Origin of the sequence: Streptomyces sp. NPDC017943, assembly GCF_044328425.1 — a bacterium.
Taxonomy (GTDB): Bacteria; Actinomycetota; Actinomycetes; order Streptomycetales; family Streptomycetaceae; genus Streptomyces; species Streptomyces djakartensis_A.
In genome coordinates this window covers 57,672-104,455 of sequence record NZ_JBIRHH010000011.1, presented here as the reverse complement: position 1 = coordinate 104,455, position 46,784 = coordinate 57,672, and the positions used below count along the sequence as shown (strand labels likewise).

Annotated in this window: 27 protein-coding genes (1 of these 27 only partly in view); 21 read left to right on the top strand and 6 right to left on the bottom strand. The window is 71.9% G+C overall.

Features of this window, described 5'->3' with window-relative positions:
- Positions 1 to 469, top strand: a 469-nt coding sequence (locus tag ACH4C6_RS30055; protein ID WP_398111779.1) for an FG-GAP repeat domain-containing protein, incomplete at its 5' end; no start/stop codon positions are given.
- A 168-nt stretch (positions 470 to 637) separates the two neighbouring features.
- Positions 638 to 1,807 carry a S1 family peptidase gene (locus ACH4C6_RS30050; protein WP_398111778.1) on the top strand — a complete coding sequence of 390 codons (1,170 nt, stop codon included), beginning with the start codon at positions 638 to 640 and terminating at the stop codon, positions 1,805 to 1,807.
- 182 nt (positions 1,808 to 1,989) lie between these two features.
- Here ACH4C6_RS30050 and ACH4C6_RS30045 read toward each other — a convergent pair whose 3' ends face one another.
- A complete protein-coding gene (locus tag ACH4C6_RS30045; RefSeq protein ID WP_398111777.1) occupies positions 1,990 to 3,003 on the bottom strand; it encodes a hypothetical protein in 1,014 nt (337 codons plus the stop codon).
- 440 nt (positions 3,004 to 3,443) lie between these two features.
- Between ACH4C6_RS30045 and ACH4C6_RS30040 the strand changes: the two genes are divergently transcribed.
- On the top strand, positions 3,444 to 3,914 hold the full coding sequence (locus ACH4C6_RS30040; RefSeq protein ID WP_398111776.1) for a DIP1984 family protein: 471 nt from the start codon (positions 3,444 to 3,446) through the stop codon (positions 3,912 to 3,914).
- Between the two features lie 237 nt (positions 3,915 to 4,151).
- Here ACH4C6_RS30040 and ACH4C6_RS30035 read toward each other — a convergent pair whose 3' ends face one another.
- Both ACH4C6_RS30035 and ACH4C6_RS30030 read right to left on the bottom strand, forming a co-directional pair.
- On the bottom strand, positions 4,152 to 5,285 hold the full coding sequence (locus tag ACH4C6_RS30035) for a LuxR C-terminal-related transcriptional regulator (protein WP_398111775.1): 1,134 nt from the start codon (positions 5,283 to 5,285) through the stop codon (positions 4,152 to 4,154).
- Between the two features lie 122 nt (positions 5,286 to 5,407).
- On the bottom strand, positions 5,408 to 5,935 hold the full coding sequence (locus tag ACH4C6_RS30030) for a hypothetical protein (RefSeq protein WP_398111774.1): 528 nt from the start codon (positions 5,933 to 5,935) through the stop codon (positions 5,408 to 5,410).
- A gap of 307 nt (positions 5,936 to 6,242) precedes the next feature.
- Between ACH4C6_RS30030 and ACH4C6_RS30025 the strand changes: the two genes are divergently transcribed.
- Both ACH4C6_RS30025 and ACH4C6_RS30020 read left to right on the top strand, forming a co-directional pair.
- Positions 6,243 to 6,701: a DUF6193 family natural product biosynthesis protein gene (locus tag ACH4C6_RS30025; RefSeq protein ID WP_398111773.1), complete on the top strand. Its 459-nt coding sequence runs from the start codon at positions 6,243 to 6,245 to the stop codon at positions 6,699 to 6,701.
- Positions 6,702 to 7,083: 382 nt separating this feature from the next.
- Positions 7,084 to 8,109, top strand: a complete 1,026-nt coding sequence (locus ACH4C6_RS30020) for a hypothetical protein (RefSeq protein ID WP_398111772.1) — start codon at positions 7,084 to 7,086, stop codon at positions 8,107 to 8,109.
- A gap of 181 nt (positions 8,110 to 8,290) precedes the next feature.
- On the opposite strand, the gene ACH4C6_RS30015 is transcribed toward ACH4C6_RS30020, so the two are convergent.
- Positions 8,291 to 8,932 (bottom strand): SMI1/KNR4 family protein, encoded by a 642-nt coding sequence (locus ACH4C6_RS30015; RefSeq protein WP_398111771.1) that lies wholly within the window; start codon positions 8,930 to 8,932, stop codon positions 8,291 to 8,293.
- 281 nt (positions 8,933 to 9,213) lie between these two features.
- Positions 9,214 to 9,660 (bottom strand): SRPBCC family protein, encoded by a 447-nt coding sequence (locus tag ACH4C6_RS30010; protein WP_398111770.1) that lies wholly within the window; start codon positions 9,658 to 9,660, stop codon positions 9,214 to 9,216.
- Between the two features lie 55 nt (positions 9,661 to 9,715).
- On the opposite strand from ACH4C6_RS30010, the gene ACH4C6_RS30005 reads away from it, so the two are divergent.
- A complete protein-coding gene (locus ACH4C6_RS30005) occupies positions 9,716 to 10,336 on the top strand; it encodes a TetR/AcrR family transcriptional regulator (RefSeq protein WP_398111888.1) in 621 nt (206 codons plus the stop codon).
- Between the two features lie 44 nt (positions 10,337 to 10,380).
- On the opposite strand, the gene ACH4C6_RS30000 is transcribed toward ACH4C6_RS30005, so the two are convergent.
- Positions 10,381 to 10,905 (bottom strand): hypothetical protein, encoded by a 525-nt coding sequence (locus ACH4C6_RS30000; protein ID WP_398111769.1) that lies wholly within the window; start codon positions 10,903 to 10,905, stop codon positions 10,381 to 10,383.
- A 147-nt stretch (positions 10,906 to 11,052) separates the two neighbouring features.
- On the opposite strand from ACH4C6_RS30000, the gene ACH4C6_RS29995 reads away from it, so the two are divergent.
- From ACH4C6_RS29995 to ACH4C6_RS29925, 15 genes are all read left to right on the top strand, one after another.
- Positions 11,053 to 11,340 carry a hypothetical protein gene (locus tag ACH4C6_RS29995; RefSeq protein WP_398111768.1) on the top strand — a complete coding sequence of 96 codons (288 nt, stop codon included), beginning with the start codon at positions 11,053 to 11,055 and terminating at the stop codon, positions 11,338 to 11,340.
- An 882-nt stretch (positions 11,341 to 12,222) separates the two neighbouring features.
- Entirely contained in the window at positions 12,223 to 14,568 is a 2,346-nt protein-coding gene (locus ACH4C6_RS29990) for an FkbM family methyltransferase (protein ID WP_398111767.1), read from the top strand.
- 26 nt (positions 14,569 to 14,594) lie between these two features.
- Entirely contained in the window at positions 14,595 to 15,446 is an 852-nt protein-coding gene (locus ACH4C6_RS29985) for a 3-hydroxyacyl-CoA dehydrogenase family protein (protein ID WP_398111766.1), read from the top strand.
- 187 nt (positions 15,447 to 15,633) lie between these two features.
- Positions 15,634 to 15,927: an acyl carrier protein gene (locus ACH4C6_RS29980; RefSeq protein ID WP_398111765.1), complete on the top strand. Its 294-nt coding sequence runs from the start codon at positions 15,634 to 15,636 to the stop codon at positions 15,925 to 15,927.
- Positions 15,928 to 15,951: 24 nt separating this feature from the next.
- Positions 15,952 to 17,103, top strand: coding sequence for an acyl-CoA dehydrogenase family protein (locus ACH4C6_RS29975; protein WP_398111764.1), 1,152 nt, complete (start codon positions 15,952 to 15,954; stop codon positions 17,101 to 17,103).
- On the top strand, positions 17,100 to 18,146 hold the full coding sequence (locus ACH4C6_RS29970) for an HAD-IIIC family phosphatase (protein ID WP_398111763.1): 1,047 nt from the start codon (positions 17,100 to 17,102) through the stop codon (positions 18,144 to 18,146). Before ACH4C6_RS29975 ends, ACH4C6_RS29970 begins: the two co-directional genes overlap by 4 nt.
- 62 nt (positions 18,147 to 18,208) lie before the next feature.
- Positions 18,209 to 28,495, top strand: a complete 10,287-nt coding sequence (locus ACH4C6_RS29965) for an amino acid adenylation domain-containing protein (RefSeq protein WP_398111762.1) — start codon at positions 18,209 to 18,211, stop codon at positions 28,493 to 28,495.
- The gene (locus tag ACH4C6_RS29960) at positions 28,488 to 29,378 is read left to right on the top strand and encodes an alpha/beta fold hydrolase (protein ID WP_398111761.1); all 891 of its coding nucleotides are present in this window, start codon (positions 28,488 to 28,490) and stop codon (positions 29,376 to 29,378) included. Before ACH4C6_RS29965 ends, ACH4C6_RS29960 begins: the two co-directional genes overlap by 8 nt.
- Before the next feature lie 6 nt (positions 29,379 to 29,384).
- Positions 29,385 to 30,680 (top strand): cytochrome P450, encoded by a 1,296-nt coding sequence (locus ACH4C6_RS29955; RefSeq protein WP_398111760.1) that lies wholly within the window; start codon positions 29,385 to 29,387, stop codon positions 30,678 to 30,680.
- A gap of 1 nt (position 30,681) precedes the next feature.
- Positions 30,682 to 31,194, top strand: coding sequence for a hypothetical protein (locus ACH4C6_RS29950; protein ID WP_398111759.1), 513 nt, complete (start codon positions 30,682 to 30,684; stop codon positions 31,192 to 31,194).
- Positions 31,191 to 31,727 (top strand): DinB family protein, encoded by a 537-nt coding sequence (locus ACH4C6_RS29945; protein WP_398111758.1) that lies wholly within the window; start codon positions 31,191 to 31,193, stop codon positions 31,725 to 31,727. Before ACH4C6_RS29950 ends, ACH4C6_RS29945 begins: the two co-directional genes overlap by 4 nt.
- A gap of 48 nt (positions 31,728 to 31,775) precedes the next feature.
- Entirely contained in the window at positions 31,776 to 33,017 is a 1,242-nt protein-coding gene (locus ACH4C6_RS29940) for a macrolide family glycosyltransferase (protein WP_398111757.1), read from the top strand.
- Between the two features lie 209 nt (positions 33,018 to 33,226).
- Complete coding sequence (locus tag ACH4C6_RS29935; RefSeq protein ID WP_398111756.1) at positions 33,227 to 34,903, top strand: family 1 glycosylhydrolase; 1,677 nt, start codon at positions 33,227 to 33,229, stop codon at positions 34,901 to 34,903.
- Positions 34,904 to 35,176: 273 nt separating this feature from the next.
- Entirely contained in the window at positions 35,177 to 46,699 is an 11,523-nt protein-coding gene (locus ACH4C6_RS29930; RefSeq protein WP_398111755.1) for an SDR family NAD(P)-dependent oxidoreductase, read from the top strand.
- A gap of 72 nt (positions 46,700 to 46,771) precedes the next feature.
- A protein-coding gene (locus ACH4C6_RS29925) for a cytochrome P450 (protein WP_398111754.1) crosses the window boundary here: on the top strand, positions 46,772 to 46,784 show its 5' portion. Its footprint extends 1,202 nt past the window's final position; 13 of the gene's 1,215 nt are visible here — the first part of the coding sequence; its start codon is at positions 46,772 to 46,774; its stop codon lies beyond the right edge, outside the window.

Genomic DNA, 46,784 nt, shown 5'->3' with positions numbered 1-46,784 from the left:
GACCTTCACCTCCACCGGTACGGGCATCGGTGCGCCGGTCAGGAAGTGGGACTCGGGCGACGGTTCGTGGACGTGGGACAGTTCCGCGCCGGTGTCGGGTGACTTCAACGGTGACGGCAAGTCCGACGTGGGCGTGTTGTACAAGTACCCCAACACCTCTGACGGGCGTGGGCACACGGCGCTGTGGACCTTCACCTCCACCGGTACGGGCATCGGTGCGCCGGTCAGGAAGTGGGACTCGGGCGACGGTTCGTGGACGTGGGACAGTTCCGCGCCGGTGTCCGGTGACTTCAACGGTGACGGCAAGTCCGACGTCGGCGTGCTGTACAAGTACCCCAACACCTCCGACGGACGTGGACACACCGCGCTGTGGACCTTCACCTCCACCGGTGCCGGCATCAGCGCCCCTGCCAAGGCCTGGGACTCCGGCACCGGCTCCTGGACCTGGGACCGGACCAAGGTCGCCTGAAACGGACCCTGGCCTGCCGCGCCGCGGGGTGTGCGGCCGCTCCCGAGCGCCGCACACCCCGTACGCCCCGCCCGGCTGCCGGATCCGGCTCGTCAGCGCCTCGACTCCACTCCCGCAGGCACCCGCCGAGCGCATCTCACGTCTCCCCAAGGAAGTGAAACAAAGGTCATGCGACACCTCAGAGGCCCTCGCCTCTCCTCCTTCGCCGGCGCATTCACCACACGTCTCGCCGCCGCACTCGTCGCCACGCTGCTGGCGCTGAGCGCCACCCCCGCGAACGCCGTCTCCGGCACCGCAGCGGCCGACGGTACGCTCGCGTTCACCACCCGCCTCCAGATCGGCGACGGCCAGAAGGCCTGCTCCGCTGCCCTGGTACACCCGTACTGGCTGCTCACCGCCACCAGCTGTTTCGCCGACGACCCGGCCACGGGCCTCACGATTCCCACCGGCGCCCCCAAACTGAAGACCACCGCGACCATCGGCCGCACCGACCTGACGACCTCCACCGGCGAGACCCGCACCGTCGTGGAGCTCGTGGCGCACCCCTCACGGGACGCCGTACTGGCGCGGCTCAGCCGCCCCGTCACCTCCGTCGCGCCCGTGGGCCTGGCCGCCACCCCGGCCGCGCCCGGTGATCAGCTGACGGTGGCCGGCTACGGCCGCACCGCGACCGAGTGGGCCCCGCTGCGCCTGCACAGCGGTACCTTCGCGGTCGACTCGGTCGACGCGGAAACCGTCGCCCTCACCGGCGAGAACGGCGCGAGCGTCTGCAAGGGAGACGCCGGCGGCCCGGCCGTGCGCCTGGCCGGCGGCAAGCCCGAGCTGGTCGCCGTCAGCAGCAGGTCCTGGCAGGGAGGCTGCTTCGGCACCGATCCGTCCGTGACCAGGACCGGCGCTGTCAGCACCCGTACGGACGACCTGCGCTCCTGGGTCAGCTCCACGGTCGCCGTACCTGCTCCGGCCGCGGCTGGTGCCTGGCGGGCCTATGGCAACACGAACCCGGTCACGTCCAGCTCCAGCACGTGGCGCTGCGCCGCCAGCAAGACGATCAGCACCGGTGTGATCGCACAGGTCTGTGCGATCAGGTCGTCGAACGGAAGCGGGGTCCAGGGGGCGGTGATCGTGCGGAACAACCAGTCCGGCCTCTACGGCGCGGAAGCGCGTATGGACCTCTACACCGCCTCCGGCACGCACTTGGGCGATTGGAAGTGCCCGTCGTCGGGGGTCGGGGCGAACTCCTGGTCCGTCTGCTTCGGCACCACCCTCAGCCAGAGCAGCCAGGTGAACTCGTTCGGGGCACTCAACGGTACGTATCTCGGCCTGTCGTCGAACGCCTGAGCCGGAACCGACCCGGCAGAGGGACTGAGGACTCGGCCCACGAGGAGGCAGGGGCCAGGTGACGAGGCCCCCGGTCGTCCGGTGGTGTCGGTTCCCATCGACACCGCCGACACCCCGGGGCCCTGCCGGTCCCACGCCTGCGTCGTTGCCGGAGCGGCGGTCCACCGGCCCCGGCCGAGTCGTCAGCGGGTGAGCACGTAGCAGGTCGCGTGGGCCGCACCGTGCTCGCCCCAGTCCCACTTGTCGGTGGGCCAGGTGAACCAGTGCGCGTCGCGCTTCGCGGACTCCGCTCGCCAGGCGGCGGGGGAGGTGGGAACGGCGCGGTCACAGGCGGCCTCGGCCTGCTGCTGGGCAGCCGCTGCCCCTGGGTAGGTGCTGTCGAGCTCCGGCTGAGCCAGGACGCGGGCGCCGTGACCGGTCTTGCAGGGACGGATCACGACCAGAAGGTCCGAACTGGTGCCGGTGTGCGGGTCGAAGCAGACTCCGGGTTCCAGTTCGTCGATGTCCCGGACGGTGTCACGCGCCGTGACCCGGAGGTCGGGGGACGGCAGCTTCGGGACGGGCGAACCGTACCGGCTGATGGTCATCTCGACCCGGATCCCCTTGAGGCCCCGCAGCGAACCGCGCTCCCGGCCCTTCAGGACGCCCAGGTCGGCCGCGGCGCGAACGATGCGTCCGCGTCCGTCGGTGCGCAGCGCGAGGTCGACGGGCAGGGGCTCGGCGGCGTCGTCGGTCCCACGCTGCAGCATGTCCCGCAGGTCCTTGGGGAACAGGGCGAGTGCCGCGGGAGCGGGCGTGCGTACCGTGTACGTCCGGCCCTTTCCGGCCGACGCGGACTTCGTCACCCGGCTCCCGGCCGCGACCAGTTCCAGCAGGGTGCCGCCGAACGGCACCTCGGTGCCGGCCAGGGCTTCGACGTTGCGGTTGCCGTCGAGGGTGAAGTCGCTCGGAGTGTGGCGGATCCAGTACGAGGCGGCACCGGGTCGCACCAGCACGTCCGCTCCGTCGACGGCCACGCCGAGCTTCGACGGCTGCGGGGTCGGGGCCGGTGACAGGCCCAGCAGCGCCTCCCGCTCCGGGGTGGGGAGGGGCCCGGTGAAGCTCCACGTCCGGGTGCCGACGGCACGCCCTGCCTTGCGGGCCATCCGGCCCTCGCTCGACAAGGTCGCCTGTCCCGTGCCGAGTTCGAAGGTCATGGTCTGACGGAAGGTGAACCCGCCCCGCGCCACCGTCGCTTCGAGGGCTTTGGCGGGCTGCTGGTCTCTGGGAGCCGAGAAGACGGGATGCGGCGGCACGTCCGGTTCTCCGACGGAGCACCCGGTGACGAGCAGGGTGACCGCCGCTGCGGCGATGCAGAGGCGTGCACGGGTGAGGTGGGGGTGGCGGAATATCACGCCGGTTCGACAACGACTGTCGCCCCACGGTTGCACGCCGGACGATAACGGAACCGCAACACCTTCGGCGCCCGGTGCGGGTGCGCAGCAACTGCCGCACTCCTGCCCGGCGGGGTCCCTCGGACGCTCGCGTCCGATGCGCCGCCCGCTCCAGCGCTGCAACGCACACACGAAGTCGGATGCGAGCGAGCCGATTCCACTTCGTATACTCGTGCGAGCTCGAAAAGGGGGAGGTGAAGACGGTGAAGCTTGCCGAGGCACTGGCGCAGCGCGCCGAGGCCACACGCCGTGTGGAACAACTGCGGGCACGCGTCGTCGACAGCGCGCGCTACCAGGAAGGGGACACACCGGCCGAGGACGCGGCTCAGCTGTTGGCCGAGACCGGCGAGGTCCTGGACGTCCTCGAGGATCTGATCCGGCGGATCAACCGGACCAACGCCACCGTGGAGATGGGCGCCGACGGCACGCTGACCGATGCCCTCGCACGCCGGGACGTCCTGAGGTTGCGTCACTCGGTCGTCACGGCGGCGGCGGACGCGGCAGCGGGCAAGGGTGAGCGCGGCTACGGAAGGCAGCTTCGCTCGGAACTCCTGATGCTCTCCGCGCTTCCGGTCGCGGAACTGCGCGCCCGGGCGGATGTACTCGCCCGGGAGCTCCGCGAGATCGACGTGCGGATCCAGCGTACGAACTGGGAAGTCGATCTGTTGGACTGAGGAGTTCGGCGCATCGCGACGATGTGGAGCAGGTAGCTGCTTCGGAGGCGTGCACAGACCGAGGGCCGGCGGTTTCCCGGCCCACTCCTGGCGCGTGAAGAGCAACGCGGGGGTTCGACTCCCCACGGACAGTGCAGCTCAGCACCGCGTACAGGTGAAGGTGCACCTCGCACAGTTCATCACCACGTGCAGATCCGAGGCGGCGAGGGCGGGTTCGGGGCTCTCCACATCGCGTGATCAGGCCTCGACCTCGGTGCACAGCGGCGTCGATGCGGCCGAGGTCAGGTCCGGCAGGTAGTGACGGGCGAACAGTGTGGCGACGAGATCCCGGCGGCTTCGGACGCCGGTCTTGTCGAACACCGCCTTCAGGTGGTCCTGAACCGTGTGCGGTGACAGGCCTGTGCCACGGCTGATCTCTGTGGTGGACTTCCCGCGCAGCACCAGGACCGTGACGTCCCTCTCGCGAGGGGTCAGTCCGTAGGCGGCGACGATCAGAGCCATGTGCTCGGCGGGGCCGGGCCGTTCGACGACGACGGCGGTGCGGGCCGAGGTTGCCGACGGTGCGTCCAGGCGCCAGGCGTGCAACCGTATGCGTCCGTGCCGGGAGCTGTGCATCCAGGAGGTGTGGGAAGTCGCCGACCCGGGGGACTGCACCGCCGCCGCCACCGCGTACACGGCGGGAGGCAGCCCTCGGTCGTCGGGTGACACACCCCCGGTCCGCGCCAGGTCGTCGAACCACAGGGCCACCGTGGGTGTCGCATGAACCACCTGGTGAGCGCGGTTCAGCAGCACCAGTCCGGGCGCCGGCGCGGTGGCGCCCTCCTCGGCGAGCCGCGTCAGGTGCAACCGCCGCAGAGCACTGCCCAGCGGCCGGACCAACGACGCCGCCATGGCCAGGTCCGGCGAACCGAACGGGGGCGCGTCGTCCGCGCGCCCCATGATCAGTGCGCCCCACGCTCCCTGCCGGTCCCGTAACAGCACACGTAACTCGTCGCGGAACCCCAGGGGACGCATGATGTCGCGGTACCGGGGGCTGAGATCCAGCTGCCCGCCGGTTTCCTGGCTGAGCAGCCCCACGGGCGTCGGTCTGTCCGCCAGATCCGACAGGTCGTTGGCATCGCCTTCGCCGTACTCGATGTCGAGCATGCGCGGCAGCATGGCGGACGGCAGGCCGTCCCGGTAGTCACCGCCGGTGTTCATCAACGTCTGCGGATCGACGGTCACACAGGCACACACGTCGAACCGCAGCGCGGGACGTACGACCCGTTTCACCGCCCCGAAGAACTCCTCGACACTCCGCGCGGCCTGCGCAGCCCGCGCCGCAGCGTCCCCGATCTCACCGACTCGCCTCGTCACCCCGTAGCGCCTCATGGTCCGAGGCTAAGCGCGCGCAGTGGTTCCCGCGTACGGCTTGCACAGGCGGCTGTGCCTCCGCTTGCCGTGCCCGCTTCCCGGGTGCGACCCGGGAAGCGGGACCGATGGCCTCCCGGCGGTCAGCGGTTGTTGTGCAGGACGAGGTTGAGCTTCGCCCAGTCCTTTCCGCCGTTCTCGCCGTTGCGGAGTGTGATCTCACCGACCGCCGACGTCTGTCCCGCCGGCACGTAGCGGTTGAAGTGGTACTCGGCATCGAGATCGGTGTTGGTGTCGTTCGTGCCCTCGTAGAACCGCAGCGTCACGTAGATCATGACTCCGCCGGCGGCGTCGGTCTCCGCGGACACGTGCTTCTCCACACGGATCTCGCCTCCGCATGTGGTCTCCCACCACAGCGACGGCGAGCGGACCTCGTTCACCCAGCCCTCGGAGGCGACGTTGCCGTTGCAGTAGGTGCCGGCCGAGAAGATCCCCTCGTCGTCGCGGATCGTGTAGGTGCCGGTCAGGGCGATGTTCCGCCATACGGAGGCCGTGGCCGAGTGGCTCGCGGTGGACGGGGCCGCGACACCGGCCGGAGCCCCCGCCACCGTCAGGCCGGCGGCGGCTGTGACCGCCGCGAGTATCCCGATGGTCCTTCTTCGAACGGACATGAGTTCCCCCTCGTTGTCGTCACGGACGCGCCGGAGACGACTCGCGCCGCCGTCGGCGAGGTACACAGTGCCGCGGCCGACCGGCGTATCCCATCCCAGGAAGGTGGGGGGGAGGGGGGGAGCTCGGTGCCGGGCCCGGAAGCGTCATGTGATTCAGCCGGGGCGACGCGCAGCGCTGACGTCGGCCGTGAGACATGAGCGGTGAGAGCGACGTGTGCCCCGAGACACCGTGGCGGCGCCGAAGTTGATGTCGCCGTCGACGTTGTCGGGGTGCGACTCCGGTAGCTCGCGGGGGCAGAATCAGCACATGGGACCGATGGAGAAATCAAGTGTGTCCAACGGTGAGCTTGGTCAGGGTGATGTCGTGGAGGCTTCCTGGCAGCAGCTGCTCCATCGCGCAGACATGGATGCCGGGCTGGTGCGAGCCGCCTATGCTGAGCCCCTTCTTCGGCAGCTCCATCCGTCGAGCAGCCACCAAGATCTGCACTTCAGCAGGTGCACGGGGGAGTGGTCGTGGGACGTCCCGTTTATCATGCATCTTTCCGGCGGACGCTACCTCGCCGCCGGACCGTCCCGTGGCCAGATCGTCGGGGAGGCGGATACCGCCGAGGAAGCCGTCGCTCTGGTCGTCGATGCTCTGCCGCCGGGCTGCGGCCCTGCGGTCATCGGACGCCGGAAGGAACTCGTCGAACTCGTCACGGTCCAGCCGGACCGCATCGTCGGGGACGACGAACTGCGGTTCGGCAGCATGGAGTCGGCAGGCTGAGACTTGGACGTCCACCCACCTCAGTCGATCAGGCCGCCGCCGTAGTGGGGCTCCAAGTTGTTGTTGCCCCTGATGCCGGACACGGTTGACGACGGTCTTTGTGTAGTGCGGCTGACCACACCATGCCAGAGTTCCTGAGGCGCGGCAGGTGCCGCACGTTATCGGGCGGTGCGTCAGCGGCCGCTTGACGAGGTCCTGGCCCTCAAGCCGGGTCCTGTGTCCCTCGACTGGCTCATGCGCAGGAAGTGTCTTGGTCGTGGGGGCATCCGTCGGCACAACGAGCCGTCGGCGGTGCTCTCGCGGAGTGGCGCCCGTGCCGGAGCTCTTTGTGCGGCGGCCATGAGGGCCGCCGTTGTCAGAGGTGGCTGGCAGGATCGCGGCCATGAATGTCACTCCCGTCACTCCGCCCCGGCCGATCGATGTTCCTGCGGTCTTTCCTCAACTGGCTCCGCTGGCCCGCACAGCGACCCGCCTGCACCCCCGCCTTGGGGCGCCGACGCGGCGTGACAGCTCGATCGGCGGGCCGCTGCTGTGGCCCGCTGAGGAGCCTTGGCCGCACTGCGAGGAATCGCATGTGGTGGATGGCTTCAACCAAGCCCAGTCCCCGGCGGATCTGCGACTGGAACGACGGATCTTCGCCGCCTCGCACGGCCGGGACCTGACTCAGGAAGAACGGGAGACTCTCCAGCGGATCCGGCCCCCTCGCACGTATCCCGTGAGGCGGGCGGTCCAGTCGTACGACGGGCCCATGGCGATGCTCCCCGTCGCGCAACTGTATGCGCGGGATGTGCCCGACCTGAGCTCGCCGGAAGGCAAGGACCTGCTGCAGGTTCTGTGGTGTCCCTTCGATCATCCGATCATGCCCAGGACCTTGCTCGTCTGGCGTTCGGCAGCCGCCGTCACCGACATCCTCGACACACCTCCCGAGCCGCCCGCAGTGCAGTTCGACGGCTATCTACCGGAACCGTGCGTGCTCGAACCGGAGCAGATTACGGAGTACCCCGACCATCTGGAGCTGAGCGAGGAACTGCGAGAGCGGCTCAAGCAGCTGAGTGTGCCGCCGGCAGATGAGGAAGACATGGACCCGGAGACGTACTACGACTGTGTGCTGTCCAACGCACCGGGCTGGAAAGTCGGCGGCTGGCCCGCTTGGAACTCCACCGATCCCAGCCCACGGTTCTGCTCCGAGTGCGGCACCGGAATGGAAATCCTGATGACCATCGCCACGTTCGAGGAAGGGGACGACGCCGGGAACAGCTGGGCTCCGCACCCCCACCCAGGCGCCGGTCCGTACCCCAGCCATCGCGGCTACAACCCGACCGGGGTCCAGATAGGCAGTGGCTACCGGCAACACCTGTTCATCTGCCCGGCAGAGCCTGAGCATCCCCACATCGAGTTGATGACGTAGCCCGTCCGCAGTGTGCACAAGGGGCATCAGGGTGCGGGCGTAACGCGACGCCAGGCGGCCGCGAGCTCAGACGCAGCTGCCCGTAGGGCGGTCCGCGGCGACCGGTTCGGCACTGACCACCGTCCCGCTCCCGGAGGCGTCGGCGCCGGTCACTGGTCGAGGGTTGCGCCAGCTCGCTGACCTACACACGGACCTCCCATTCAACGCAGTTCCGGCCCGAGGAGTGCTCGAAGGTGGTGGGCCAGTAGTACCGAAACGGGCCACCGGTCTCCAACGCATCCGCAATGGCCCGGACGAAGTCGGTCAAACTTGTGCCCCATAGTGTGCCCTCGAGGTCACCGGAGCCGATGCCCATCTCATATACGTGTCCGTACATAGGCCCGGGGCGATGGTCGACGAACGCGAAACCACCGTCGTTCGGCACAGCGAAGGGCACACACTGGTGAAGGTGACCAGCGAGGTCCTCTTCATCCCAGAGCTCGGCTTCGACGTTGTCTTCGCCGACGTCCACGAGAATCGCATGCATCTCTGCGACCTCGGCGGTCGAGATGAGTCGATGGCCCAGAGGCAGGATGCCTCCGGCCGGAAAGACTCCACCACCGGACGCACTGCTCCGCTCCGGCTCGGAGACACCATTTCGCCGAGCCAAAAGTCTCCTGAGCTCCGGATGAAGGGCAAAGCCGAGGTGGTCCTCCAACGCGGCTATCTCACCCGTGGCTGCCGGCGGTCGAAGAGCAGCGTGATCCGCGGGCGAATGCGCCACGAGCCAGGCTTCCAAGCGATCCCATGCCAGGTCGAATGCATCAAGATCCATCGATGTCATGGGCAGACCATAGACGGCGGGTCTGACAGGCGAGGTCGCCCCTGACGCCGAGCCGAGCGAACCTCCAGAGGCCTCAACGCGCCAGGCGCTGTTGCAACTGCTCGAACGACAGCCGGCTCCCCTGCCACACCACCAGCTCCCATCCAGACCCGTGTTCGGGCGGCGACGGCACGAGGACTGCAGTACAGGCCCCCGGGAATGAGCCCGTCACATCTGCGGCCTGCCGGAAACGCAGCAGTACGCGCCCCCTCCTGTACACGGCGAGCTGCGCCCGGAAGCCGTCATTCTCCTGCCAACTCGGCAGCCAGGCGTCGCATGACCGTGCGGTTGGCGTTCCGCATCGTGGCCCGCACGACCGGGGCCAGCAGCCGGTCGGCGAGCGGGGCGCGGACCCACGTGTAAGTGAACGAGACGCGGGCCCCGCCGGTGGGCAGCGGTTCGATGGTGTAGGTGCCCCGGCCCTGCCGGCGGCCGGCCGCGCTGACGTTGCGCTCGACGATGCGCCGAGGGGCCTCGGCCTCGACGACGTCGATGGTGACGTCGGTCTTCGTGCCGCCCAACGCGGCCGTGACCGTGGCGCACGATCCGACGCCCCCGGCGGGGCCGGTGTAACGCCAGTTGGTCAGGTAGTGGTCGGTGAACCGCTCGTGGTTCGCCATGACGTCGAGGAAGCCGTAGACCTGCTCGGGAGTCTGGGATACGTCGATCGACACGGTGACAGACTTCATGTACCACACGGTACATGCGCCATGTACCGATTGGTACAGTCGTGACGTGGTGACCATGGACGACTCGCATCCCGAAGGCGGAGCCGAGCGAGACGCGCACAGGGCCCGGCGCGCGGAACTGCTGGACGCGGCTGTCGACCACGTCGCGGCACACGGCATCGCGGACCTGAGTCTGCGCAGGCTGGGCGCCGCGATCGGCGTCAGCCACCGCATGCTGATCCACTACTTCGGCTCCAAGGAACAGCTGCTCGTCGATATCGTCCGGACATCGGAGCGACGCCAGCGCGACGTGCTGTCCCGGCTCCGCCTGGAGCCCGGTCTGTCGCCCGCGGATGTCGCGCGGCTGCTGTGGCGGCAGCTCACGGACCCCCGGCTGGCCGGCCAGGAGCGGCTCTTCTTCGAGATCTACGGGCACGCGCTGCGCGGCCGCCCCGAGGCTGCCCCGGTCCTCGAAGGGCTGGTGACGGACTGGCTGGAGCCGCTCGTGGCCGCCGAGGTCGGGGCGGGGGCGGACCCTGCCCTGGCCCGGAGCCGGGCCAGGCTGGGACTCGCCACGGTGCGCGGCCTGTTGCTCGACCTGCTCGCCACGGGTGACCGCGCCGGCGTCGACGCGGCGATGGAGGAGTTCCTCCGGCTGTACTACGGCTCGGAGTCAAGCGTCACGGATCAGGTGTAGCGACTGGGCCAGACGCCGTACCACCGTTCCCACGACGGTTCTGTTCACTTCGATTGCAATGCCTGTCGCATCCAATGGAGGCGGTCCAGGGAGCGGCGGCGCGTCCATGAGAGCCACAAGCACAGCGCGAGCATGCCCGCCGCGAAGGCAATGGGGAAGACAAAGGAGTTGCTGAAGATCCCCAGGACGAGCATGGCGATCGCGATGAGGCACATGGCGCCGAACCAGTACGGCAGCCACTTGCCCGCGCGTTCCATCTGGTCGAGCTGCTCGGCGACCAGTCGCCGTACGGCTTCCCGCTCCTGAGGATCCTGCGGCACCTCACGGTGGCGGATCTTGCGTTGCAGATCGGCGAGCCCGCCCGCGTCGGCGCCCACGGCTCGGGCGGTCCGGCGGCGCTGGACGGCCAGGAACGCGATGGCGATCCCGGTGTACAGGGCGCTGTGGAGCACCCAGACAGCCGGGTGCTCGTCCCTGCGGATCAGGCCCGTGACGCCCAGTCCGAGGAGAAAGACCACCGTTGCCTGCGCAGTCAAACTGCGGTCGAGTAAGCGCTTGAGCGAAAGCACAGGGCAGACCTCCGTAAGAAGAAGTCGGGAAGCGTCGTCGCCCCTCGGATACCCCACATTCCCCGGCCTATCTGACCAGGCTCGGCGTCCGCGGCACGTGCGCGTTGTGATGAACTGGCTTCGGTTACCAGTGAAGCAGGAGAAGAGATGACGGCACACGCAGAGCAGCTCCGCCAGGACGGGCACCTGATCGAGAAGTGGGCGGTCGGGTGGATGCTGCTGTCCCTGGGACTGTGGGCGTGGTTCGGCTACCGGTTCCTGCTGGACGATGACCGGGGTCACTTCACACCCACGGGAAGTAGCCGCGCACTGGTGGGCATCCTCGCGCTGGCGGTCATCCCGACGATCATCACGGCGGCGACCCTCGTGTACGCCCGGGTCCTGTTCCGCCTGGCCGGCCGGACTGCGGGGCAGGAGGCGGGTCAGCGATCCTGATGGTGCCCCGCGCGGATCATGCCTTGTATGCCGATGCGGTCGCCCACCGCACGGCGGCAAGCATCTGTCGGGCGAGCACCGGCCGTTCGGCGCACGCCACGACCTCGAGGCCGGACCCGGCTGCACCAGGGCCAAGGCCGCTGCACTCGACCGCGTGCAGGGCGCGCCGCCGCGCTCACCCGTAGCCGGGGTAGGAAAGTGACGTGCTGCCAGTTGTGCAGTGAAGGCCGGTCGCGCCGGTGCTGGCGGCACTGACCCGACCCGATACAAGGCCGCTTGTCCAAGCGCATTCTGCGACGGCGAGACCCGCTGTTCAGGGACTCGACGGGTCATCAAAATCAGGCAGGGTCGGTCCCTTCATCGGGGCCGGCCTTTCTGCGTGCCGACGGCCTTTTGGCGGGCGCTGCTGCGCGCAGTTCTGTTCTTTCTCCTGCGATCTCGTTCTGCGCTGCGTCACCGGCCGGGTGTGTGCCGCCGGATCAATGGATCTGCCCCGCGCTCTTGGTGCGGGTTGGGGGGATGCGAGTGCGGCTGTGGTCGGGCTCGAGTGGGTGGTTTGAGGGTGGTGGACGGATGTTTGGAGTGCGGGCGCGGGCGGTGGTTGTCGGGTGCTCGGCGCTTATCTGGTGGCCTGATTTCCGTAGGAGTGGCATGAGTGCCGAGGTTGCTGTGGCTGGGGTAGCGGGTGGGTCGTCGTCGGGGTCGGTGTCGTGGCATCTGGCCTTGTTGGCTGGGCCAGATGGTTCGGTATTGGACGCGGGTTTGGCGGGTTTGCGGGCGCGTTGTGCGGGGGGTGAGGTGGTGGAGGACGTGCCGGTGCGGGTTCGTACGGTGGGCCAGGTTGGGGGTGGGTATCGGGGTGCTTTCCTGACGGGGCAGGGGGTGGGTACGGACCTGGGTGCGCAGCAGGCTGGTGGCGTTCGGCCGGTGGCGTTCATGTTTCCGGGTCTGGGTGATCACTATGTGGGTATGGGCCGCGATCTCTACCGTGATTTCCCGGTGTTTCGTGACGCGGTGGATGCGTGTGCCACCTTGTTGAGGGGCGAGCTGGAGCTGGATATCCGTTCCGTGCTCTTCCCCGACCCCGACCCGGATTCCGCCTCCGGCTCGGTCTCCGCGTCTGCGGGTGGTGGTGAATCGGTTGATCTGCGCTCGATGTTGGGCCGTGACGAGGGCGTGTGTGGCGGCAACGGGGGCTTGCTGGACGGTACGCGGTTGGCGCAGCCGGCGTTGTTCGTTGCGGAGTACGCGTTGGCGCGGTTGTGGGAGTCGTGGGGTGCGCGCCCTGCCGTGATGATCGGTTACAGCCTGGGTGAGTATGTCGCGGCGACGCTGGCGGGTGTGCTGAGCCTGCCGGATGCGTTGAGGCTGGTGGCGGCGCGGGCGGCGTTGATCGACGAGTTGCCGGCCGGGGCGATGCTCGCGGTGATGCTGAGTGAGCAGGAGCTGACGGAACTGCTGGGGGAGGGCTTGTCGCTGTCGGCGGTCAACGGCCCGGAGTTCTGTGTGGTGGCGGGTCCGGTGGCTGCTGTGGAGGGGTTGCAGGAACTGCTGGACGGGCGGGGGGTCGTGTGCCGGCGGGTGCGTAGTACGCATGCGTTTCATTCGGCGATGATGGAGCCGGTGGCCGGGCCGTTGACGGAGCTGGCGCGTACGCTCACCTTGAACGCGCCGCGCATCCCCTACATCTCGAACGTCACGGGTGAGCCGATCACCGATGAGCAGGCCACGGACCCGGGATACTGGGCCCGTCATCTCCTCAGCCCGGTGCGTTTTGCCACCGGTCTCCAGCACCTGGCGGACACGGCGTTGTTGGTGGAGGCCGGGCCGGGTCAGACGTTGAGCAGTATGGCCACGGTGGTCCGTGGCCGGCAGGCCGGCACGATCGTGGCGTCCATGCGCCACCCGCTGCAGCGCACTTCGGACTCGGCGGTGGCACTGAAGGCGCTGGGCCGGTTGTGGCTGGCGGGCGCGGACTTCGACTGGACCCAGTTCCCCGCCGGTGAGCTGGACCTCGTCGCCGACGGTGCCGCCGGACAGCTCGGCGTCGGCGCCGACGGTGCGGTGGGGGAGTCGGGCGTGATCGCCGACGCTGCGGCGGGACCGGTGCGCGATGCAGACGAGGGCGTGGCCGGCGGGGGCGCGGCGAGTGAGGATGCCGGCGCGCTGCGTGCCATCGAGCAGGAGTTGGCCGGAGTGTGGGCCAGAATCCTGGACAACGAGCAGTTGCCGCACGATGTGAGCTTCTTCGAGATCGGTGGAAACTCGCTGCTGGCGACCCGGCTGTGTCTGCGCGTCAAGCGTGCGTTCGGTGTGGAGCTGAGCCTGCGGCAGGTGTACGAGTGGTCCACGATCGCCCGGATGGCCGCCGCGGTGCACCGGCTCAAGACCGGTGGGGAGCTGCAGACGCAGGGCTCTTCGCACACCGGTACGTCGCTGGCCCGGTTCACCCTGGACAACGGGTTGACGGTGTGGCACCAGAACGAGGCGGAGACCCAGCACTTCTACGAGGACATCTTCGAGCACCGCACCTACGCCAAGCACGGCATCACGCTGGCGCCGGGTGCGACGGTGGTCGATGTCGGCGCCAACATCGGCCTGTTCACCCTGTTCGCGCACTACGAGGCTCCTGATGTGCGGGTTTTCGCCTTCGAGCCGGCTCCGCCGATGTTCGAGCTGCTCAGCCGTAATGTCGCCGAGCACGGCGTGAACGCCACCGTGGTCAACATCGGCGTGTCCGACAGCGACACCCAGGCCACGTTCACCTTCTATCCGCGCAGCTCGGGCATGTCCTCCTTCCACCCCGACGATGCGGAGGAGAGGCACAACCTGTCCACGATCATCGCCAACCAGCACCGCGCGCACGCCGATGCGGAGGTCGCCGACCTGGTGGCCGACGAAGGGCTGCTGGATGTGCGGTTCGAGGCGATCGAGTTCACCGCCCGGCTGCGTCCGTTGTCGGCCGTGATCCGCGAGCAGGGCATCGAGCGCATCGACCTGATCAAGATCGATGTGCAGAAGAGCGAGCGGCAGGTCATCGACGGCATCGACGAGCAGGACTGGCCGAAGATCCAGCAGATGGTGCTGGAGGTGCACGACGCGGACGGTGAGGTCGACCGCCTGCTTCAGCTGCTGCGGGGGCACGGCTTCGAGGTGCTGGCCGAGCAGGACGAGATGTATGTCGGCACGGACATCCACAACATCTACGCCGTCCGCGGCACACGCTGACGGTCACGTAAACGGAGTCGTAGACAATGGAATTCGCGACCGTAGGAGTCGTCGGTGCGGGCGTCATGGGCGTCGGCGTCGCGCACAGTCTGGCCCAGTACGGGCACCGGGTGGTCCTCGTCGATGTCAGTGAGGACGTCCTCGACCACGCCCGCCGTGAGCTGCGTACCAGCCTGCGCACCCAGGCCCTGCTGGACAAGGGTGCGGCCCTGGACATCGCGGCCGTTCTGGAGCGGGTCGAGTTCACCACCGACTACGAGCTGCTGGCGAAGGCCGACTTCATCGTGGAGAACGTCACCGAGGACTTCGCGGTGAAGCAGCAGGTGTACGAGCGCATCGACGCCATCGTGCGCCCGGACGTGGTGTTCGCGGTGAACACCTCCGCGATCTCCATCACACGTATCGGCTCGCTCACCTCACGGCCCGAGCGGGTGGTGGGCATGCACTTCATGAACCCGGTGCCGATGAAGCCGATGGTGGAGGTGATCCGCGGCCACCACACCACGCCGGCCACGATCGACACCGCCCGCCGTTTCCTGGCGGGGCTGGGCAAGGAGTGCGTCGTGGTCGAGGACGTGCCCGGTTTTGTGTCCAACCGGGTGCTGATGCTCACTATCAACGAGGCGGTCTTCCTGGTGCAGGACGGGGTCGCTCCGGCCGCCGACATCGACCGCATCTTCACCTCCTGCTTCGAGCACCGCATGGGTCCGCTGGCCACCGCCGACCTGATCGGCCTGGACACGATCCTGAAGTCGGTCGAGGTGCTCTACGAGAGCTTCAACGACGACAAGTACCGGCCGGCGCCGCTGCTGAAGAAGATGGTCGCCGCGGGCCTGCTGGGCCGAAAGAGCGGCCAGGGCTTCCACACCTACCGCTGATCCGGTCGCGCTCCGACCACCCGTCATAGGCCCGACCACCGGCGGCACCCAGGGGCCTGTGGCACCCAAGGGCCGGCTGCACCCAAGGGCCGGCTGCACCCGAGTACCGGCTGCACGCCGCACTCCGACCGCCGCCGATGTCCGCCGGCCGGTCAACGCCCCGCTCACGGTCACTTCGACAGGACGGATGACGATCACCATGACCACCCACCCCACCGCCCGTACCGATCAGGGCACCACCAAGGCGCGGATCGCCGCGTACCTCTCGCGCTTCTTCCCGGTCCAGGACCTGGCCGACGACGACGACATCTTCGAACTCGGCTTCGTCAGCTCGATGTTCGCGATGCAGCTGGTGTCCTTCGTGGAGCACGAGTTCGGCATCACGGTCGAGAACGAGGACCTGGAGCTGGAGCACTTCCGCTCCATCAGCGCGCTCGACGCGTTCGTCACCCGCAAGCTGTCCGTCCCCGTCCCGCAGTAGACGAGAGCGGACGGGCCGACGACGATGACCGGAGCGCTCACCGAGCGGCAGGAGCAGGCCCGCAAGGAGTTCGGGGCCTTCGCCGACCGCCACATCGCACCCCATGCCGACGCCTGGCACCGTGCCCAGCGCACCCCGCCGGAGGTGATCCGGCTCCTCGCCGACGAGGGCCTGCTCGGCATCCAGGTGCCGCAGGAGTTCGGCGGAGGCGGCTGCGACGCGGTCACCCTGGGGCTGCTCGCCGGTGAACTGGGCCGCGCCTGCTCCTCGGTGCGCAGCCTGCTCACCGTGCACTCGATGGTGGCGCACGCCGTCGCCCGCTGGGGAAGCCGCGAGCTGAAGCGGAACTGGCTGCCCCGGCTGGCGAGCGGTGAGCGGATCGCGGCGCTCGCCGTGTCCGAGCCGGACACGGGCAGCGACGCGGCCGGTGTCAGCACCCGCATCGAACGCGACGGTGACCACTACGTGGTGACCGGCCACAAGAAGTGGATCACCTACGGGGAGAGCGCCGACGTCTTCCTCCTGGTGGGGCGCTCCGCCGAGGGCCCCACGGCCCTATTGGTGGAGCGGGACACTCCGGGACTGTCCACCGAGCTCATCGAGGACATGATCGGCATCCGTGCCTCGATGACCGCCCATGTCCGCCTCGACGGCTGCCGGGTTCCCGGCGGCCATCTGCTCGCCCGGGCGGGCCTGGGTGTCTCCCACGTGGTGGGCGCCGCCCTGGACCTGGGCCGCTACACCGTCGGCTGGGGCTGCGTCGGCATCCTCGACGCGGCCCTGGACGCCGGCGTGGACTACGCGTCCCGGCGCGAGCAGTTCGGATCGCTCATCAAGGAGCACCAGCTGGTGCGCCGGCTGATCAGCGACATGTACACCAACGCCCGTGCGGCCCGGCTGTTGTGCCTGGAGGCCGGGCGGCTGCGCGACGCGCGTGACCCGGGCGCGCCGGCCGCCACGTCCACCGCGAAGTACTTCGCGGCCGCGGCCGCCGGGCGGGCCGCCGCCGACGCCGTGCAGCTGCACGGCGCCAACGGCTGCAGCGCCGACTACCCCGTCCAGCGCCTGCTCGGCGACTCCCGCGTGATGGAGATCATCGAGGGCAGTGCGCAGCTGCACCAGGTGGGCCTTGCCGAGTACGCGTTCCAGGAACACGCATCGAGGAGTGAGCGATGACCGCCACCGTCATTTCTGTCAAGACCGTCAAGTGCGTGGTCTGGGACCTGGACAACACCGTGTGGGACGGCGTGCTGCTGGAGGACGGCGACGTCACACTGCGGCCGGAGGTCGTCGAGGTGATCCGCACCCTCGACGAGCGCGGCATCCTGCACTCCATTGCCAGCCGCAACGACCACGACGCGGCCATGGCGAAGCTCCAGGAGCTCGGCATCGCCGAGTACTTCCTGCATCCGCAGATCAACTGGGGCAGCAAGGCGCAGTCGCTGACGGCCGTCGCCGAGGCGATCAACATCGGCGTCGACACCCTGGCCTTCGTCGACGACCAGCCCTTCGAACGGGACGAGGTGGGCTTCGTCCACGCCGATGTGCTGTGCGTCGACGCCGCCGACGCCGCCGGCATCCCCGACCTGCCGCGGATGCGGCCGCGGTTCGTCACCTCCGACTCGCGTGAGCGCCGCCACCTGTACCGGGCCGACGCCCGGCGCGCCCAGGCCCAGGCGGACCATCACGGCACCGACGAGCAGTTCCTCGCCTCCCTGGGGATGCGCATGACGATCACCCCCGCCCAGGAACGCGACTTGCAGCGCGCGGAGGAACTGACCGTGCGCACCAATCAGCTCAACGCCACCGGCTACACCTACTCCTACGAGGAACTCGACGCCTTCCGCCGCTCGCCCGGTCACGACCTGCTGGTCGCGGGTCTGGAGGACCGGTACGGCACCTACGGCAGGATCGGCCTGTCCCTCGTGGAGCGCGGCAGCGACGTGTGGACGGTGAAACTGCTGCTGATGTCGTGCCGGGTGATGTCACGCGGTGTCGGCTCGGTGCTGCTGGGCCACCTCATCCGCACCGCCCACGAGGCCGGGGTGCGCCTGCGTGCGGAGTTCGTGCCCACCTCCCGCAATCGCGCCATGTACGTCACCTACAAGTTCGCCGGGTTCCGCGAGGTGGGGCAGCGCGACGGCGTGAACGTGCTGGAGCACGACGGCGGCCGGCTGCCGGAGTTCCCGCCCTACATGGACGTGACGGTCGAGCGCTGAGCCTCCTCCCGCACCCCTGACCACGGCACCGCGACGCACTGCGGAAGAGACGGAAGGCAGAGATGAACGCTCAGGCCAACGAGGAGCGACTGCGGCGCGCCATGGCCGCGGTGCTGCAGCTTCAGCAGCGCAACGCGGAACTGGAGAACCAGCGCCACGAGCCGGTGGCCATCGTGGCGATGGCCTGCCGTCTGCCGGGGGGAGTGACCACCCCCGAGGCGTTCTGGGACCTGCTGGCCGAGGGCAGGGACGCGATCGGGCCGCTGCCCGACCGCTGGGACGCCTACGACCTGTACGACCCGGACCCCACCGCGCCCGGCAAGAGCTACGCCCGTGAGGGCGGGTTCATCGACGGCATCGACCGCTTCGACGCGGAGTTCTTCGGCATCGCACCGCGCGAGGCGCAGGCGATGGAACCGCAGCAGCGGCTCGTGCTGGAGACGGCCTGGGAGGCGCTGGAGCGGGCCGGACTGCGCGAGGACCAGTTCAAGGGCAGCCGCACCGGTGTCTACATCGGCGCGATGCGCCCCGACTACGAGACCATCCGCACCGACCTGGAACTGCTCGACGGCTACCAGGGCACGGGCGTGTCCGTCAGCGTCATCTCCGGCCGGATCTCCTACGCGCTCGGCCTGCAGGGGCCCGCGGTGACCGTGGACACGGCCTGCTCGTCCTCGCTGCTGGCCCTCCACCTGGCGGCCACCGCCCTGCGCAACCGCGAGTGCGACGCCGCGCTGGCCGGCGGCGTCACGGTGATGAGCTCGCCGGGCATGTTCGTGGAGTCCAGCCGGCTCGGGGCGATGTCCCCCGACGGGCGGTGCAAGAGCTTCTCGGCCGGCGCCGACGGCGGCGGCTGGTCCGAGGGCGCCGGTGTGCTGCTGCTCAAACGGCTCCCGGACGCCCGGCGCGACGGCGACCGGGTGCTCGCCGTGATCCGCGGTTCCGCCGTCAACCAGGACGGCCGCAGCCAGGGCCTGACAGCCCCCAACGGCCCTGCGCAGCAGCGGGTCATCCAGGAGGCACTGGCCGCGAGCCGGCTCACCCCCGCCGACATCGACGCCATCGAGGCCCACGGCACCGGCACCCCGCTGGGCGACCCGATCGAGGCCGGCGCCCTCGCGGAGGTCTTCGGGCCGGGCCGCGCCGCGGACACCCCCGTCCACCTCGGCTCGTCCAAGTCGAACATCGGGCACACCCAGGCGGCCGCCGGTGTCGTCGGCGTGATCAAGATGGTCCTGGCACTCCAGCACGAGCGCCTGCCGCGTACGATCCACGCCGAGCAGCCCAGCACCCACATCGCATGGGAGGGCAGCGGACTCCGGCTCCTGCAGCAGGAGCGCACCTGGCCGCGGGGCGAACGCCCGCGCCGCGCCGGTGTGTCGGCGTTCGGCATCAGCGGCACCAACGCACACGTGGTCCTGGAGGAGGCACCGTCGCCCGAGGTCGCCGCCGTGAGCGGGCAGCCCGCCGTGGGCGAACTGCCCGACCGGCTGCCGCTGCTGCTCTCCGCTCACGACGAACGGGCGTTGGCCGCCCAGGCCGAGCAGTGGGCGGCGTGGCTGGAGGCGGCCGACGGGCTCCCGTTCGCCGACGCGGTCCGCACGGCCGCCCTGCACCGCACGCACCTCCCGGCGCGCGCCGGCGTCCCGGCCTCGAACAGGGAGGAGGCCGTGGCGGCACTGCGGGCGCTCGCCGACGGGCTGCCGCACCCCGACACCGTGGTGGGCACGGCCCACGAGCGCACCAAGCCCGTGTTCGTCTTCCCCGGCCAGGGCAGCCAGTGGATCGGCATGGGCCGCGCTCTGATCGCCGAGTCCGAGGTGTTCCGGGAGGCGGTGCGCAGGTGCGACGCGGCCCTGTCGCCGTGGACCGGCTGGTCCGTGGCGGACCTGCTGAGCGAGACGCCGGACGCCGGCCTGCCGCCGTTCGACCGCATCGACGTCCTCCAGCCCGCCCTGTTCACCATGATGATCGGCCTGGCCGAGCTGTGGCGGTCCCTCGGGGTGGAGCCGTCCGCCGTGGTCGGCTTCAGCCAGGGCGAGGTGCCCGCGGCCGTGGTCGCGGGCGCGCTGTCCCTGGAGGACGGCGCCCGGCTGACGGCGCTGCGCTCCCAGGGCCAGCTGCGCGAGTGCAGCGGCCGCGGCGCGATGGCCCTGGTCGAGATGGCGCCGGCCGAGGTCGAGGAGCGGATCGCGCCGTACGGCGGTGCGCTGTCCGTCGCCGTCGTCAACAGCGCCACGTCCGTGGTCGTCTCCGGTGACGCCGACGCGGTCGAGTCCTTCCTGGAAGGGCTGTCCGGCACGGATGTCTTCAGCCGGCGCATCCAGTCCGACACCGCCGGCCACAGCTCGCACGTGGACCCCGTCCTGCCCTGGCTCGCCGAACAGCTGAGCGGGCTGGAGCCGGACGCGCCGGCTGTGCCGTTCTACTCCACGGTGACGGGCACCCGTGTGCAGGGCGCCGGACTCGACGCCGCCTACTGGTGCCGCAACGTCCGCGACACCGTCCGGATGGACCTGGCCCTCGCCGCACTGGTGGCGGACGGCCACGACGTGTTCGTCGAGATCAGCCCCCACCCGGTCCTCGGCATGACCCTGACCGAGGCCACCACCGGCGCCACCGGCGTCGCGGGTGCCGTCGTCGGCAGCCTGCACCGCGACCACGGCGGACTCTCCCAGCTGCTGCGCTCCCTGGCCGCCCTGCACGTCCAGGGCCACGCCGTGGACTGGCACCGCATCCTGGACGGCGGCTCGGCCGCCGACCCGGCGCAGGCACCGACGTACCCGTTCCAGCGCACGCGCTACTGGGCCGACGTGCCGCTGCCCGCCACGGCGCCGGCCGGGTCCGCCGCCCCGCGGCGGACGCAGGACGAGGACACCGGTGTGCGGGGTCCGGCCGGACTGCGCGCCCGGCTGGCCGCGATGCCGGACGAGGAGCGGGCGGACGCGCTCCTCGACCTCGTCCGCCGCGAGGCCGCGACCGTGCTGCGCGCGGCCGAGCCTGTTCCCGCCGACAAGAAGCTCCAGGAGCTCGGGCTCGACTCGATCATGGGCCTGCAGCTGCGCAACCGGCTGTGCGAACTGTCGGGCAGCGCCTTCCCCGCCAACCTCGCCTTCACCTATCCGACCGCGCGGGCTCTCGCCGGGCACCTGCTGCCGCACCTGCTCGCGGCGGCCGGCGACGACCCGGCGATGCCGCCGCTGGAAAGCGTTCCGGCCCGCGACGTGCACCCGGCCACCGAGGGCCAGCGGCGCCTGTGGTTCCTGGAGCAGATGAACCCCGGCTCCGCCCAGTACAAGGTGGCGATGCGGATCCGGACGGCCAGGCCGCTGGACCACACCGTGCTGACCCGCTCGCTCACCTGGATCACCGCCCGGCACGAGGCGCTGCGCACCGGCCTGGAGGTGCGCGAGGGCGAACTCGTCCAGGTCGTGCACAGCGGCGTCCCCGTCGACGTCGCGTTCGAGGACCTGCGGGGGCGGGGTGCCGAGGCGATCGAGGCGCGCATCCGGCACGAGGAGCTCGAACCGTTCGACCTGAGCGGCACGTCGCTGTTCCGCTGCCGGGTGCTGGACCTGGCCGACGACGAACAGGTGGTGTGCTTCAGCGTCCACCACGCCGTGACCGACGGCTGGTCGCTGTCGCTGTTCCTGATGGAACTGTTCCACGCCTGCCAGGAGTTCGAGGCCGGGCGCGAACCCGAGCCGGGCCCCGCGCAGTTCCACCTCGGCGACTTCGCCGCATGGGAGCGGCGCAGCCTGGCCGAGGGCCGCTTCGAGGACGCCCTCACCCACTTCGCAGCCGAACTCGACGGGGTGGAGCGGCTGGAGTTCCCGCCCGGGCCGGACGGCGTCGCACAGGAGGACCAGGGCGGCGACACCCTCTACTTCACCGTCCCGGCCGCCCTGAGGAGCGAACTGGAGGCGCTCGCCGCCCGCACCTCGGTCACCCCCTACACGGTGCTGGTGAGCACCTTCGCCACGCTGCTGGCCCGCTTCACCGGCCAGGACGACTTCGCGGTGGGCACCGTCTGGTCCAACCGGCAGCTGCCGGGTCTGACGGGAACCTTCGGCTTCCTCGCCAACACCCTGCCGCTGCGCTGCGACCTGACGGGCGACCCGACCTTCGAGGAACTGCTGGCCTCGATGGCGCCCAGGGTCCGGGGTGTGTTCGACCACCAGTACGTCCCCCTCACCGAGCTGGTCCGCAGGGTCGGCGGGCAGCGGACGGGCGAGGAGAACCCGCTGTTCCGCGCCGTCTTCAACTACGGTGGCGCGGCGATGCCCACCGTGGGCGACGGCGACGCGACGTGGAACCTGCCCGCCACCGGCAGCCTCGCGGGCAACGTCCGGGGCGCCTCCAAGTTCGAGCTCGGCGTCTCCCTCATCCCCTGCGGGGACGAACTGCGCGGCGAGTTCGAGTACCAGGCGCACGTGCTGAGCCGACCCGCGGCGCAGCGCATGCTGGACGGCTTCCGCACCCTGCTGGAATCGGTCGTGCGGGAGCCGGAGCGCGCGCTGAGCCGTCTGGAGCTGCTCGGCCCCGAGGAGCTCGACTGGCTGGTCGCACGCGGCGGCCTGGCCGGCCCGCACAGCCCCGGCGAACCGACGGCGCTGGAGCTGGTCTGGGACCAGGCGCGCCGTACCCCCGACGCGGTGGCGCTGGTCTCGGACGGGGCCGAGCTGACGTACCGGGAGACGGCCTGGCGGGCCGCCGCCCTGGCCGAGCGGCTGCGCGCGGCCGGGGTGGGCCCCGAGACCCCGGTGGGCGTGCACCTGCCGCGCTCCGCGGAGCTGGTGGTGTCCGCGCTCGCCATCTGGCTGGCCAGAGGCGCCTACCTGCCCATCGACCCTGGCTATCCGCAGGCCCGGGTGGCCTACGTCGTCGAGGACAGCGGCCTGGACGTGGTCATCACCCGCTCCACCACGGCCGGCGACCTGACCGGCACGGGCGCCCGGCTGGTGTTCGCCGACGAGCTGGGCGTCACCCCCGTGCCCGCCGGGGACGCGCTGCCCGAGGCGACCCCGCCGGCCCTGACGGACCTGGCCTACGTCATCTACACCTCGGGCTCCACCGGCCGGCCCAAGGGCGTCCTGATCGAGCACGGCCAGTTCGTCAACTTCTGCCACGCCGTCGACGAACGCATCGGCGGCGGCACCGGCGACACCTGGCTCGCCGTCACCAGCCCCTCCTTCGACATCTCCACCGTCGAACTGCTGTGGACGCTGACCCGCGGCTACCGCGTGGTGATCGCCCAGGGCAGCGTCGGCGAGTGGCCCGCCTACCGCTCCTACGCTCCGACACACCTGCAGTGCACGCCGTCGCTCGCCCGGCTGCTCCTCGCCGACGCCGCGGGCCGTGCCCTGCTGGGCGGCCTGGACCGGATGATCGTCGGCGGGGAGGCACTGGACCGGGGGCTCGCCGCCAGGCTGATGCGCACCGTGCGCGGCGGACTGACGAACATCTACGGCCCGTCGGAGACGACCGTCTGGTCCACCACCTGGCACGCCGAGGCGGGGGAGGTCTCCCTGGGAGACGCCGTCCGCAACACCAGCCTGTACATCCTCGACCGGCACGGGGCCCGGGTACCCCGGGGCAGCCGCGGCGAGCTCCACATCGGCGGTCTCGGCGTCACGCGCGGCTACCTGAACCGCCCGGAGCTGACCGCGCAGCGGTTCGTCGCGGACCCGTTCGCCGGCACGGACGACGCGCGCATGTACGCCACCGGCGACATCGTCCGCTACCGCGAGGACGGCAGCCTGGAGTACTGCGGCCGCAGCGACGCCCAGATCAAGCTGCACGGCCACCGCATCGAGCTGGGCGAGGTGGAGGCGGTGGCCGGTGAGCACCCGGCGGTCGCCGAGTGCGCGGCGGTGGTCCGCAGGGACGAGGGCAGCGACCCGCGGCTGTGCCTGTACTGGACGCCCGCCGAGGGCGGGCACGAGAGCGACGACGCCCTGCTGCGGTACTTCCTGGACCGCGTCCCGTCGTACATGGTGCCCTCCCAGCTGGTGCGCATGGAGGAGCTGCCCCACACGCCCAACCGGAAGGTGGACCGCCAGGCCATCCTGGCACTGCCCGCCCCGGCCCCCGCGGCCGTCGTGGCCGCGGCCGCCGGCGACGAGTCGCTGGAGGACCTGATCTGCCGCGCCTGGGCGCAGGTGCTCAACCTGAGCCGGGTGGACCTCGACCGAGGCTTCTTCGAGCTCGGCGCCGGCTCGATGACGGCGCTCGAGGCGCACCGCACGATCTGCGAGGGACTGGGGCGGGAGTTCCCCCTCTCGGCACTCTTCCGCTACCCGACCGTCCGGCAGCTGGCGGGCTTCCTGCGCGGCGCCTCACCCTCCCCGCGGACGCGCCCCACCGCGGCGGTCCGCCGGCCGGCCGGCGACGACGCGGTCGCCATCGTCGGGTTCGCCTGCCGCCTGCCCGGCGCCGCGGACGCCGACGCCTTCTGGGACAACCTCAAGGACGGCGTCGAGTCGATCCGGCGGTTCAGCCCTCAGGAGCTGCGCGAGGCGGGGGTCGCGGAGGACGCCCTCCAGGACCCGGCGTACGTCCCGGCCAAGGGGTTCGTCGAGGGCGCCGACCTGTTCGACGCGGAGTTCTTCGACTGCTCGCCCGCAGAGGCCGACACCATGGACCCGCAGCACCGCCTGTTCCTCGAGTGCGCCTGGCAGGCGCTGGAGCACGCGGGGCAGGTGCCCGGCCGGTTCGACGGCGCCGTCGGCGTGTTCGCGGGCGCCGGGCAGAGCGGCTACCTCCACAGCGAGGACGCCGCCGACCTGTCCGAGTTCTACCGCACGATGGTCGGCACGAAGAACGACTTCCTGGCGACCAGGGTCGCCCACAAGCTGAACCTGCGCGGGCCCGCGCTCACCGTCCAGACGGCCTGCTCGACCAGCCTGGTCGCCACGCACCTGGCCCGCGAGAGCCTGCTGCGCGGCGAGTCGGACATCGCCCTGGCGGGAGGTGCCTCCCTCAGCTACCCGCTGGAGCAGGGCTACTTCCACCAGGAGGGCCTGGTGTTCTCGCCCGACGGCACGTGCCGTGCGTTCGACGCGGACGGGGCGGGCACCGTGCTGGGCAACGGCGTCGGCGTCGTCGTCCTGCGCCGCCTGTCCGACGCCCTGGCGGCGGGCGACACCGTCTACGCGGTGATCCGCGGCAGCGCCGTCAACAACGACGGCTCCGACAAGGTCGGCTTCACCGCCCCCAGCGTCGAGGGCCAGGCACGCGTCATCGCCGCCGCCCACGCCGACGCCGACGTCACCGCCGACACCATCGGCTACATCGAGGCCCACGGCACCGGGACCAGGCTCGGCGATCCGATCGAGGTGCAGGCCCTCCAGCAGGTCCTCGCCACCGCCGCACGGTCCGAGCCGTGCGCGCTGGGATCGGTGAAGACGAACATCGGCCACACGGACAGCGCCGCGGGCGTCGCGGGCCTGATCAAGGCGGCCCTCCTGCTGCACCACCGGCAGCTCGTGCCCAGCCTGCACTTCGACAAGCCGAACCCCGAGATGGAGCTCGACCCCGAACTGCTCTACGTCAACACGGAACTGAAGCACTGGGAACCGGGAGCCGTCCCGCGCCGCGCGGGCGTCAGCGCCTTCGGGCTCGGCGGCACCAACGCGCACGTGGTGCTGGAGGAGGCACCCCTGGCGCGGGACGGCGGCGAGCCCGCGGGCGGCGAGGCGCCCCTGGTGCCCGTGGTGGTCTCGGGCCGCGACGAGGCGGCGCTGCGGGAGCAGGCGGGCCGCTGGGCGTCGTGGCTGGCCGGCCGGCCGGACGTGCGGCCGGCACAGGTGGCGGTCACCGCCGCACGCCACCGTACGCACTTCGCCTCGCGGGCGAGCGTGACCGCCACCGACCGGGCCGGTCTGGTGCGGGCACTCCAGGCCCTGGCCGACGGCCGGACCCACGACGCGGTGGTCACCGGGACCGCCGAGCGGCGCACGAAGGTCGCGTTCGTCTACCCCGGCGGCGGCTCCCAATGGGCCGGCATGGGCCGCGAACTGCTGTCCACCAGCGCCGCCTTCCGGGAAGCGGTCGCGGCGTGCGACACCGCGCTCAGGCCGTTCACCGGCTGGTCGGTACAGGAACTGCTGGCCGGCCGGGGTGGGGAACTGCCGCCTCTGGACCGGGCGGACGTGTCCCAGCCCGCGGTGTTCACCATGGCCATCGGCCTGACCGCCGTGTGGCGCTCCCTCGGCGTCGAACCCGCCGCCGTCGTTGGCCACTCGCAGGGCGAGATCGCGGCCGCGGTGATCAGCGGCGCCCTCACGCTGGAGCAGGGCGCCGAGATCGTGGCCACCCGCTCCCGGACCGTGCTGGAGTGCGCCGGCGAGGGCGGCATGGCGCTGATCGGGCGCCCGGTCGCCGAGGTGGAGGAGCTCCTCGCCCCCTACGGGCAGACGCTGTCGGTCGGAGCGGTCAACACCGCGCGCTCCACGGTCGTCTCGGGGCAGACGGACGCGATCGACCGGATCGTCGCCGAGCTCGGGGCGCGGAACGTGTACGCCCGCAAGATCAAGGTGGACTACGCGGGCCACAGCGCGCAGGTCGATTTGGTGCTGCCCGTGCTGGCCGAGCGGCTCGCGGACCTGACCCCGCGCCGGGCCGGCACCGCCCTCTACTCGACGGTGACCGGGGAGGTCGTGACCGGCCCCGAGCTGGACGGCGCCTACTGGTGCCGGAACCTGCGCGAGCCGGTCCGCTTCGACCGGGCGCTGAACCGGCTGCTGGACGACGGCCACACCGTCTTCGTGGAGATCTCCCCGCATCCGCTGCTGTCCCTGCCGCTCGCCGACGGATGCGCCGAGCGCGGTGGCATCGTCACCGGATCGCTGGCCCGCGAGCGCGGCGGCATGAGCCAGGTGCTGCGCGGACTGGGCGAGCTGCACGTGCAGGGCCACGAGCTGGACTGGGACCGGGTCCTCGGTGCCCTCGGGCTCCTCGGCACGCCGGAGGGCGCCCCTACCCCGGTGCCGCTGCCCACGTACGCCTTCCAGCGCCACCGGCACTGGCGGCAGGCGCCGCGGGCGCGGACCGCGCAGGCCCGTGCGGGCCAGGCGCTGTGGGACGCGGTGAACGCCGGTGGCGCCGCCGAGGTCGCGAAACTGCTGGACGCGCCCGAGCACCTCGAGGACAGCGTCGCGCGGATCGTCCCGCTGCTGGAGCAGTGGCTGCGCAAGCAGGGGCCGCGCCAGGGGCCCGCGGCCGAGCGCACACCCGCTCCCGCTTCCGGCGGGCCCCACGGCCTGACGGACCGGCTGGCCGCGCTGAGCGAGCACGAGCGGCTGCCCGCCGCCCTCGACCTGGTCGTGGGCGAGGCGGCGGACATCCTGGGCCTGCCGGGCGGCTCCCTCACCTCCGGCCGGCCGCTGTTCCAGCTCGGCATGGACTCCCTGGCGGCACTCGGTCTGCGCGGCCGGATCGCCCAGCTCACCGGAGTCACCGTGCCCGTGCAGACCGTCCTCGGCGACGAGGGCTGCCTGGGCGTGGCCCGTCACCTCCTGCGGGAACTGGACGGTGCCACGGCGGGAACGGCCACCGGCGGCGCGTCCCGCTGGCTACGGACCCTGAAGCCGTCGGCCGAGCCCCGGGCCCGGATCGTCTGCATCGCCGGCGGCGGCGGCACCACCGCAGGACACGTGCCGCTCATCCGGCACCTTCCCGACGACGTGGAACTGCTGGCCGTGCAGATGCCGGGCCGGGAGGCCCGCTCGGACGAGGCCCCCGCGACGGTGATGCGCGACGTGGTCGCCGCGACGGCCGCGGAACTGGTGGACCGCCCGCAGGTGGCCACCGTGGTCTACGGGCACAGCCAGGGCTCCTGGATGGCCTGGGAACTGACCCGGTTCCTGTCCTCCCTGCCGGACGCCCCGCCGCTGACGTTCGTACCGGCGTGCGCGCTGCCGCCGTTCGCCGAAGTGCCGCCGGCGATGCGCCGCATGGAGGAGCTGGCCGCCTCGCTCGACCAGGCGTCCGTCGCGGACCTGGCGGACGTCTTCCGGGGCATCCTGCCGGACGAGGTGCTGAAGAGCCCCGAGCTGCTCGCCTCGTACCGCACCGCCCTGGTCCACGACGCGGTTCTGTCGACCAACCACCGGGACGGCCTCGTCGACGACCGTCCCCCGCTCGACGTCCCCGTGGTCGCCGTCGCGGCGAAGGACGACCCGGTCCTTCCCGACGGGACCATGCGGGGCTGGCACCACCTGACACGCGGCGCGTTCGTGCTCCGCGTCATCGACGGAAGTCACGCAGCACCGATCGAGAACTCCGAAGCGATGGCCGCAGAGCTCCTGGCGGCGATCCGGAAGGACAGGGGAGAAGCACATGCCTGAGGTCATCCGCCAGGACGGCGCACGGATCCACTACGAGGTGCACGGGGACGGCTTCCCCGTGCTGCTGCTGGCCCCCGGCCACGTGAGCAGCGGAATCGACACCTGGAACGACAACTTCTACGACCCGGTGCGTGAACTGTCGCAGCACTTCACGGTGATCGCGATGGACCAGCGCCATGCCGGCCGCAGTGCCGCCCCGGCCGTTCCGTTCTCCTACGAACAGACCGTGGGCGACCAGCTGGCCGTGCTCGACGCCGTCGGAGCCGAGCAGGCCCACGTCGTGGCCGCCGAGTTCGGCTGTGTGCACGCCTGGCGGCTGACGCACGACGCGCCGGAGCGGGTGCGGTCGATCGTGGCGCAGGAGCCGGCCGGCCGGGACGCGGACACCTCGCTGGGCGACTTCTTCGGGCTCTTCGACGCGACGATGAGGCTGGTGCGGGCCGCCGGGTTCGACGACCCGGAGACCGAGGGCCTCGGCGCGGTCTTCGCGGCCGCGGCCCGCGACGGTGTCTTCGCCCGCAACCTCGAGGCCGGCCCGTTCGCGGCGCGGCTGCACGACGACGAGGAGTTCCGCAAGGAGATGCTCACCTTCCGGCGCGAGAAGTACATCACCCTGCTGGTGCGCTTCCGGGACGCGATGTTCCCCGACGACCGGGCCCACTTCTCCGTGCCGGACCAGTGGATCGGCACCCTCCCCGCCCCGCTGCTGGTGCTCCCGGGTGCCGGCGTGCGCCGGCCCCGCGCCCTGGCCGAGCGGCTCGCCGCCGAGGCGCCGCGGGCCACCGTGCTCGTTCCGGGCTTCGACGCGCCCGACCGGCGTGACGCGACGGTGGCGTCGATCGTCGAGTTCCTGCTCCAGAACACCCCGAACGGAAAGAGGTAACGGCCCATGCAATCGCTCGCAGAGATCGACATCACCAGTGAGCAGCTGTACGACGACAAGGGCTACCCGTGGCAGGAGTGGGACCGGCTCCGGCAGGAGTCCCCCGTCCACTGGTACCACCGCCCCGGTTACGAGCCGTTCTGGGCGCTGACCCGGCACGAGGACATCTCCTGGGTCGCGCGCAACCCGGAGCTGTTCTCCTGCCGCGAGCGCACCGCCGTCGAGACCCCGGACGAGATCGACCCGTGGGAGATGGAGCGGGAGCGCCGCGGCCAGGTCTACGGCCACGTCGCCGACTACCCCGCCGGCCTGGGCTTCATGGACGCGCCGCTGCACCGGCAGGTCCGGCAGGCGATGTACCCGTGCTTCACACCGAAGGCGACCGCGGCGATGGAGGAGCGCTTCTTCGAGCTGTCCACCTCCTACGTCGCCGACTTCCTGAAGAAGCTGGACGAGGAGGGCACCGCCGACGTCGCCCACGACCTCGCCGGCCGGCTGCCGCTCGCCGCCATCTTCGAACTCCTCGGGGTGCCGAACGAGGACTGGGACCACCTCTTCCGCGTCCACCAGGACACCGCGGCGGCCTTCCACAAGGGCTACAAGCAGGAGGAGGGCGAGGAGGCCATGGCTCGCTTCATGCGCGCCATGGTGGAGCTCGACCAGTACATGTCCGCGCTCGCCAGGAAGCGCATGGAGGAGGGCGGCGCCAACGGCACGGACGTGCTCAGCCGGCTCGCCCGCGCCGACGTCGGGGGCAACCCGCTCCAGTTCCACGACATGTCGTACCAGCTCTTCAACCTGGTGCAGGCCGGCAACGGCACCACCCGCAACGCCATCACCGGCGGCCTGAAGGCCCTGCTGGAGAACCCCGATGAGCTGCAACTCCTGATCGACGACCCCTCCCTGCTCGACGGGGCCGTTGAGGAGATCCTGCGGTGGACGTCGGTCGCCGTGGTCATGGCCCGCACCGCCCGGCAGGACACCGAGATCCGCGGACAGCGCATCCGCAAGGGCGAGACGGTGGCGATGTTCTTCCCGGCCGCCAACCGCGACCCCGAGGTCTTCCCCGACCCCTACCGCTTCGACATCACCCGCAAGCCCAACCGTCACATCGCCTTCGGCGGCAACGGCGAGCACCGCTGCATCGGCTCCGCCCTGGCCAAGACCGAGCTGCGCGCCATGTTCCGGGCCCTGCTGCCGGTCCTGCCGACGCTTGAGCTGCACGGCGAGTCGAAGATGCTCGTGCTGCGCCTGCTCATCTCCGAGTTCGTGCAGCTTCCGGTGCGCCGGAAGGCGGCCTGAGATGACCGTGGAGACCGGCGTCGGCCCGGCGGCCCGTCCCGTGCCGGCCACCGTCGAGGAGTTCGCCGCCTGCGACGAGGCGGACCTGGAGATCGTCGTCCCCTGGACCGGCCCGGCCATCGACCCCGCCACGGGCGCCCTGAAGTCGCCCCTTCCGGCCACCTATGTGGTGGCCACGTCCGGAGGCTGGCCCAAGCCCGGCGCGATCGAGGTGGCGACCGACCTCAACCGGGTGCTCCTGGAGGAACTGTGGCGCTGCGAGGGCCTGCTCGCCGCGACGTTCGCCATCTCCGAGAAGTGCTGGATGAGTTCGCGTGCGCTCGCGGTGTGGACGGACGAGGAGTCGCTGCAGGCGTTCCTGACGTCCGAGGGCCACATGAACGCGGTGCGCAAGACGAAGAACCTGGCCTATGCCTGGGAGGGCACGCGATGGGTGACCAACTCGCCCGTCCTGCCCACCTTCGACGAGGTACGGGCCAGGCTCGCCGAACAGAGGAAGAGGAAGAGGACATGACGATCGCCCCCGCGGAGCCCGGCACGGACGCCCTCGGCGCCCACCTGCTGCAGGAATTCGACCTGGCCTACGAGATGATCCTGCAACTCATCGACGGGTTCGACGAGGAAAGCGCCCGCACGGCGCCGCCCGGCCACATGCCCGCCCTGTGGTTCCTCGGCCACCTGATGTGTTCCAAGGACTATGTGTCGGGTCTCTATCAGGAAGGTGGAATATTTCTTTCTCTGGAATTCTACGAGAAGTGGGCAGGCGATTGCGACCAGGTCGACTGGGAGAACGCCCCGTCACTGGCGGAGATGCTCGGACTGTACAAGCAGATCCACCGGCGACTGCGTGAACTCGTCGGCACGCTGCGCGTCGAGGATCTGCACCGCGAGACCCCGGTCGAGATTCAAGCCCCGCTTGACGATTACTGGAAGACCCGTCTCGCCAAGCTCGGGTCCGCGCTGTCGCTGGTGCAGATGCACGACGCCTACCACGGCGGTCAGCTGGGAAGTCTGCGTGGAGCTTTGGGGATGACGGTCCCGTTCTGAACCGTCGCGCCCAGGAACGCGGGGCGCCGGCACCGCGCCGCTGGTACAGTGCCGGATCGCCGTGAGCGCAATCTCTGCGACCCCGAAGAAGGTGTTTTCTTGACCTCCCACATTGCATTCTTCAATTTCCCTGCATTCGGGCATCTGAACCCGACATTGGGGGTCGTGGCGGAACTCGTGCGGCGCGGCCACCGGGTCTCGTGCACGACCACGGACCGGTTCGCCCCGGCCATCGAGGCGGCGGGTGCCGAACCGGTCCGTTACACCTCGGTCTTCGGCGAGTACTACACCAACCCGTTCACCCCCGAGGCGATCTCGGGCGAGGGGCTGCGCACGCTGGAGGAGGCGACCTCCCTGGCCGCCCAGGTCGAGGGCTTCTACGGCGAGAACCGCCCCGACGTGATCCTCCACGACTTCATGGCGTGGGGCGCCCGCTTCTACGCCGCGCAGCACGACATCCCGCTGGTGCGGCTGTTCCCGTCGTACGGGTTCAACGAGCACTTCTCCATCCAGGCCAAGTTCCCCATGGCCGAGATGACCGACCCCAAGGTCATGGAGATGATCGCCAAGCTGGAGGGGATGCTGCCGGAGCTCGGTTTCCCCGGGAAGACGGCCATGGAGTTCCTCATGGAGCCGGCCGGCCTCGGCATCATCTTCCTGCCGAGGGAGTTCCACTACGACGGGGACACCTTCGACGAGCGCTTCGTCTTCGCGGGCCCCTGTCTGGGCGACCGGTCGGCGTTCCAGGGGACGTGGCGGCCGGCGTCCGAGGACCGCCCGGTCCTCTACCTGTCCCTCGGCACCGCCGCCACGGGCTGGCCGGAGTTCTTCCACACCAGCCTGGAGGCGCTCGGCGGCAGCGACTGGCAGGTGCTGCTGTCGGTGGGCGACACCGTCGACCCGGCCGAACTCGGCACCCTGCCGGGCAACTTCGACGTGCGTCGCAGCTTCCCGCAGCTCGACGTGCTGCAGCGTGCCTCGCTGTTCGTCACCCACGGCGGCATGAACAGTGTCATGGAGTCCCTCTACAACGGCGTGCCGATGATCGTCATCCCGCAGATGAGCGAACAGCGCGCCAACGGCATGCGGGTCGACGAGCTCGGCTTCGGCCGGCTCCTGCCGCGTGAGGACTTCACGGCCGAGTCGCTGCGCAAGAGCGTCGAGGAGGTCGCCGCGGACCAAGCCGTCGCCGCGCGCACCAAGGACATGGGCCGGCGCATGCGCGAGGTCGACGGCCCGGCCCTCGCCGCGGACGCCGTGGAGGAGTACCTGGCCCGCCGCACCGCCTGAGCTCCAGCGGACCTCGAGCGGACCCGGGGAGAGTGACGGGACAGCAACGCGCGTGCTGCTCCCGCCGCCGACCCGACAAGGGTGCGTCATCACCGGCGGCCGTGTCGGCCCGCGAGGGCGACACGGCCGCTGTCGCATGTGCCCGGTCGGGCCGGGAGGAACCGGCGGCAGGCCCCGACGACAACCGTCTCCGCAACGAGGAAGACACCGTGAAACGACTGACAGGCATGACCGTGGCGGCGGCTGCCGCGCTGGCCGTCGCCCTCACACCCGTGGGAGCGCAGGGCTCGCCCGCACCGGAGGACGGCGCCGCGGGCCGCGGGCGCATCGCCTTCCCCGGCATCGGTTCCCTCTCGCAGCCCTCGGGCAAGGGAAGCTTCCGCTTCGGGGTGTCGAGCTCGGCCACGCAGATCGAGGACCGCAACACGAACAACGACTGGTACCTGTGGACCAGGCCGGCCCCCGAGGGCCTGGGCAAGAGCCCGTTCGTGGGCGAGGGCGTCGGCGGCTACACGCGGGCCGTCCAGGACGTGAACCTGGTCGACGACCTGAACGTCGACTCCTACCGCTTCAGCATCGAGTGGTCCCGGGTCGAACCCGAACGGGACAAGATCGACGAAGCGGCCCTCGACCACTACGGCAAGCAGCTCGACGCACTCGCGGCCAAGGGCATCCGCCCCATGATCACGCTGCACCACTTCGCCAACCCGGTGTGGGTCGACGACCCGCGCGACGTGGCCTGTGCGCACGGCCCGAGCGACACCAACCTGTGCGGGCTGGACCACCCGCAGGGCGGCAGGCTCGTCGTCTCCGAGATGGCCGAGTTCGCCGCACTGCTCGCCCGGCGCTTCGGCGACCGCGTCGACGAGTGGGTGACGGTCAACGAACCGATGGTCTACATGACCTTCGCCCACGCGTTCGGCGCAGGCCCGCCCGGCAAGGCCAACCTGAACCCGGCCGGCCTGCCCCGCTTCACCGCGGCCCAGCGCGGCTACCTCCAGGCGCACGTGGCGATGTACCGGGCCGTGAAGAAGTACGACCGGGTCGACGCCGACCGCGACGGCGCCGCCTCCAGCGTGGGCCTGACCGTGGGCGCCCAGGAGTACGTGCCCATACGCGACGGCAGGACGAGCGACGACCCCCGCGACATCGAGGCCCGCGACCGCTACCGCCAGTACCTCGACTTCGGGTTCGTCGACGCCTTGCGCGACGGCACGTTCGACAGCGACCTGGACGGCAGGCCCGACGAACGCCACCCCGAGTGGAAGGGCACCCTCGACTGGCTGGGCCCGCAGCTCTACGCCCGTATCGGCGTCTCCGCCGAGGGCGGCACCGGCACCGGCCAGACGTACCCGGTGATCGGCGTCGACCTGTGCACCACCGCACCATGCCTCCCCTACCGCGACCCGTCGTACTTCGTGCCCGCCATGGGCTACGAAGGCTCGTTGCAGGGCATGACGGGCGTGCTGAAGGAGTACTCCAAGCGCTACCCCGGCATCCCGCTGCTGGTGAGCGAGTCCGGTATCGCCACCGAGAACCCCGTGCGCCGCACCGAGCACATCGTGCGCACACTGGAACAGATCGCCGCGGCCCGCGCCGCCGGGGCCGACGTACGCGGCTACTACCACTGGAGCCTGCTCGACAACTTCGAGTGGCTCTCGGGCTACACGGCCCGCTTCGGCCTCTACGAGGTCGACCGCACCACCATGGAGCGCATCCCCACGCCGTCCGTGAGCGTCTACTCGGCCATCGCCGGCTCCCGCACCCTGACGCCGCAGCAGCGCAAGGCGTACGGCGGCACCGGCCCGCTGAGCCCCGAGCAGGGCGGCACCACACCGGGCACCGCCCCCGCTCCCGCCGGCCGGGAGCCCCGGGGACGGCGGTGAACCCCGCCCCGGCCGGCTGACACCACGCACGGGCGCACCCCCCGGGACAGCTTCACCGAGGGGTGGGCCCGCGCCCGACACCGGCCCCGCCGCGGACCGCCGCAAGAGGAACCGCGCCGCTCCGCTGCCGGGCCCGCACGGATGGATCCCGTCTCGACCCGGGCCCGAGAAGTCCTGCCGAGGCTGGGACAGGCGCCGTGCGGCACCCCGCGCCCCCCCAAGCCCGCCTCGGGCAACGGTCGTTCGCTTCCCACGAGCTTCGAGGATGAGCAGATGAGCTATGCCCAGGTGAACAGCGGCGCCGGCCGGGACACGACCTCCGCCGAGGACGTCACCGCCTTCCTGCGGACATCGGTCGCGGCCCTGCTGGACGTCACGCCCGAGTCCGTCGACACCGGCCGGCCCCTGCGCGACCTCGGGCTGGACTCCATGCGGATCGTGTCCCTCGTCGCCGCCCTCGCACAGCACCTGGGCCGGCCCGTACCCGGCGGGGTGGTGTGGCAGTACCCGACCATCGCCGCCCTCGCCGCCCAGCTGGCCGGCACCGCCCCCCTCCCCGCCGCCCCCGGGACCCCGGTCCGCGCCGACGACGGCGAACCGATCGCCGTCGTCGGCCTCGGCTGCCGGCTGCCCGGCGGCGTCGACACCCCCGAACAGCTCTGGCAGGCCCTCACCGACGGCCTGGACGCGGTCCGCGAGGTGCCCGCCGACCGCTGGAACATCCAGGAGTGGCTGGACCCCGACCCCCGCGCGCCCGGCAGGATGAACACCCGCTGGGGCGGCTTCCTCGACGACGTCTCCCGCTTCGACGCCGAACTGTTCCGCATCTCCCCGGCCGAGGCCCGGCACATGGACCCCCAGCAGCGCATGGCGCTCGAGGTCGCCTGGGCCGCCCTGGAGGACGCCCGGATCGTGCCCGGCTCCCTGTCCGGCAGCCGCACCGGTGTGTTCCTCGGCGCGATGGCGCAGGAGTACCACCTGGCCACCGGCGCCGACCCCGACGCCATCGGCACCCACTCCGCCGTCGGCTGGGACAACTCCGTCATCCCCGCCCGCATCGCCTACACCCTCGGCCTCCAGGGCCCGGTGATGGCGGTCGCCACCGCGTGCAGCTCCTCCCTCACCGCCACCCACCTCGCCGTGCAGAGCCTGCGCCGCGGCGAGAGCGACCTCGCCCTCGCCGGCGGCGTCAACGTGATGCTGCACCCGCACACCACCGTCGCCATGACCAAGTTCGGCGGCATGAACCCCGACGGCCAGTGCCGCGCCTTCGACGCGGGCGCCGCCGGATACGTGCGCGGCGAGGGAGCCGGCGTCGTCGTCCTGCGCCGCCTGTCCGACGCCCTCGCCGCCGGCGACCGCGTCTACGCCGTCGTCCGCGGCACCGCCGTCAACAACGACGGCGCCTCCAACGGCCTGACCGCCCCCAACCCGCAGGCCCAGGCCGACGTCGTACGCGCCGCCTGGCAGGACGCCGGAGTGGACCCCCGCGACGTCTCCTACGTCGAGGCGCACGGCACCGGCACCCTCCTCGGCGATCCCGTCGAGGCGGAGGCGCTCGGCACCGTGTTCGCCGAAGGCCGCACCGAGGACCTGCGCCTGGGCTCCGCCAAGACCAACTTCGGGCACCTGGAGCCCGCCGCCGGAGTCGTCGGCCTGCTCAAGACCGCCCTCGCCCTCCACCACGGCGAACTCCCCGCAAGCCTCCACTTCGACGAACCGAACCCGCACATCGACTTCGCACGCAACCGCCTGAGCGTGGTCGCCGAGCACCAGCCCTGGCCCGCCACCTCCCGCCGCTACGCCGGCGTCAGCGGCTTCGGCTTCGGCGGCACCAACGCCCACATCGCCCTGGAGGAGGCCCCCGACCGGCGCCGTACCCTGCGGCCCCTCAGTGCCGGCAGCGAACAGGCCCTCCACGACAGCGTCACCGCCCTCACCGGCATCACCGTCCCCATGGGCGGCACCGCCGCGTCCGGCGGAACCCCCGCACCCGAGCCGGGCGAGCACCGGGCCGTCGCCGCCGTGTCCGACACCACCGCGGAACTCCTCGCGGGCCCCGTCCGCACCGGCGAACGCCCCCCGCTCGCCTTCCTCTTCTCCGGCCACGGCTCGCAGTGGCTCGGCATGGGCCGCGACCTCCTCACCGAACCCGCCTTCCGCGCCGCCCTGGACGCCTGCGACACCGCCGTGCGCCGGTACGCCGGCTGGTCCGTCACCGAGGAACTCCTCGCCGGCCGCACCCGTTCCCGGCTGCACCGCACCGACGTCGTCCAGCCCGTGCTGTTCTCCGTGCAGATCGCCCTGGCCCGCACCCTGACCGCCTGGGGCCTGGAACCCGACACCGTGCTCGGGCAGAGCGTCGGCGAGGTCGCCGCGGCCGTCGTCGCCGGCGCCCTCGACCTGGACGAGGGCGCCCGTCTCATCACCACCTGGTCCGCGCTGATCGCCGAACGCGCCTGCGGCCTCGGCGCCCTCACCGTCTGCGACCTCGGCGTCGACGAGGCCGCCGAACTCGCGGTCGACCCGACCCGCGGCATCAGTGTCGCCGGCCACCTCGCCCCCGGGCAGGTCTGCCTGTCCGGATCCCTGGACGCCGTCGCCGCACTCGAACGCGATCTCGCGGAGCGCGGCACCCGCACCCTGCGCGTCGACATCGACTACGCCTCCCACAGCGACAGCCTGCGCGACCTCGCCCCCGAACTCGTGCGCCGCCTCGGCACGGTACGCGCCCGCACCACCTCCGTCCCCTTCTTCTCCACCGTCTTCGCCGACCACGTCGACGGCACCGCCCTGGACGCCGCCTACTGGGCCCGCAACATGTGCGAACCGATGCTGCTGGCCGAGTCGGTGACCGCGCTCACCCTCGCCCGTCCCGCCGCCACCCGCGGACTGCGCGTCGTCGAGATCGCCCCGCACCCCGTCGCCCGCCGATCCGTCCAGCGGACCTTCGCCGACCTCGGCGACACCCGCTCGACGGCCCACGCCACCGGCCGCCGCGACCGCGGCGCCCGCCGCGGCCTCGAGGCACTCGCCGCCCGCCTGTGGTGCGACGGACACGACATCGACTGGGACGCCGTGCACGGCCGCCAGGAGCGCACCGCCCGCCGCTCACCCCTCCTCCTGACGGTGTCCGGCAAGACCGCACAGGCCCGCGCCGCGAACGCCGCCCTGCTCGCCGACCACCTCGAGGGCGCCACCAAGGGCGAACTCCTCGACGCCGCCTACACCGCCGCCCACCACCGCACCCACTTCGAGCACCGGGCCGGCATCACCGCCGGATCCGCCGCCGGGACCGTCGAGGCGCTGCGCGCACTGGCCGGCGACCGGGCCCACCCGGACGTCGTCGAGGGTGCCGCGGTCGGCGGCCGCCTGGCCGTGCTGTTCACCGGCCAGGGCAGTCAGCGTCTCGGCATGGGACGTGCCCTGTACGCGGCCTTCCCGGAGTTCCGGCAGGCGTTCGACGAGGTGGCCGCCGCGCTCGACCCCCATCTGCGGGTGCCGTTGACGGCCGTGCTGTTCGCGGCCGCCGACAGCGCGGACGCCGAGCTGGTGCACCAGACGGAGTTCGCCCAGCCGGGGCTGTTCGCGGTGGAGGTGGCCCTGTTCCGGCTGTGGCAGGCGTGGGGGATCGCGCCCGCCGCGGTGGCCGGGCACTCGGTGGGCGAGCTGGCGGCCGCGCACGTGGCCGGGGTACTGGACCTGGCCGACGCGGCGCGGCTGGTGTCGGCGCGCGGCCGGCTGATGCAGGCGTGCGAGGCGGGCGGCGCGATGGCGTCCGTGGAGGCACCGGAACAGGAGGTGGCCGAGGTACTGGCCTCGGCCGAGGGCCGCGTCTCGGTCGCCGGACTCAACACCCCCACGCAGACCGTCGTCAGCGGCGACCGCGCGGCCGTGCGGACGGTGGTCGCGCATTTCGCCGCCGCCGGACGCCGCACACGAGAGCTGGTCGTCTCGCACGCCTTCCACTCCCCGCACATGGACCCGATGCTCGCCGCCTACGAGCAGGTCGCCGCCTCCTGCACGTTCCGCGAGCCCACGATCCCACTGGTGTCGACGGTGACCGGCGACCGGGCGACGGCCGCGGAACTGGCCGACCCGGCCTACTGGGTCCGCCAGGTCCGCGAACCGGTGCGGTTCCTGAACGCCGTGCGCACGCTGGAAGCGTCCGGCACGGCGCGCTACCTGGAGTGCGGCCCGGCGGCCGTGCTGTCCGCGATGGGCGCCGGATGCGTCGAGAGGGAAGCGGCGTTCGTCGCCTCCCAGCGCTCCCCGCGCGGCACCGAACCCACCGACGAGGTCCGCGCCCTGATCCACGCCCTCGCCGCCCTGCACGTCGCGGGCGAGGACCTCGCCTTCGACCGCGTCCTGGCCGGAGGCCGACCGGCGGCCCTGCCCACCTACGCCTTCCAGCGCGAGCACCACTGGCTCGAGAACGCCCGCGACGCGCGCTCCGGCACCCGGCAGCACTCCCGCGCCGAGGACGCCTTCTGGGACGCCGTCGGCAGCGGCGAGGCCGGCGCACTGTCCGAACTCCTCGGTGCGGCCGACGCCGACGCGATCGCCGCCGTCCTGCCCCACCTCGCCGCCTGGCGCGCACAGCAGACCCGCGCGGGCCGCATCGCCGACTGGATCTACGAGGAGAGGTGGGAGCCCTCCGCCGTCGCGCGCACCACGCCCACCCTGCACGGACACTGGCTGATCGCCGCCTCCGCGACCGCCTCCGCCCGCGCCGAACACCTCGCCGCCACCCTCGCGGCCGCCGGAGCCCACCCCCACGTCCTGACCACCGGCACCGACCGGCCCGCCTGCGCCGCGCTGATCGCCGCCCTGACCGCGGCCCTCGGCGAGGACACCCTCAGCGGCGTCCTCGCCGTCGCCGGCCCGGACACCGACGGGACCGAGGCCGCCGTGCACGGCCTCACCCTCGTGCAGGCCCTGGCGGACACCGCCGTACGGGCCCCGCTGTGGTTCCTCACCGAGGCCGCCGTCGCCGCGCACGCCACCGACCCGGCACCCGACCCCGCCCAGGCCCGGATCTGGGGCCTCGGCCATGTCGTCGCCCTCGAACACGCCGCCCGCTGGGGCGGACTGATCGACCTGCCCGCCGGCCCCGGAGACAGCGAGCTGCGCGAGCTGCTCGCGACCCTCGCCGCGCACGGCACACCCACCGCCGAGGAACACGTCGCCCTGCGCCCCTCCGGGCGCCTGGCGCGCAGGCTCCGCCGCGCCGGCCCCGGCACGCAGGCCCGCCCCTTCACCCCGCGCGGCACCGTCCTCGTCACCGGCGGCAGCGGAGCCCTCGCCGCACACCTCGCCCGCCGCCTCGCCGAACGAGGCGCCGAACACCTCGTCCTCGCCTCCCGGCGCGGCCCCGCCGCCGACGGCGCCGCCGAACTCACCGCCGGCCTCGAAGCCCTCGGCGCCCGCGTCACCCTCGCCACCTGCGACGTCACCGACCGGCAGCAGCTCGCCGCCCTCGTCGGCACGCTCAAGGCGGACGGCACCCCGCTGCGCGCCGTCTTCCACACGGCGGGCCTGCTCGACGACCGGCTGCTGGACAACCAGGACGCCGAGTCCCTCGCCGCGGCCGCCGCACCCAAGCTCACCGCGGCACTCCACCTGGACGAACTCACCCGCGACCTGGACCTCGACGCCTTCGTGCTGTACTCGTCCGTCGTCGGCGTCCTCGGCAACGTCGGCCAGGCCAACTACGCCGCCGCCAACGCCGCCCTCGACGCGCTCGCCGCCCGCCGCCGCGCGGTTGGCCTGCCCGCCGTCTCCGTCGCCTGGGGCCCCTGGGCCGACGGCGGCATGACCCACGGCGCCGCCGAGACCCAGCTGCGCCGCATCGGCCTCGAACCCATGCCCGCCGCGCACGCGCTGGACGCCCTGGACGCCGTACTCGACCGGGGCCCCGCCGTCCTCGTCGCCGGCATCGAGTGGACCCGCGCCACCACCGCCTACGGCCAGGGCCGCGACCGCCCCTTCCTGCGCACCGTCCCCGAGGCCGCCCGCGCGCTGGCGGACGCCGCACCCGCCGCCACCGGCACGACCCTGCGGGGGGCCCTCCTCGACCTGCCCGAGGAGGCGCGCGCCGACCACGTGCGACGCCTGCTGGCCGTCGAGGCCGCCGCCGTCCTCGGCGTGCAGGACCCCGCGAGCCTCGACCCCGAACGCGGCTTCAAGGATCTCGGGTTCGACTCGATGATGTCCGTCGACTTCAGTGTTCGCGTCCAGCAGCGCACCGGCGTACCCACCCCGAGGACCCTCGCCTTCGACCACCCCGACCTGGCCGCCGCCACCCGCTGGCTGCTCTCCGAGCTCACCCCCGCCCCGCAGGCCGCCCCGGCCGCGCCCGCCCGCGCCCGCCGCCCGGCCGACGAACCCGTGGCGATCGTCGGCGTCGGCCTGCGCATGCCCGGCGACGCCCACGACCTCGACAGCCTCTGGCAGGTCCTCGCGGAGGGCCGCGACACGGTCACCACCGTGCCCGCCGACCGCTTCGACGTCGACGCCCACTACGACCCCGACCCCGACGCCGACGGCCGCACCTACACCCGCCACGGCTCCTTCCTCGGCGACGTGGCCCACTTCGACGCCGCCTTCTTCGGCATCAGCCCCCGCGAGGCCGAACCGATGGACCCGCAGCACCGGCTGCTGCTGGAGAGCGCCTGGAACTGCCTGGAGAACGCCGGCATCCGCCCGCGCGACCTGCGCGACGGCACCACCGGCGTCTTCGTCGGCGCGGGCGTCGGCGAGTACGGCAAACACCGGCAGGGCGGCACCGCCGACACCTACACCCTGACCGGCACCCTGCCCAGCTTCAACGCCGGCCGGCTCTCCTACCACCTGGGCCTCCAGGGACCGGCGCTGTCCGTCGACACCGCCTGCTCCTCCTCCCTCGTCGCCCTCCACCTCGCCTGCGAGGCACTGCGTTCCGACACCTGCGAACTCGCCCTCGCGGGCGGGGTGCAGGTGCTCGCCGACCCGGACGCGTTCGTGGCGCTCAGCCGCTCCCACGCCCTCGCACCCGACGGCCGCAGCAAGACGTTCTCCGCCGAGGCCGACGGCTACGGACGCGGCGAGGGCGTCGGCATGATCGCGCTGATGCGGCTGTCCGACGCCGTCGCCCAGAACCGCACCGTGCTGGGCGTGATCCGGGCGACCGCCGTCAACCACGACGGGGCGAGCAGCGGGATCACCGCCCCCAACGGCTCCTCCCAGCAGAAGGTCATCCGCACCGCCCTCGCCTCGGCCGGACTCACCTCCGCCGACGTCGACTACGTCGAGTGCCACGGCACCGGCACGCCCCTCGGCGACCCCATCGAGGTGCAGGCGCTGGCCGCCGTCTACGGCGAAGGCCGCGAGCCGGGCCGCGAACTCGGTCTCGGCACGGCCAAGAGCGTCATCGGCCACCTGGAGTCGGCGGCCGGCATCGCGGGCGTCTGCAAGGTCCTCGCCTCCTTCCGCCACGACGCGCTGCCCGCGACGCTCCACAGCAGCCCGCGCAACCCGGCCATCGCCTGGGACGACCTCCCGGTTCGTGTCGTCGACACCCTCGAACCATGGCAGCGGGACGCGTCGCGTCCGCGGCGTGCCGGGGTCTCGTCGTTCGGTCTCAGCGGCACCAACGCGCATGTGATCGTGGAGGAGCCGCCGCTCGCCGAAGTCTCCGAGTCGTCCGGGGACGTGGCGGGACCGGTGCCGGTGGTGCTCTCCGGACGCGACGATGCCGCGCTGCGGGAGCAGGCGGGGCGCTGGGCGTCCTGGCTGACCGGTCGGGCGGACGCGGCCCTCACCGACGTCGCCGTCACGGCCGCCCGGCACCGCACGCACTTCGAGCAGCGGGCCGGTGTGGTCGCCGCCGGCATGCCCGAGCTGGTCGAGGCGCTGCGAGCACTGGCTGCCGGTGAGGCCCACGACGCGGTGGTGACCGGTACCGCGCAGCGGCACGGGAAAGTGGTCTTCGTCTATCCGGGCCAGGGTTCGCAGTGGGTCGGCATGGGCCGTGAACTGTTGGATTCCAGTGAGGTGTTCCGGGAGACGGTGGAAGCCTGTGATGCGGCGCTGCGCCCCTTCACCGGTTGGTCGGTGCGGGAGGTGCTGGCCGGTGAGGAGGGCGATCACCCGCCGTTTGACCGGGTCGACGTGGTCCAGCCGGCGCTGTTCGCGATGGGCATTGCCCTGTCGGCGTTGTGGCGTTCGCTGGGTGTGGAGCCTGCCGCGGTGGTGGGTCACTCGCAGGGCGAGGTCGTCGCCGCGGTGGTGAGCGGGGCGTTGTCGCTGGAGCAGGGTGCGCAGATCGTCGCCGCCCGCTCGAAGGCGGTCCTGGCCTGCGCGGGACAGGGGGGCATGGCGCTGATCGAGCGTCCGGTGGCGCAGGTGGAGGAGTTCCTCGCCCCCTACGGTGACACCCTGTCCGTCGCCGCGGTGAACACGGCTGGTTCGACGGTGATCTCCGGTGCGGCGGACGCCATCGCGCGGATCGTGTCGGAGCTTCAGGCGGAAGACGTCTACGCCCGCAGGATCAACGTGGACTACGCGTCCCACAACGCGCAGATGGACCCGCTCCTGCCGGACTTGGCCGCCCGGTTCCGGAACCTCACCCCGCAGGCCCCGGAGATCGCCTGCTACTCGACCGTGACCGGCGCAGCCGTCACGGGCACGGAGCTGGACGGCACGTACTGGTGCCGCAATCTGCGGGAGCCGGTCCGCTTCGACCGCGCTCTCACCGAACTCCTCGACGACGGCCACACCGTTTTCGTCGAGATCTCCGCCCACCCCGTCCTGTCGATGCCGCTCACCGACGGCAGCGCCGAGCGCGGCGGCATCGTCGTCGGCTCCCTCAGCCGGCGATCCGGTGGCTCCGCGCAACTGCTGCGCAATCTCGGACTGTTGCACGTCCAGGGGCACCTCGTGAACTGGGACCGGGTGCTGGGGGCCGGCACCGTCGTGCAGCTGCCGACCTACGCCTTCCAGGGGGAGCGGTACTGGTCCGACGTACCCGGGACGCACGGGGACGCCGGGTCGCTCGGCCTCGACGCCTCCGCACACCCGTGGATCGGCGCGGTGACACCACTCGCGGGCGGCGAGGGCCACCTGATCACCGGTCGGCTGTCGCTCGCCGAGCAGCCCTGGCTCGCCGACCACACGGTCTTCGGGTCGGTCATCGTGCCCGGCACCGGACTGCTGGAACTGGCCACCGCCGCGGCGCACGAGGCCGGGGCGGCCGGCGTCGCCCAGCTGACCCTGGCAGAACCGCTGGTGATCGACGACGCCGTCCGGATCCAGATCACCGTCGGCGCGCCCGACGCCACGGGCCGCCGGACGATCGCCGTCCACAGCAGCCCGGAGACCGCGCCCGCCACATGGACGCAGCACGCCTCCGGCGAACTGACCGAGACCACCGCCGAGCCGGACACCCCGGTGTTCGGTGAACTGGCGCAGTGGCCGGTGCCGGGAGCCGAACGGGTCGAACTCGACGGCTTCTACGACCGGTTCGCCGCCCAGGGCATCGACTACGGGCCCGAGTTCCGCGGCCTGAGCGAGCTGTGGCGCAAGGGCGACACCGCCTACGGCCTCGTGCGCCTGCCCGACCCGGACGCAGCCGCCGGGTTCCTGCTCCACCCGGCGCTGCTCGACACCGCCCTGCACGTCATGAAGGGCGTCGCCCGCGAAGAGGCCCCCGGCGCGCTCCTGCCGTTCGAGTGGAGCGACGTCACGCTGCACGCGGCGGGCAGCGGTGAACTGCGCGTACGGATCGACGTGTCCGACGGAGCCGACGGCGCCGCGAGCGGCCGGTGGATCCGGGTGTGGGCCTGCGACGTGGCCGGCGGGCCCGTCGCACGGATCGGTGCGCTCCATCTGCGCCGCGCGACGGCCGGGCAGCTGCGCTCCGCGCGCGGCGGCACCGACGCACTGCACCGCCTGGAGTTCCGGCCGGTCGCGGCCCCCGAGGTGCGGGGCCCGGTCGCGGACGCCGTGCTGACGGGCACGGGCCTGATCGCCCGACTGCTGGGCGTACCGGCCCTCGCGGACGGCGAGGCCCTGGCCGCGCGGCTCGCCGCGCACCAGGACGCGCCCGCCCGGATCGTCGTCGACGCCACCGGACGGCCGCCCTTCGACAGCGAGCCCGAAGCCGCCTACCGCGCCACCGAGTTCGCCCTGGCACAGCTCCAGGAACTGCTGTCCGACGACCGGCTCACGGACGCGGAGCTGGTATGGGTGACGCGCGGCAGCGTGGCCGCCGCGCCGGGCGACACGCTCGGCGGACTGCCCAACGCGCCCCTGTGGGGCCTGGTCAGGTCCGCGCGCACCGAGCACCCCGAGCGCACGCTGCGCCTGGTCGACCTCGGCCCGGACGACGCCGACCGCGACGCGCTCGCCCGCGCCCTCGCGGTCACCGGCGAGCCCGAACTGGCCGTCCGGAACGGCGAGGTGCGGGCCGCCCGCCTGGTCCGCGCCGCGCCCGGCGACGACACCGCCGCGGTACGGGCCCTCGACCCCGACGGCGTCGTACTGATCACCGGCGGCACCGGCGAGCTGGGCCGCGAGACCGCCCGGCACCTGGTGCGCCACCACGGTGTACGGCACTTGGTGCTGACCTCACGGCGCGGACCCGACGCGCCCGGCGCCACGGAACTCGTCCGGGAACTGGAAGAGGAAGGAGCGCGATACGTCCGAGTGGTGGCCTGTGACGTCTCCCGGCGGGACGATGTGGCGCACGTGCTCGGTGACGCCGCACAGCACCGCCCGTGGACCGCGGTCCTGCACCTCGCGGGAGTCCTGGACGACGGTGTCCTCCTCGGCCAGGACGCGCGGCGGCTCTCCCGCGTGATGGCCCCCAAGGTCACCGGCGTCCACCACCTGGACGAACTCACCCGCGACCTCGACCTCGCGGCGTTCGTGCTGTTCTCCTCCGCCGCCGGCACCCTCGGCACCGCGGGGCAGGGCGTCTACGGCTCCGCCAACGCCTACCTCGACGCGTTCGCCGCCCGGCGACGCGCGCAGGGCCGCCCCGCCACCAGCCTTGCCTGGGGTCTGTGGCACCAGGCCGGCGTCGGCATGACCTCCCACCTGGGCACGGTCGAGCTGGAACGGATGCGCCGCCAGGGCATCGCCCCGATGCCCTTCGACCAGGGCCTGGCCCTGCTCGACACGGTGCTCGCCCGCCCGGCCGGCGACTTCGTGCCCGTGCTGCTCGACCTGCGGGCCGTGCAGAAGGAAGCCGACAAGGGAGGCGAGGTGCCCGCCCTGTTCCGGACGCTCGTACGGGCCCGGCTGCGCCGCGCGGCCGGCGGCTCCGGTGACGGCCCGAGCGGCCCGAGCAGCCCGGGCGGTGCGCAGGGTCTGCGCGAGCGGTTGCTCGCGACGCCCGAGGAACAGCGCACGGAACTGGTCACGGACCTGGTGCTGCGCGAGGTCGCCACGGTGCTGGGCCTGTCCGGCACCGGGACACTCGTCCCGCAGCAGGTGCTCAAGGACCTGGGCCTCGACTCGCTCATGGCGGTCGAACTGCGCCGCCGCCTCTCCGCGGAGACCGGCCTGTCGCTGCCCGCGACCCTCGCCTTCGACCACCCGACCCCCGAGCACATCACCCGCCTGGTCCTCACCCGCATGGAGCTGCCGCCGGCCGACGCCCCCGCTCCCGCCTCCGGCACCGCGGCCGATCACGACCCGGCGGCCCTGCCGAGCTGGACCGGCCCGGCCGGGACCGAGGAGGAGCGGTCCGTCGACGAGATCAACGCCGAACTCGACGCGCTGCTGGAGGCGTCGGGACTCGACCTCGACTGACCCGCCGGCGCGGATCCGGAGGGCCAGTACCGCTCGACCGGCGCTCGACCGGGTGCCGGGCATCCTGCCGCCATGACGGATACGG

Bases quoted from the DNA above. Each gene is read 5' to 3' on its own strand.
- ACH4C6_RS30050 (WP_398111778.1), top strand. From the start codon at position 638: ATGCGACACCTCAGAGGCCCTCGCCTCTCCTCCTTCGCCGGCGCATTC.
- ACH4C6_RS30045 (WP_398111777.1), bottom strand. From the start codon at position 3,003: ATGACCTTCGAACTCGGCACGGGACAGGCGACCTTGTCGAGCGAGGGC.
- ACH4C6_RS30035 (WP_398111775.1), bottom strand. From the start codon at position 5,285: ATGAGGCGCTACGGGGTGACGAGGCGAGTCGGTGAGATCGGGGACGCT.
- ACH4C6_RS30030 (WP_398111774.1), bottom strand. From the start codon at position 5,935: ATGTCCGTTCGAAGAAGGACCATCGGGATACTCGCGGCGGTCACAGCC.
- ACH4C6_RS30025 (WP_398111773.1), top strand. From the start codon at position 6,243: ATGGGACCGATGGAGAAATCAAGTGTGTCCAACGGTGAGCTTGGTCAG.
- ACH4C6_RS30020 (WP_398111772.1), top strand. From the start codon at position 7,084: ATGAATGTCACTCCCGTCACTCCGCCCCGGCCGATCGATGTTCCTGCG.
- ACH4C6_RS30015 (WP_398111771.1), bottom strand. From the start codon at position 8,932: ATGACATCGATGGATCTTGATGCATTCGACCTGGCATGGGATCGCTTG.
- ACH4C6_RS30010 (WP_398111770.1), bottom strand. From the start codon at position 9,660: ATGAAGTCTGTCACCGTGTCGATCGACGTATCCCAGACTCCCGAGCAG.
- ACH4C6_RS30005 (WP_398111888.1), top strand. From the start codon at position 9,716: ATGGACGACTCGCATCCCGAAGGCGGAGCCGAGCGAGACGCGCACAGG.
- ACH4C6_RS29995 (WP_398111768.1), top strand. From the start codon at position 11,053: ATGACGGCACACGCAGAGCAGCTCCGCCAGGACGGGCACCTGATCGAG.
- ACH4C6_RS29985 (WP_398111766.1), top strand. From the start codon at position 14,595: ATGGAATTCGCGACCGTAGGAGTCGTCGGTGCGGGCGTCATGGGCGTC.
- ACH4C6_RS29980 (WP_398111765.1), top strand. From the start codon at position 15,634: ATGACGATCACCATGACCACCCACCCCACCGCCCGTACCGATCAGGGC.
- ACH4C6_RS29975 (WP_398111764.1), top strand. From the start codon at position 15,952: ATGACCGGAGCGCTCACCGAGCGGCAGGAGCAGGCCCGCAAGGAGTTC.
- ACH4C6_RS29970 (WP_398111763.1), top strand. From the start codon at position 17,100: ATGACCGCCACCGTCATTTCTGTCAAGACCGTCAAGTGCGTGGTCTGG.
- ACH4C6_RS29965 (WP_398111762.1), top strand. From the start codon at position 18,209: ATGAACGCTCAGGCCAACGAGGAGCGACTGCGGCGCGCCATGGCCGCG.
- ACH4C6_RS29960 (WP_398111761.1), top strand. From the start codon at position 28,488: ATGCCTGAGGTCATCCGCCAGGACGGCGCACGGATCCACTACGAGGTG.
- ACH4C6_RS29955 (WP_398111760.1), top strand. From the start codon at position 29,385: ATGCAATCGCTCGCAGAGATCGACATCACCAGTGAGCAGCTGTACGAC.
- ACH4C6_RS29950 (WP_398111759.1), top strand. From the start codon at position 30,682: ATGACCGTGGAGACCGGCGTCGGCCCGGCGGCCCGTCCCGTGCCGGCC.
- ACH4C6_RS29945 (WP_398111758.1), top strand. From the start codon at position 31,191: ATGACGATCGCCCCCGCGGAGCCCGGCACGGACGCCCTCGGCGCCCAC.
- ACH4C6_RS29930 (WP_398111755.1), top strand. From the start codon at position 35,177: ATGAGCTATGCCCAGGTGAACAGCGGCGCCGGCCGGGACACGACCTCC.